Annotated in this window: 46 protein-coding genes and 2 pseudogenes (2 of these 48 cut by a window edge); 30 read left to right on the forward strand and 18 right to left on the reverse strand. The window is 65.1% G+C overall.

Going from position 1 to position 57,671, the window contains the following annotated elements; genetic code table 11:
* Positions 1-249, reverse strand: partial view of an LLM class flavin-dependent oxidoreductase gene (locus EI171_RS06900; protein ID WP_161532906.1) — the start only. Its footprint begins 987 nt before the window's first position; 249 of the gene's 1,236 nt are visible here — the first part of the coding sequence; the start codon lies at positions 247-249; its stop codon lies beyond the left edge, outside the window.
* A gap of 148 nt (positions 250-397) precedes the next feature.
* A pseudogene (locus EI171_RS06905) lies at positions 398-1,262 on the reverse strand (FAD-dependent oxidoreductase).
* A gap of 159 nt (positions 1,263-1,421) precedes the next feature.
* On the opposite strand from EI171_RS06905, the gene EI171_RS06910 reads away from it, so the two are divergent.
* Together EI171_RS06910 and EI171_RS06915 are read left to right on the forward strand one after the other, a co-directional pair.
* Positions 1,422-2,834, forward strand: coding sequence for an MFS transporter (locus EI171_RS06910; protein WP_161532907.1), 1,413 nt, complete (start codon positions 1,422-1,424; stop codon positions 2,832-2,834).
* Positions 2,835-2,963: 129 nt separating this feature from the next.
* Entirely contained in the window at positions 2,964-4,142 is a 1,179-nt protein-coding gene (locus EI171_RS06915) for a PHB depolymerase family esterase (RefSeq protein WP_028172592.1), read from the forward strand.
* Between the two features lie 93 nt (positions 4,143-4,235).
* On the opposite strand, the gene EI171_RS06920 is transcribed toward EI171_RS06915, so the two are convergent.
* A complete protein-coding gene (locus tag EI171_RS06920) occupies positions 4,236-4,928 on the reverse strand; it encodes an MBL fold metallo-hydrolase (protein WP_161532908.1) in 693 nt (230 codons plus the stop codon).
* Positions 4,929-5,108: 180 nt separating this feature from the next.
* On the opposite strand from EI171_RS06920, the gene EI171_RS06925 reads away from it, so the two are divergent.
* Positions 5,109-6,707 carry an alpha-amylase family glycosyl hydrolase gene (locus EI171_RS06925; RefSeq protein WP_161532909.1) on the forward strand — a complete coding sequence of 533 codons (1,599 nt, stop codon included), beginning with the start codon at positions 5,109-5,111 and terminating at the stop codon, positions 6,705-6,707.
* A 186-nt stretch (positions 6,708-6,893) separates the two neighbouring features.
* Here EI171_RS06925 and EI171_RS06930 read toward each other — a convergent pair whose 3' ends face one another.
* Entirely contained in the window at positions 6,894-8,591 is a 1,698-nt protein-coding gene (locus EI171_RS06930; protein WP_161532910.1) for an alpha-amylase family protein, read from the reverse strand.
* A 259-nt stretch (positions 8,592-8,850) separates the two neighbouring features.
* Here EI171_RS06930 and EI171_RS06935 point away from each other — a divergent pair, with 259 nt between their 5' ends.
* Positions 8,851-9,342: an MmcB family DNA repair protein gene (locus EI171_RS06935; RefSeq protein ID WP_092186190.1), complete on the forward strand. Its 492-nt coding sequence runs from the start codon at positions 8,851-8,853 to the stop codon at positions 9,340-9,342.
* A gap of 114 nt (positions 9,343-9,456) precedes the next feature.
* On the opposite strand, the gene EI171_RS06940 is transcribed toward EI171_RS06935, so the two are convergent.
* Positions 9,457-10,011 carry an ActR/PrrA/RegA family redox response regulator transcription factor gene (locus tag EI171_RS06940; RefSeq protein WP_008141807.1) on the reverse strand — a complete coding sequence of 185 codons (555 nt, stop codon included), beginning with the start codon at positions 10,009-10,011 and terminating at the stop codon, positions 9,457-9,459.
* 102 nt (positions 10,012-10,113) lie between these two features.
* Entirely contained in the window at positions 10,114-11,436 is a 1,323-nt protein-coding gene (locus EI171_RS06945; RefSeq protein WP_011083727.1) for an ActS/PrrB/RegB family redox-sensitive histidine kinase, read from the reverse strand.
* A 106-nt stretch (positions 11,437-11,542) separates the two neighbouring features.
* Between EI171_RS06945 and EI171_RS06950 the strand changes: the two genes are divergently transcribed.
* From EI171_RS06950 to EI171_RS06965, 4 genes are all read left to right on the forward strand, one after another.
* Complete coding sequence (locus tag EI171_RS06950) at positions 11,543-12,346, forward strand: ABC transporter ATP-binding protein (protein ID WP_028172596.1); 804 nt, start codon at positions 11,543-11,545, stop codon at positions 12,344-12,346.
* A gap of 238 nt (positions 12,347-12,584) precedes the next feature.
* On the forward strand, positions 12,585-13,403 hold the full coding sequence (locus EI171_RS06955) for an ABC transporter permease (protein WP_161532911.1): 819 nt from the start codon (positions 12,585-12,587) through the stop codon (positions 13,401-13,403).
* A gap of 122 nt (positions 13,404-13,525) precedes the next feature.
* Positions 13,526-14,854 (forward strand): polyhydroxyalkanoate depolymerase, encoded by a 1,329-nt coding sequence (locus EI171_RS06960; RefSeq protein WP_028172598.1) that lies wholly within the window; start codon positions 13,526-13,528, stop codon positions 14,852-14,854.
* 321 nt (positions 14,855-15,175) lie between these two features.
* Positions 15,176-16,015, forward strand: coding sequence for a M48 family metallopeptidase (locus EI171_RS06965; protein WP_161532912.1), 840 nt, complete (start codon positions 15,176-15,178; stop codon positions 16,013-16,015).
* Between the two features lie 294 nt (positions 16,016-16,309).
* On the opposite strand, the gene EI171_RS06970 is transcribed toward EI171_RS06965, so the two are convergent.
* Positions 16,310-18,523, reverse strand: coding sequence for a transglycosylase domain-containing protein (locus EI171_RS06970; RefSeq protein WP_161532913.1), 2,214 nt, complete (start codon positions 18,521-18,523; stop codon positions 16,310-16,312).
* 180 nt (positions 18,524-18,703) lie between these two features.
* Here EI171_RS06970 and EI171_RS06975 point away from each other — a divergent pair, with 180 nt between their 5' ends.
* Positions 18,704-19,129: a DUF1330 domain-containing protein gene (locus tag EI171_RS06975; RefSeq protein WP_011083733.1), complete on the forward strand. Its 426-nt coding sequence runs from the start codon at positions 18,704-18,706 to the stop codon at positions 19,127-19,129.
* A gap of 162 nt (positions 19,130-19,291) precedes the next feature.
* On the opposite strand, the gene EI171_RS06980 is transcribed toward EI171_RS06975, so the two are convergent.
* The 3 genes from EI171_RS06980 to EI171_RS06990 all read right to left on the reverse strand — a co-directional run bounded on the left by EI171_RS06980 (position 19,292) and on the right by EI171_RS06990 (position 22,456).
* On the reverse strand, positions 19,292-20,518 hold the full coding sequence (locus EI171_RS06980; protein ID WP_161532914.1) for an ABC transporter substrate-binding protein: 1,227 nt from the start codon (positions 20,516-20,518) through the stop codon (positions 19,292-19,294).
* A gap of 177 nt (positions 20,519-20,695) precedes the next feature.
* Positions 20,696-21,922 (reverse strand): ABC transporter substrate-binding protein, encoded by a 1,227-nt coding sequence (locus EI171_RS06985; RefSeq protein ID WP_161532915.1) that lies wholly within the window; start codon positions 21,920-21,922, stop codon positions 20,696-20,698.
* A gap of 177 nt (positions 21,923-22,099) precedes the next feature.
* The gene (locus EI171_RS06990; protein WP_186363054.1) at positions 22,100-22,456 is read right to left on the reverse strand and encodes a DUF1304 domain-containing protein; all 357 of its coding nucleotides are present in this window, start codon (positions 22,454-22,456) and stop codon (positions 22,100-22,102) included.
* Between the two features lie 98 nt (positions 22,457-22,554).
* Between EI171_RS06990 and EI171_RS06995 the strand changes: the two genes are divergently transcribed.
* Positions 22,555-23,085, forward strand: coding sequence for a methylated-DNA--[protein]-cysteine S-methyltransferase (locus tag EI171_RS06995; protein WP_161532916.1), 531 nt, complete (start codon positions 22,555-22,557; stop codon positions 23,083-23,085).
* 146 nt (positions 23,086-23,231) lie between these two features.
* On the opposite strand, the gene EI171_RS07000 is transcribed toward EI171_RS06995, so the two are convergent.
* Positions 23,232-26,021, reverse strand: coding sequence for a [protein-PII] uridylyltransferase (locus EI171_RS07000; RefSeq protein WP_028172605.1), 2,790 nt, complete (start codon positions 26,019-26,021; stop codon positions 23,232-23,234).
* Positions 26,022-26,209: 188 nt separating this feature from the next.
* On the opposite strand from EI171_RS07000, the gene EI171_RS07005 reads away from it, so the two are divergent.
* The 6 genes from EI171_RS07005 (at position 26,210) to EI171_RS07030 (ending at position 32,737) form a co-directional block, all read left to right on the forward strand.
* A complete protein-coding gene (locus tag EI171_RS07005) occupies positions 26,210-27,181 on the forward strand; it encodes an aliphatic sulfonate ABC transporter substrate-binding protein (protein WP_161532917.1) in 972 nt (323 codons plus the stop codon).
* A gap of 261 nt (positions 27,182-27,442) precedes the next feature.
* Complete coding sequence (locus EI171_RS07010; RefSeq protein ID WP_038965193.1) at positions 27,443-28,288, forward strand: ABC transporter permease; 846 nt, start codon at positions 27,443-27,445, stop codon at positions 28,286-28,288.
* 4 nt (positions 28,289-28,292) lie between these two features.
* Complete coding sequence (locus EI171_RS07015) at positions 28,293-29,078, forward strand: ABC transporter ATP-binding protein (RefSeq protein WP_060909486.1); 786 nt, start codon at positions 28,293-28,295, stop codon at positions 29,076-29,078.
* A 55-nt stretch (positions 29,079-29,133) separates the two neighbouring features.
* On the forward strand, positions 29,134-29,643 hold the full coding sequence (locus tag EI171_RS07020) for an OsmC family protein (RefSeq protein ID WP_027542149.1): 510 nt from the start codon (positions 29,134-29,136) through the stop codon (positions 29,641-29,643).
* 220 nt (positions 29,644-29,863) lie between these two features.
* On the forward strand, positions 29,864-30,673 hold the full coding sequence (locus EI171_RS07025; protein ID WP_161532918.1) for a hypothetical protein: 810 nt from the start codon (positions 29,864-29,866) through the stop codon (positions 30,671-30,673).
* Positions 30,674-31,060: 387 nt separating this feature from the next.
* Positions 31,061-32,737, forward strand: coding sequence for a PAS domain-containing methyl-accepting chemotaxis protein (locus EI171_RS07030; protein WP_202633107.1), 1,677 nt, complete (start codon positions 31,061-31,063; stop codon positions 32,735-32,737).
* A 116-nt stretch (positions 32,738-32,853) separates the two neighbouring features.
* Here the strand turns inward: EI171_RS07030 and mutS are convergent, their stop codons facing one another.
* On the reverse strand, positions 32,854-35,592 hold the full coding sequence (mutS, locus tag EI171_RS07035) for a DNA mismatch repair protein MutS (RefSeq protein WP_161532920.1): 2,739 nt from the start codon (positions 35,590-35,592) through the stop codon (positions 32,854-32,856).
* A 215-nt stretch (positions 35,593-35,807) separates the two neighbouring features.
* On the opposite strand from mutS, the gene pcaF reads away from it, so the two are divergent.
* The 6 genes from pcaF to EI171_RS07065 all read left to right on the forward strand — a co-directional run bounded on the left by pcaF (position 35,808) and on the right by EI171_RS07065 (position 42,577).
* Positions 35,808-37,016: a 3-oxoadipyl-CoA thiolase gene (gene pcaF / locus EI171_RS07040; RefSeq protein WP_011083747.1), complete on the forward strand. Its 1,209-nt coding sequence runs from the start codon at positions 35,808-35,810 to the stop codon at positions 37,014-37,016.
* 138 nt (positions 37,017-37,154) lie between these two features.
* Positions 37,155-38,048, forward strand: a complete 894-nt coding sequence (locus EI171_RS07045) for a dioxygenase (protein WP_060912787.1) — start codon at positions 37,155-37,157, stop codon at positions 38,046-38,048.
* 129 nt (positions 38,049-38,177) lie between these two features.
* Positions 38,178-38,879: a protocatechuate 3,4-dioxygenase subunit beta gene (gene pcaH / locus EI171_RS07050; protein ID WP_028172614.1), complete on the forward strand. Its 702-nt coding sequence runs from the start codon at positions 38,178-38,180 to the stop codon at positions 38,877-38,879.
* Position 38,880: 1 nt separating this feature from the next.
* Complete coding sequence (pcaG, locus tag EI171_RS07055; protein ID WP_202633108.1) at positions 38,881-39,483, forward strand: protocatechuate 3,4-dioxygenase subunit alpha; 603 nt, start codon at positions 38,881-38,883, stop codon at positions 39,481-39,483.
* 262 nt (positions 39,484-39,745) lie between these two features.
* A complete protein-coding gene (locus tag EI171_RS07060) occupies positions 39,746-41,437 on the forward strand; it encodes a methyl-accepting chemotaxis protein (RefSeq protein ID WP_011083751.1) in 1,692 nt (563 codons plus the stop codon).
* A gap of 48 nt (positions 41,438-41,485) precedes the next feature.
* Entirely contained in the window at positions 41,486-42,577 is a 1,092-nt protein-coding gene (locus tag EI171_RS07065; protein WP_011083752.1) for a phosphotransferase, read from the forward strand.
* A 177-nt stretch (positions 42,578-42,754) separates the two neighbouring features.
* Here the strand turns inward: EI171_RS07065 and EI171_RS07070 are convergent, their stop codons facing one another.
* The 3 genes from EI171_RS07070 to EI171_RS07080 are packed head-to-tail and all read right to left on the reverse strand — an operon-like array spanning position 42,755 to position 45,954.
* Positions 42,755-44,311, reverse strand: a complete 1,557-nt coding sequence (locus EI171_RS07070) for an MDR family MFS transporter (protein WP_011083753.1) — start codon at positions 44,309-44,311, stop codon at positions 42,755-42,757.
* 4 nt (positions 44,312-44,315) lie between these two features.
* Positions 44,316-45,479: an HlyD family secretion protein gene (locus EI171_RS07075; protein WP_161532921.1), complete on the reverse strand. Its 1,164-nt coding sequence runs from the start codon at positions 45,477-45,479 to the stop codon at positions 44,316-44,318.
* Positions 45,472-45,954, reverse strand: a complete 483-nt coding sequence (locus EI171_RS07080) for a MarR family winged helix-turn-helix transcriptional regulator (RefSeq protein ID WP_011083755.1) — start codon at positions 45,952-45,954, stop codon at positions 45,472-45,474. The genes EI171_RS07075 and EI171_RS07080 overlap by 8 nt, the downstream gene beginning before the upstream one ends.
* Before the next feature lie 155 nt (positions 45,955-46,109).
* Here EI171_RS07080 and EI171_RS07085 point away from each other — a divergent pair, with 155 nt between their 5' ends.
* The 6 genes and pseudogenes from EI171_RS07085 (at position 46,110) to EI171_RS07110 (ending at position 52,252) form a co-directional block, all read left to right on the forward strand.
* Positions 46,110-46,604 carry a Fur family transcriptional regulator gene (locus EI171_RS07085; protein ID WP_011083756.1) on the forward strand — a complete coding sequence of 165 codons (495 nt, stop codon included), beginning with the start codon at positions 46,110-46,112 and terminating at the stop codon, positions 46,602-46,604.
* Positions 46,605-46,638: 34 nt separating this feature from the next.
* Positions 46,639-47,592, forward strand: a complete 954-nt coding sequence (locus EI171_RS07090; protein ID WP_011083757.1) for a DMT family transporter — start codon at positions 46,639-46,641, stop codon at positions 47,590-47,592.
* 12 nt (positions 47,593-47,604) lie between these two features.
* Positions 47,605-48,888 carry a flavodoxin-dependent (E)-4-hydroxy-3-methylbut-2-enyl-diphosphate synthase gene (ispG, locus tag EI171_RS07095; RefSeq protein ID WP_027542165.1) on the forward strand — a complete coding sequence of 428 codons (1,284 nt, stop codon included), beginning with the start codon at positions 47,605-47,607 and terminating at the stop codon, positions 48,886-48,888.
* 138 nt (positions 48,889-49,026) lie between these two features.
* Positions 49,027-49,922, forward strand: a pseudogene (locus EI171_RS07100) (TauD/TfdA dioxygenase family protein).
* A 185-nt stretch (positions 49,923-50,107) separates the two neighbouring features.
* Entirely contained in the window at positions 50,108-51,445 is a 1,338-nt protein-coding gene (locus EI171_RS07105; protein ID WP_161532922.1) for a Rieske 2Fe-2S domain-containing protein, read from the forward strand.
* A 3-nt stretch (positions 51,446-51,448) separates the two neighbouring features.
* Positions 51,449-52,252: an N-acetylmuramoyl-L-alanine amidase gene (locus tag EI171_RS07110; RefSeq protein ID WP_161532923.1), complete on the forward strand. Its 804-nt coding sequence runs from the start codon at positions 51,449-51,451 to the stop codon at positions 52,250-52,252.
* A gap of 31 nt (positions 52,253-52,283) precedes the next feature.
* Here EI171_RS07110 and EI171_RS07115 read toward each other — a convergent pair whose 3' ends face one another.
* The 3 genes from EI171_RS07115 to EI171_RS07125 all read right to left on the reverse strand — a co-directional run bounded on the left by EI171_RS07115 (position 52,284) and on the right by EI171_RS07125 (position 55,365).
* Complete coding sequence (locus tag EI171_RS07115) at positions 52,284-53,894, reverse strand: Na+/H+ antiporter (RefSeq protein WP_011083762.1); 1,611 nt, start codon at positions 53,892-53,894, stop codon at positions 52,284-52,286.
* Positions 53,895-53,939: 45 nt separating this feature from the next.
* Positions 53,940-54,797 carry a class A beta-lactamase gene (gene bla / locus EI171_RS07120; protein WP_161532924.1) on the reverse strand — a complete coding sequence of 286 codons (858 nt, stop codon included), beginning with the start codon at positions 54,795-54,797 and terminating at the stop codon, positions 53,940-53,942.
* 193 nt (positions 54,798-54,990) lie between these two features.
* Positions 54,991-55,365, reverse strand: coding sequence for a nuclear transport factor 2 family protein (locus EI171_RS07125; RefSeq protein WP_011083764.1), 375 nt, complete (start codon positions 55,363-55,365; stop codon positions 54,991-54,993).
* 94 nt (positions 55,366-55,459) lie between these two features.
* Here EI171_RS07125 and EI171_RS07130 point away from each other — a divergent pair, with 94 nt between their 5' ends.
* Positions 55,460-55,888, forward strand: coding sequence for a GFA family protein (locus EI171_RS07130; protein ID WP_028172624.1), 429 nt, complete (start codon positions 55,460-55,462; stop codon positions 55,886-55,888).
* 148 nt (positions 55,889-56,036) lie between these two features.
* Positions 56,037-57,671 carry the 5' portion of a caspase family protein gene (locus EI171_RS07135; RefSeq protein ID WP_161532925.1) on the forward strand. 183 nt of this gene lie beyond the right edge of the window, so only the first 1,635 of its 1,818 coding nucleotides appear in the window; the start codon lies at positions 56,037-56,039; the stop codon falls past the right edge of the window.

Raw genomic sequence — 57,671 nt, forward strand, 5'->3', positions numbered from 1 at the left:
ATAGGGCAGCGACACCACGCCGGTACCGAGCCTGATCCGCTTGGTGCGCTCGCCGGCTGCGGCCAAAAACATCTCGGGCGAGGCGATCATCTCCCAGCCGGAGGAATGGTGCTCGCCGCACCAGAACTCGTCATAACCGAGCGCGTCGAGCTGCTCGACCAGGTCGAGATCGCGCCGGAACTGGAGCATCGGATGCTCCCCGATCGGGTGATGCGGGGCAAGGAAGGCTCCGAACTTCAGGCGCGCCATGGCGTTCTCTCCGGCTGGATTTTTTGTTTGTTGAGACGGTGAGGCTACGTGCCCGATGGCGCGAACGCAATCGCGCGATGTCCCGCGCGGCGGAATGCAGGCATGCGCTCATCTTCTCCCTCTCCCCGCGGGGAGAGGCGAAGGAAGATCACCGCGTCATCCTGTTCCACGCATCCAGGCCGGCGATCTTGTACGCCTCCGCCAGTGTCGGGTAGTTGAACGTGTTCTGGATGAAATAGTCGATGCCGCCTTTGAGGTTGAGCACGGCCTGGCCGATATGGATCAGCTCGGTAGCGCCTTCGCCGAGGATGTGCACGCCGAGCAGGCGGCGCGTCTTGGTCGAGAAGATCATCTTCATCATGCCGCTGTTCAGCCCCATGATGTGGCCGCGCGAGGTCTCGCGGAAGCGGGCGATGCCGACCTCGTAGGGAATGCCGCGCGTGCGCACCTCTTCTTCGGTGAGGCCGGCGGTCGAGATCTCCGGCACCGAATAGATGCCGTAGGGAAAGAACTCCGGCGGCGCCAGGGGCTCCATGCCGAGCGCGTGACAGGCGGCGACGCGGCCCTGCTCCATCGAGGTCGAGGCGAGGCTCGGAAAGCCGATCACGTCACCGGCCGCGTAGATGTGGGGCACGCTGGTCTGCAATGTCACGGGATCGACCGTGATGCGCCCGCGATGATCGACGGCGATGCCGGCGGCCTCGAGGTTGATGCTCGAGAACCTCGACCTCGTGATCGAGGGTTTTCTGCAGCCGGGTCATCAGGTCGCTTGCCGCGATATCCTGCTTCACCCGGTAGGAGCGGCCGTAGAAGCCACGCTCGCGCCAGCCGGACAGATTGAGCACGGTCTCGCGCAGGGTTTTGGAGGGAATGGTGCCGGTGTGGACGGAGACGCCGCCGACCCGCCGGCCCTTCTCCACCACCAGCACCGCCTTGCCGAGCTTGGCGCATTGCACTGCGGCCCGGCGCCCCGACGGGCCCGAGCCGATCACCACCATGTCGTAGTCGTACATCGGAAGACTTCCGAGCCCCGCGAGACCAGCGGGAACCGACATGCGGCAATCGGGCCAAAGCGGCAAGAAGGCGGCAAGTCCTACCTCGGAGGTAATCGCATCGATGACGCCGATCTGCGAGCATCGCGCGCAAATAAATTCCGGAAGGGCCGCGCGCCGATGCATCAAACCGTCACAAAGCAGATCGATTCGTCGCGCCGCTGGTGGGTGCTCGGCATCGTCGTCGCCGCCCAGTTCATGTTCGGCGTCGACGCCTTCATCGTGAACGTCGCCATTCCGACCATCGCCGTCGATCTGCACGCGACGCCGGCGCAGATCGAATCCGTCATCGCGATCTATCTGATCGCCTATGCCACGCTGGTCGTCACCGGCGGCAGGCTCGGCGACATCCACGGGACCAAGAACGTATTCCTGGCCGGCGTGCTCGGCTTCACCCTGACCTCGCTGTGGTGCGGGCTGGCGCAATCAGGCGCGGAGCTGATCATCGCGCGGCTGGCGCAGGGCGCCACCGCCGCGCTGATGGTGCCGCAGGTGCTGGCGACGCTGCATCTGTTGTTCACCGACGGCCTGCGCAACCGCGCCTTTGCCGTCTACGGCATTGTGCTCGGGCTTGCGGGCGCCGCGGGCTTCCTGCTCGGCGGGCTTCTCGTCACGCTCGATCTCGCCGGCACCGGCTGGCGCTCGGTGTTCTTCGTCAACGTTCCCAGCGGCCTCGTCATCGCCGGTGCCGCCTGGCGCATCATGCCGTCGGTGCCTCGCCGGGCCGGTACGAAGCTCGACATCAAGGGCAGTGTTGTGCTGTTCGCAGGGTTGTTGTGCCTGATCGGTCCGCTGCTGTTCGGGCACGATGTCGGCTGGGCGCCGTGGCTGTGGGCGGCGATGGCGATCGGCGGGGTGATCCTCGCGCTATTCCTGAAGCTCGAGCACGCAGTCGGGCGCGCCGGCGGCATGCCGCTGATCGATCTCACGCTGCTGGCGGATGCGGCGTTCCTGCGCGGCCTCGGCGCGGCCTTCTTTTTCTTCGTCGCCAATCTCTCGTTCTATCTCGTCATGACGCTGTTCATGCAGCGCGGCCTGAAGATCCCGCCGCTCGAAGCCGGCATGGCCTTCATTCCGCTCGCGTTCGCCTTCATCGTGGCCTCGCGTCACAGCGGTGTGCGGGCGCGCCATCGCGGCACCAAGGTGTTGATCGAGGGCTGCGCGCTTCAGATCGCGGGCCTCGCCGCGCTCGCGCTTGTTGTAGTCGATCTCGATGCGCCGACGCCGATCGGGCTTGCGCTCACCATGATCATCTTCGGCTACGGTCAGGGCCTGGTGATGGCGCCGCTGTCCGGCGCGGTGCTTTCCACCGTGAAGCCCGTCGCCGCAGGCTCGGCGTCCGGCATGTACGGCACCATTGCGCAGATCGGAAATGCGGCCGGAGTGGCCGCAATCGGCGCATTGTTCTTCGCGCTCGAAGCTCTGCAATTACCGCGCGCAGGATTTCTCGTCTCGCTCGCGCTGTTTGTGACATTAATAATGATCTGCGCCGCATTTCTGGCGTGGATGCGCCGCGCATCTGCACGAACTTGAGGCATTGCGGTTAATGCGTGCGGTTTCTCCGTGAATTTCTGGTAATTGAGAGCACACACACTTTTCATTTTGCAGTGCAGCAACTATCTGGTTTGGGTGGACGTTGAACGTCGCCTGCCAGGAGTTGCCGTGTCGCTTGCCAGAAATATCGATCTCTTGAGACGCCTGCCGAAGGTGGATGGTCTGCGCTTTGCCGACTTCGGCCGCAGCGCGGATGCGCCCGGTCCATTGCAAGAGGTTGCGGACTTCGGTGACAATCCCGGCAATCTTCGCATGTTCGCGTTCGCGCCGGCGCAGTTGCAGATGCCGCGCGCGCTCGTCGTCGTGCTGCATGGCTGCGGACAGACCGCAGCGGCTTACGATCTCGGCGCGGGCTGGTCGACGCTCGCACGGCACTACGGCTTCGCGCTGCTGATGCCCGAGCAGCAGCGCGCCAACAACGGTAACACCTGCTTCAACTGGTTCAATCCGGAAGACACTGCGCGCGACAGCGGCGAGGCGCGCTCGATCCGCGAGATGATTGCGCATATGGTCAAGACGCACCGCATCGATCCCAGGCGCGTCTTCATCACCGGCCTCTCCGCCGGCGGCGGCATGACGTCCGTGATGCTCGCGACCTATCCGGAAGTCTTCGCGGCCGGCGCGGTGATCGCAGGCCTGCCCTATGGCATCGCCTCGAATTTGCGCGAGGCGCTGGACGGCATGTTCCATTCGCCGGCGCGTCCCGCGCGCGAGCTCGGCGATCTCGTGCGCAACGCTTCCGATTATCGCGGCCCCTGGCCGAAGATGTCGGTGTGGCACGGCAGTGCCGACCGCACCGTCAATCCCGGCAATGCCAACGAGATCGTCAAGCAGTGGCTCGACCTGCACGACCTGCCTGACGTGCCGATGGCCGAGACCAATGTCGACGGCTATCCGCGCCAGGCCTGGTGGAACAAGGACGGTGAGACGCTGGTCGAGTCCTACGCCATCACCGACATGGCGCACGGCACGCCGCTCGGGCTAGCCGACAACGACCAGCGCTATGGCGTCGAAGGCGCGTTCCTGATCGAGGCCGGCATCTCCTCATCCTACCACATCGCAAAGTTCTTCGGCCTGACCGGCTGGATTCCGGACGCGGCGAAGAAGAAGGCGGAGGCAAAGCCTGGAGCGCCGAAGCCGGCGCTGACGCCAGCGCCGCATCTGGCCCGCTCGATCCGCGACGCGGTCGCCGAACCGCCGGCCGAGCCGAAGCGCGAGGACGCCCGCGGCTTCGACCTCGGCCAGATCATCACGCGCGCGCTCACCGCCGCGGGGTTGATGAAGTAGCTCAGCCCTCACGCGTCGTCCCGGATCTGCGCTTACGCTTGTCCGGGATGACAGCTCTGTTTGTGGCGACGTCGGTGCATCGCCGAATAGAGCTTACATCTCGCCGGTGATGAACGGATTGGTCATCCGCTCCTGGCCGATGCTCGAGCCGGCGCCATGGCCGCAAATGAAGCCGACATCGTCGCCGAGCGGCAACAGCTTGGTCTTGATCGAGCTGATCAGCGTGGCGTGACTGCCGCCGGGCAGGTCGGTGCGGCCGACGGAGCCTGCGAACAGGACGTCGCCGACATGGGCAAAACGTAATTCCTTGTTGAAGAACGCCACGCTGCCGGGCGAATGGCCGGGGCAGTGCAGAATGTCGAACTGCAAGCCGCCGATCGACACCGCGTCGCCCTCCTCCAACCAGCGGTCCGGCGCGAAGTTGCGCACCCCGGTCATGCCGAAGCGCGCGCCGCTCTCCACCACATTGTCGAGCAGGAACTTGTCGGCTTGATGCGGTCCCTCGATCGGCACCTTCAGCGCATCGCGCAATTCCGCCGCGCCGCCGACATGGTCGATATGGCCGTGCGTCAGCCAGATCTTCTCCACGGTGACGCCGGTCTGCTTGATCGCGTCCAAAATCTTCGGCACGTCCCCGCCAGGGTCGATCACCACGGCCTTCTTGCCGGGTTCGTCCCAGATGATGGTGCAGTTCTGCTCGAACAGCGTCACGGGGACGATGATCGCGCCGGCCTTGGCTTGCGAGGACTCTTGCGAGGATCCTTGGGTATCATTTTGCTCGGTCATGGCGCCACAATGCCGATTTTTGCCATGCCGCCAAGCAAAAGATTCTTGAGATTCTTGGCCCGGCCCCGGAACAGCCGCCTCGGCCGTCACACGGCCGTCCCAATTGGCCTGCTGGTTTGAACCGGGGCGTTGCTTCCGCGTTCTCTCGCGCGAGGCGGATTTTCGGGTGGGTTCTCCGACATGGCACAGGGCGAGGTGAATTGGTGGCGCGACGGCATCTTCTACCAGGTCTATCCGCGCTCGTTTCAGGACAGCGACGGTGACGGCGTCGGCGATCTCGCCGGCATCTTGCGGCGGCTGCCTTATGTGAAGTCGCTCGGCGTCGACGCGATCTGGCTGTCGCCGATCTTCCCTTCGCCGATGGCCGATTTCGGCTACGACATTTCCGACCATACCGGCATCGATCCGCTGTTCGGCACGATGGCGGATTTCGACGCGCTGCTCACGGCCGCGCATGAGCATGGTCTCAGGCTGATCCTCGACCTCGTGCCCAACCACACCTCGGACCAGCATCCCTGGTTTGTCGAGAGCCGGTCCTCGCGCGACAATCCCAAGCGCGACTGGTACGTCTGGCGCGATCCGGCACCCGATGGCGGCGTGCCGAACAACTGGCTGTCCGAGTTCGGCGGCAGCGCGTGGCAGTTCGACGAGACGACGGGTCAATATTACTATCACGCCTTCCTCGCCCAGCAGCCGGACCTCAACTGGCGCAACCCGGACGTCCGCGCGGCGATCTACGACGTGATGCGGTTCTGGCTGGACAAGGGCGTCGACGGCTTTCGCGTCGACGTGATCTGGCACCTGATCAAGGACGCCGAATTCCGCGACAATCCGCCCAATCCTCACTACGTCGAGGGCCGTCCGCCGAACGAGAAGATCCTGACGCAATATTCCACCGACCAGCCGGAGGTGCACGACGTCATCGCCGAGATGCGGCGCGTCACCGATGCCTATCGCGCCCGCGTGCTGATCGGCGAGATCTATCTGCCGCTGCACCGGCTGATGGCCTATTACGGCAACGACCTCACCGGCGCGCAGATGCCGTTCAACTTCGCGCTGCTCTCGACGTTCTGGAGCGCGCGCTCGATCGAGACGATCATCGACGACTACGAGAAGGCGCTGCCGAAAGGCGCCTGGCCGAACTGGGTGCTCGGCAATCACGACCGCCCGCGGGTCGCCAGCCGTGTCGGGCCCGAGCAGGCCCGCGTCGCCGCCATGCTGCTGCTGACGCTGCGCGGCACGCCGACGCTCTATTACGGCGACGAGATCGGCATGCATCAGCTCGCGATCGCGCCCGAGGACGTGCGCGATCCCTTCGAGAAGAACGTGCCCGGCATCGGCGTCGGCCGTGACGGTTGCCGCACGCCGATGCAGTGGGATTCCTCGAACTTCGCCGGCTTCTCGGACGTCAGGCCGTGGCTGCCGCTGCCTGAGGATCATATCCACGAGAATGTCGTCAATCTCGAAGCCGACACGCGCTCGATCCTCAGCCTGTACAGGCGGCTCATCGTGCTGCGAAAGAGCAGCCCGCCCCTGGTGGCCGGCAACTATCATCCGATCGCGGCGCAGGGCGATCTCCTGATCTACCGCCGCGAGGCCGAGGGCAGGGCGGTGATCGTGGCCCTCAATCTCGGCCCCGACCCGATCGCCGTCACCACCAGCGCGATCCGCTTCGGCAGCGAGATCCTGCTGTCGACGTTCCTGGATCGTGAGGGTGAGAGGCTGGAAGGCGTGTTGGATTTGCGCGGGAATGAAGGGGTGATCGTGCAGCCGCCCTAGAAAGTAGGGCGAGGCGACAGCGTCATTCTCCAACGTCGTCCTGGACAAGCGAAGCGCAGATCCAGGACCCATTACCACAGGACGCAGTGTGGCGGAGGCTGGTGGTTATCAGCTCACGCGCCAACGACCTCTTGGGGTAATGGGTCCTGGCTTTCGCCAGGACGACGGCGGAGTGTGTGGATGCACCTACCCCGGATGCTTGTTACCCGCAGTATCCCCGTCGATATCACTCCGCTTCAGTAAATAATCCAACCCGCCGACCCGATACCAGCGATAGCCATACGGCTCCAGGACGACGCGGTGCTGGCCGCGCTTGTCGGCGTGGCTGTGGTCTTCCGCGAGCAGATTGATCAGGTGCGCGCCGGCATCATCAGGCAGCCCCGTCGAGAACGCGATCTCGCGTGGCTTCTCATCGAGATTGTGCACGAACAGCACCGAATTGTTGCGCCAGTCATAGCGCATGATGAAGACAGCCGGATCACGCGTCGCAATGATCGCGAAATTGCCCCAGCCGATCTCCGGCACCTCCTTGCGCATGCGGACGATGCGTTCGGTCCAGTTCAGCATGGAATTGGCATCGCGCCGCTGCTTGGCGACGTTGACGTGCGGAAAGCCGTAAGGGCCCTTGTCGATGACGGGACAGGCCGGCTTGTCGTTCTTGGTGAAGCCGCCATGCGGCTCGGTCGACCATTGCATCGGCGTGCGCGCGCAATTGCGCTCCGGCAATGAGAGATCGTCGCCCATCCCGATCTCGTCGCCATAGCGGATCACGGGCGTTCCCGGCAGCGTGCACATCAGGCTGTAGGCAAGCTCGAGCCGCCTGCGGTCGCCGCCGAGCATTGGCGCGAGGCGGCGGCGGATGCCGCGGTCGTAGAGCTGCATGTCCTTGTCGGGGCCGAAGCTCTTGAACACGGTGTCGCGCTGTGCCGGGGTCAAGCGCCCGAGATCGAGCTCGTCGTGATTGCGCAGGAACAGGCCCCATTGCGCCGAGGCCGGCCGCGGCTTGGTCGCCTTCAGCGCCTTTGCCAGCGGTCGCGAGTCGGCCGACGCCAGCGCATAGAACAGATGCTGGTTGACGTGGAAGTTGAACATCATGTGCATGCGGTCGGCATCGCGGCCGAAATATTCCATGTCGGTTTCCGGCAGCACATTGGCTTCGGCGAGGATTATGGCGTCACCCTGGCGCCATTGCAGGAATTCGCGGAACGCGCGCAGCATGTCGTATTGCTCGACCGGCTTCTTCACCTTGGCGCCCTTGGTCGCAATCACGAAGGGCACGGCGTCCATGCGGAATCCGGAGACGCCGAGCTGGATCCAGAAGCCCATGATCTTCAAAATCTCGGCCTGCACGTGCGGGTTCGCGGTGTTGAGGTCGGGTTGAAAATCGTAGAAGCGATGAAAATACCAGGCGCCGGCGTCCTTGTCGCGCGTCCAGGTCGATTTCTGCACGCCGGGAAACACCATGCCCTTGTTGGCATTGGCGGGCTTCGTGTCGGACCAGACGTACCAGTCGCGATAGGGCGAGTTCTTGTCGCGCCGCGCTTCCTTGAACCAGCGATGCTGGTCCGAGGTGTGGTTGACGACGAGGTCGATGATGATGCGGATGCCGCGCTGCTTGCAGCCATGGGCGAACTCGACGAAGTCGCCGAGCGTGCCGTAGCGGGAATCGACGCTGTAATAGTCGGCGATGTCGTAGCCGTCGTCGCGGCCGGGCGAGGTCTGGAACGGCATCAGCCAGATTGTGGTTATGCCGAGGCCGTGCAGATAGTCGAGCCGCCGCAACAGGCCCTTGAAGTCGCCGACGCCGTCGCCGTCGGCATCCATATAGGTGCCGACGGACAGGCAGTAGATCACGCCGTTCTTGTACCAGAGATCGTCGATCATGCGCGAGCGGCCTCACAGGTCCCGCCGGGGTGCGGCGGCTGCGTGATAAGTGCGAGGGCAGGGGGAGGTTCCTGCGCCACCGTCGTCCCGGGGCGCGAAGCGCGAGCCCGGGACCCATAGCCACAGGGAGTAGTTTTGCGAAGACTCGGAGTTACCTGTCCTGCGCCACAACCGCTCCCTGTGGTTATGGATTCCGGGCTCGCGCCAAGTGGCGCGCCCCCGGAATGACGGGTGGAATGGAATCGGCTATCCTCATCCCATGGACAGCAGCGCCCGCAACATCGCCCTCGTGCCGCCGCCGGACCGCCGTCAATCCGAGACGGCGCTGGCGATCGCGCGCGGCACGGCGCGGCTGCTGCGCTCGCTCGGATTTTCCTGCATCAGCGAACTGCCGCTGCCGTCGGGCCGTCGCGCCGATCTGGTGGCGCTGAACGAGCGCGGCGAGATCTGGATCGTCGAGATCAAGTCGTCGGTGGAGGATCTGCGCGCCGATCAGAAATGGCACGAATACCGCGCCCATTGCGACCGGCTGTTCTTCGCCTTCACGCAGGACCTGCCGTGCGAGATCTTTCCGCAAGACACCGGCCTCATCATCGCCGACGCCTATGGCGCGCATCTGCATTGCGAGGCGCCCGAGCACAAGATCGCGGCCGCCACGCGCAAGCAGATGACGGTGCGTTTTGCGATGGCGGCGGCTTTGCGGATCAACCGGCTGGTCGATCCGCAGGGGCACGCGGATTTCTGGGAATGAGTCCGTAGGATGGGTAGAGCGAAGCGAAACCCATCACTTTCGGTCAGGTAAGCAAGGCGGTCAGGTAAGCAAGGAAGGTGGGTTTCGCTTCGCTCTACCCACCCTACGAAACCGTTACCGCGGCGCGCGCTTGGCCAAAATGCGCTGCAACGTCCGGCGGTGCATGTTGAGCCGCCGCGCCGTTTCCGAGACGTTGCGGTTGCACATCTCGTAGATGCGCTGGATGTGTTCCCAGCGGACGCGATCGGCGGACATCGGGTTGGTCGGCAGCTCGGATTTCTCTGCGCTGGTCGACAGCAGCGCGGCGACGACGTCGTCGGCATCGGCCGGCTTGGAGAGATAATCGATCGCGCCCATCTTCACCGCGGTCACCGCGGTGGCGATGTTGCCATAGCCGGTCAGCACGATCGCGCGTGCATCCGGGCGCTTCTTCTTCAGCGCCGAGACCACGTCGAGGCCGTTGCCGTCCCCGAGGCGCAAATCAACCACGGCGAATGCCGGCGCCGCCTTGCCGATCTGCGCGAGACCGTCCGAGACGGTGTCGCACGATGTCACCGCAAAGCCGCGCGTCTCCATCGCGCGCGACAAGCGCTCCAGAAACGGCTTGTCGTCCTCCACGATGAGAAGCGAGCGGTCGGTCTGTTCGTTCAGTTCGGCGATGGCGTTCAAGGTTTTGTCCTCTCTCTGCACATCCACATATGGCGTCGCAAACGGGCGGCGCCAAGGCCGCCAATAGTCGATCAGTCGGCCTGTGCGACGCAAGGTCGCGGCCTATCCTATTGTTTCTTCAAGCGTCTCGATAGCCTCAAAACGCTGTCGCGGCCACGTTATCTGGACCACCGCGCCGTGTTCCGGAAAGATCCGGTTGGTAAACGAGACCTTGGCGCCGGTGCGTTCGAGCAGGGTGCGCGCGATGAACACGCCAAGCCCGAGGCCGCGCCGTTCGCCGCCGGCGTCATCCGGGGTGCGCCGCCGCGACAGATAGGGCTCGCCGATCCGGTTAAGGATATCGGGCGGAATGCCGGGGCCGTCGTCGGAGATCAGGAGCTCGATCGTGTCCTTGTTCCACCAGGCGTTCACCTCGACGGTGGTGTGGGCGAAATCGACTGCGTTCTCGACGATGTTGCCGACGCCGTAGAGGATCGCCGGGTTGCGCGAGCCGACCGGCTCGGCGAAGGCGGCCACCGCGATCCGCACCTTGATGTCGACGCCGAAATCGCGGTGCGGGGCCACCACCTCCTCGATCAGCTCCGACAGCTTCATGCGGTCGAACGGCGCGCCGGTGGAGGAGAGCTGGGTGATCTTGCTGAGGATGTCGCGGCAACGCTGCGTCTGCTCGCGCAGGGTTTTCAAATCGGCGGCAAAGATCGGGTCCTTCACCGTCTTTTCCAGCTCGCGCGAGATCAGGAAGATCGTCGCGAGCGGCGTGCCGAGCTCGTGCGCGGCCGCGGCGGCGAGGCCGTCGAGCTGGGTCAGATGCTGCTCGCGCGTCAGCACCAGCTCGGTCGCGGCGAGCGCATCCGCAAGCTTGCGCGCCTCCTCGGTGACCTGGAACGAGTAAAGGCTGGTGACGCCGATCGCGAGCACGATCGAGAGCCAGACGCCGACGAGATAGATCGGCGGCAGCACCAGCGGATCGTCGGAATCCCAGGGCAGCGGCAGGTGGAAGAAGAACAGGACCGAGGCGCAGGCGACCGCCAGCACGCCAAGCCCGAAGGTGAAGCGGGCCGGCAGCGCGGTTGCCGAGATCAGCACCGGTGCGAGGAACAGGAACGAGAACGGGTTCTGGAGCCCGCCGGTGAAGAACAACAGGCCGGCCAGCTCCACGATGTTCAGCGCAAGCAGTCCGGCCGCCTGCATCGGCTCCAGCCGCTGCAGCGGATTGGACACGGTCTGGAGCGCCAGATTGAGCGAGGCCGACAGGGCGATGATGCTGACGCAGGGGACGATCTCGACGTTGAACTCCAGCCCCTGCGCCACGATGAAGATCGCGGCGAGCTGGCCGAGCACCGCGAGCCAGCGCAGCCGCAGGATGGTGTCCAGGCGGATATGCCGCTGCGCGGGGCGAAAGTCGGAAGCGGCAATTTCGGTCATGTCGGCCAATGTGGCGGTGCCTTCTGGTCACGAACGCGCGGCTGGTGGAACCACCCGGATTACAAGCCTTGCGCTGTCAGCTGCAATAGCAGAAGAACGGCTCAGCATGACCGGGAACGACAAAGCTTCAAGTCCGCCGACTGTCGCGGAGCGCAGCTCCTCTGCGGCAATTGCGGTCGATCACCTCGTTAAGGTCTACAAGCAGACCCGCGCCGTCGACGATATCTCCTTTTCGCTGCCGCGCGGCAGCATCACCGGGCTCCTGGGCGGCAACGGCGCCGGCAAGACCACGACCATCGCGATGATCATGGGCCTGGTGCTGCCGACCTCCGGCCGCGTGCAGGTGCTCGGGCATAAGATGCCCGAGGAGAGCGCTTCCGTGCTGGGGCGGATGAATTTCGAAAGCCCCTATGTCGACATGCCGATGCGGCTCACGGTGCGGCAGAACCTCACCATCTTCGGCAAGCTCTATGCGGTGAAGAATCTCGCGAGCCGCATCGCCAGGCTCGCCGACGATCTCGACCTCACCGAATTCATCGACCGTGCCAACGGCAAGCTCTCCGCCGGCCAGAAGACCCGCGTCGCGCTGGCGAAAGCGCTGATCAACCAGCCCGAGCTGCTGCTCCTGGACGAGCCGACCGCCTCGCTCGACCCTGACACCGCCGATTGGGTGCGAGGCCATCTGGAGCGCTATCGCAAGGAGAACAACGCCACCATCCTCTTGGCCTCGCACAACATGCTCGAGGTCGAGCGTCTGTGCGACCGCGTCATCATCATGAAGCGCGGCCGCATCGAGGACGACGACACGCCGGAGGCCATCATGGCCCGCTACAACCGCACCACGCTGGAGGAGGTGTTCCTGGACGTTGCGCGCGGCCGGGTGAACGGAGCTCAGGAGGCGGCACGATGAGGGAGTCCCGATCTTTCGGTCCTAGCCCGGATGGATCCCGTCATCCCGGGGCGCGACATAGTCGCGAGCCCGGGATCCATAACCACAGGATTGAATTTGGCGAAGACTCGGGGTTACCGGCCTCGCCCCACAATCGCCGCCTGTGGTTATGGATTCTCAGATGCGCAATTGCGCATCATAGCTCGCGCTCCGCGCGCCCCGGAATGACGAAGCTTCATCCGGGCTACGCGGTGCAGCCATGACCGAGCTCACCCTCCATCGCGGCATCTCCATGCAGCGCATCGGCGCGATGATCCTGCGCTACTGGTACCTGTTGATGTCGTCCTGGCCGCGGCTGCTCGAGCTGCTCTACTGGCCGGCGCTCCAGGTCATCACCTGGGGCTTCCTGCAGCTCTACATCGCGCAAAACGCCAATTTCTTCGCGCGCGCCGGCGGCACGCTGATCGGCGCCGTCATCCTCTGGGACATCCTGTTCCGCGGCCAGCTCGGCTTCTCCATCTCCTTCCTGGAGGAGATGTGGGCGCGCAACCTCGGCAACCTCATGATGAGCCCCCTGAAGCCGATCGAGTTTCTGCTGTCGCTGATGATCATGAGCCTGATCCGGCTCGCGATCGGCGTGATCCCGATGACGCTGCTCGCGCTGTTTTTGTTTCACTTCAACGTTTACGCCCTCGGCCTGCCGCTGATCGCGTTCTTCTGCAATCTGATCTTCACCAGCTGGTCGGTCGGCATCTTCGTCTCGGGACTCGTGCTGCGAAACGGTCTCGGCGCCGAGAGCATCGTCTGGACCCTGATGTTCGCGATCATGCCGCTCGCCTGCATCTACTATCCGGTCAGCGTGCTGCCGGGCTGGCTGCAAGTTGTCGCCTGGACGCTGCCGCCGACCTACGTTTTCGAGGGGATGCGGGCGCTCTTGATCGAGAACACCTTCCGCACCGACCTGATGCTGGAGGCGCTGGCCATCAATTTAGGGCTGCTGATTGCATCTTTTTGGGCATTCCTTGCCCTTTTGCGCAGCGCCAGGAAGAACGGCTCGCTGCTGTCCAGCGGCGAATAGTTTCACTTTCCCGTGGATTCAGGCTGATTTAACCGTCTCCGCCACGTAGATGTACGGGGACGGTGCATTGACGCAATATTACGCATTCGGCAGTATGCTGCGATGCGAAGAGGGATATAGCGATGCCTATTGGTGAGTTTGGCGGCGCGCCGCCCCTGGCTGCAGAAGGCAGTCCGGTCCTGACGACGCCGATGTACTGGATGTACGAGATGGCCCACGCCTCTCTCAATCCGGCACGTGCGGTCACCGACGCGACCAAGTTCCTGTTTCAGAATCCCCTCAATCCCTGGGCGCGCACCGAGGTCGGCAAGTCGGTCGCCGCGGCCTGCGAATTGTTCGAGCGCACCACGCGCCGCTACGGCAAGCCGGAATGGGGCCTCAACGACACCGAGGTCAACGGCATCCGCGTCCCCGTCGAGATCCGTTCGGTCTGGGAAAAGCCGTTCTGCCGGCTGCTCTACTTCGATCGCAAGTTCACCCGTCCGCTGCGCAGCCCGCAGCCGCGCGTGCTGATCGTGGCCCCGATGTCCGGCCACTATGCGACGCTGCTGCGCGGCACGGTCGAGGCGTTGCTGCCCGCGCATGATGTCTACATCACCGACTGGGCCGATGCCCGCATGGTGCCCCTCAGCGACGGCCGCTTCGATCTCGACGACTACATCGACTACATCATCGAGATGTTGCACGTCCTCGGCGGCAACACCCATGTCATGGCGGTGTGCCAGCCCTCGGTGCCCGTCGTCGCCGCCGTTTCGATCATGGAAGCGCAGCGCGATCCGTTCGTGCCGACCTCGATGACCCTGATGGGCGGCCCGATCGACACCCGCCGCAATCCGACCGCGGTGAACAACCTCGCCCAGGAGCGCGGCATCGACTGGTTCCGCAACCACGTCATCACCAAGGTGCCGTTCCCGCATCCGGGCATGATGCGCGACGTCTATCCGGGATTTTTGCAGCTCAACGGCTTCATCAGCATGAATCTCGACCGGCACATGGATGCCCACAAGCAGCTTTTCGCCCATCTGGTGAAGGGCGACGGCGATCTCGTCGACAAGCATCGTGAGTTCTATGACGAATATCTCGCGGTGATGGACCTCTCCGCCGAGTATTACCTGCAGACCGTCGACACCGTGTTCGTGAAGCACGCGCTGCCGAAGGGCGAGATGACCCATCGTGGAACCCGCGTCGATCCCTCCAAGGTCAAGCGTGTGGCGTTGATGACGGTCGAAGGCGAGAACGACGACATCTCCGGTCTCGGTCAGACCGAAGCAACGCACACATTGTGCCGCTCGATCCCCGATCATCGCCGCGTTCATTACGTCCAGAAGGGCGTCGGCCATTACGGCGTGTTCAACGGCTCGCGTTTCAAGTCGGAAATCGTGCCGAGGATTCACGACTTCATGGTCTCCGCTGCGAATCCGAGCTCGTTGCAGGCTCTCGCGGCCGAATAGAGCGTTTTCGAGCGAAGCGGGACCGGTCCGCGCAAAGAAAACGCGTCAGAAGTGGAATCGAGAGCCATCTCCGTTCGATCACATCGGAGCGGGCATCGCTCTCGACGCGTTTTTCGGCTTTCCCGTCGAAAATTCGGGTGCTGCCGGAGGTTCCGGCAGGGCTTGGTTCCCTCCAGATTCGCGGTATTTAGGTAGCTTTATAGGAGTGAGTCAGCCCTCACCCCTTGGGGGTGTCGCATGCGTCCGGAGGGGGCGAAAAAAGCGGGTTCCAACCCCAGTCTGTAGGGTCTCCCGGACGCCTGACCCCTGTATATTGGGCAAATGATTTGTTTTTGCGCCGAGCGCTTTCCCTGGCGGCGGTTATGGCAGAATCCGGGCGAACTCCTGCTCCCCGGACTGACAGACATGGCCACTCGCGCACTCCTCTATCGGCGGCCCCACGAGCCAAAGACCCTCGTCATCACCCATGGATCGCAGTTTTTTGCGATTCGGCTGCGTCGGCACAGGCGTGCGCGCCGCTACACGCTCAGAATTCATCCGAGCGATCGCGAAGCCATCCTCACCATGCCGCCGCGCGGCACGCTCGCCGAAGCAAAAGACTTCGCGCAGCGTCACGGTGCATGGATTGCGGCACGTCTCGGGCGTTTGCCGAAGGCCGCGCCGTTCCAGCCTGGCACAGTGATACCGCTTCGCGGTGTTCCCCATCGCATCGTTCATCGCGCCGGTGCGCGCGGCACGGTGTGGACCGAAGTGCGCGACAGCGGTGAACGCATTCTCTGCGTCGCCGGCGGCGTCGAGCATGCTGACCGCCGCGTCCATGACTTCCTCAAGCGCGAGGCGCGCCACGATCTTCAGCGTTCGGCCGAAGCCTATGCCGTCGAGCTCGGTGTCAGGGTCAAGCGGCTGTCGATCCGCGACCAGTCCAGCCGCTGGGGCTCCTGCACCTCGGCCGGCTCGCTGTCGTTCTCCTGGCGCCTGATCCTCGCGCCGCCCTTCGTGCTCGACTATCTCGCCGCCCACGAGGTCGCCCATCTCGTCGAGATGAACCACTCGGCGCGGTTCTGGCGCGTGTGCGGCAAGGTCTGCCCCTCGATGGAGCGCGCCAAGAAGTGGCTCGACACGTGCGGGAACGACCTGCACCGGTACGGGGTCGAGGATTAGCGTCCGCTGCTAACCAAATTGGAGCTGTCATCGCCCGCGAAAGCGGGCGATCTAGTATTCCGAGGCGGTTGTTATTGAATCGAGAGGCCGCAGCGTACTGGATTGCCCGCTTTCGCGGGCAATGACGGCGGAGAGTGGGGCGACGTCAGCGCCTTGCGCCACGGCTTTTGATTTGCCCGACGTATCAATGACCTCGCACAATCCACCGCGCATCGCGCCAGCGATCACCGGCTACTGTGCATGGGGTTGTTTTCGCAGTTTTTGTTTTGAGGCCCCAAAGGCCTCAAGCCGAACCTATCGATTCCCGCCAAACAGCCGGTCCATCAACCAGCCATCCAGCCCCGCCGCCGCTTCCGGCCGCGCATTGGCGCGCGTCGGTGGCGGGCGATAGCCGCTATTGTTCACAGGCGCCGGTCCGGGCGCGGCCGCCGTCGGCGGCGACACCTGCGATGCCGCCTGCGCGAGGTTCGACAGGCCCCAGCTCGCTTGCGAGTTCGGCAAGTTCGCCACCGGCACGCCCTCGTGCGCGGTGCGCATGAAGCGCGACCAGACTTCGACCGGCAGGCCGCCGCCGGTCGCCTTCTTGGTCGGCGCGTTGTCGTCATTGCCGAGCCAGACGCCGGTGACGAGGTTGGCGGTGTAGCCGATGAACCAGGCGTCACGGTAATCCTGGCTGGTGCCGGTCTTGCCGGCCGCGGGCCAGCCGGGGATCTCAGCCTTCTTGGCGGTGCCTGATATCAGCGTTTCCCGCATCATTGAGTTCATCATTCCGACATAGCGCGGGTCGATCACCTGGTTGCGCTCGTCGGGCTGGCGCATGTAGAGCAGCTTGCCACTGAGCGTCCTGATCCGCGTGACGACATGCGGCGTCACCGCGAAGCCGCCATTGGCGAAGGGCGCATAGGCGCCGACCAGCTCGACGACCGAGACTTCGGAGGTGCCGAGCGCGATCGAGGCATTGGGCTCGAGCTTCGAGGAGATGCCGAGCCGGTGCGCGGTGCGCACCACGTTCTTGGGCCCGACCTCAAGGCCGAGGCGGATCGCGACCGTGTTGAGCGACATCGCCAGCGCCTGGGTCAGCGTCACCGCGCCGAAATATTCATGGGTGTAGTTCTCAGGTCTCCAGCCCTTGACCTCGATCGGCGCGTCCTGGCGCACGGTGTCGGGCGTCAGGCCCTGCTCGAGCGCGGTGAGGTACACGAAAGGCTTGAAAGAAGAGCCCGGCTGGCGCTTCGCAGTCACCGCGCGGTTGTACTGGCTCTCGGAATAGTTCCGCCCGCCGACCATGGCGCGCACGGCGCCGTCGGGCGTCATCGCCACCAGCGCGCCCTGGCTGACATTGAACTTCACGCTCTTGGCCGCGAGCTCGTCGATGATGGCGGCTTCCGCCACGCCCTGCAGCTTCGGATCGATCGTGGTCTCGACCTTGATGCTCTCGTCGATCTGGCCGACGAGGTCGTCCAGCACCTCGCCGATCCAGTCGGCGACGTAATTGACCGTGCCGGCGCCGACCGGCTTCACGTTGTAGGAGGGATGGCCGATCGAGGCCTGCGCCTGCGCTTCGGTGATGAACTTTGCATCCGCCATCGCCGTGAGCACGATTTGCGCGCGCGCTTCCGCGCCTTCCGGGTTGCGGTTCGGCGCAAGCCGCGAGGGCGATTTGACGAGGCCGGCCAGCATCGCGGCTTCCGCGATGGTCACATTCTTCGCCGACTTGCCGAAATAGCGCTGCGCGGCGGCCTCGACGCCATAGGCGCCGGAGCCGAAATAGACGCGGTTGAGATAGAGCTCCAGGATCTCGTCCTTGGAATGCTTGCGCTCCAGCCAGATCGCGAGCTCCGCCTCCTGCAGCTTGCGCTGCATGGTGCGCTCCTGGGTCAGGAACAGGTTCTTCGCGAGCTGCTGCGTCAGCGTCGATCCGCCCTGCGACACGCCGCGATGAAGCACGTTGGTGACGAGGGCGCGCAGGATGCCGACGGGATCGATGCCGAAATGCGAATAGAAGCGGCGGTCCTCGATGGCGATGAAGGCCTTGGGCAGGTATGGCGGCAGATCCTTCAGCGCGACGTTGGCGCCGGCCATCTCGCCGCGTTGCGCCAGCATGCTGCCGTCCATGCCGACGATCTGGATCGTCGGCGGACGCTTGGGAATCTCCAGCGACTGGATCGGCGGCAGATGGGCGCCGACATAGATCACGACGCCGACCACGGCGATGGCGCCCCACAGGCCCACCACCGCGCCCCAATAGACCAGGCGGCCAAGGCTGGCGCCGATACGCGACTTCGACCGGCGCTTGGCGCCGCTGCGGCCGGCCGGTGGCTTCCGCTCGCGCGGCGGCTCGTCGCCGGAATCCTCAGCTTTGCGCTTGGCGGACGATTTCGCTGACTTCTTCGGCTTGTCCTCGCCGCCCGGGACGCGGTCGGCCGCGGTCAGGCGCAGGTCGGCGAGCGCCGCGGGCAAGCCGAACAGCGGCTCCTTCCGGCCACCCTTTTTCTTTCCCCACGCCATACGCAAAACGCCCGGTCAGCCCGCCCCGCCGCACGCTAGCGGTCGCTGTTTAAGGCCCGGTTACCCAGAGCTTAACGCGCGATTAGGAGGTGCGGCATTCGCCCGCCGCAGTTCCGCTGATCGGACGGCGAAGCTAGGATCGCCGCCACAAAACAAGAGGGAACACACGAGGGAGTACCTATGGGCCACATCGATCCGACCAAGGAGATTTTCGCGCAGTTCCGGGACAACGATCGCCCGGGCCCGATCCACATGCTCAATCTGGTGCGGCTGCGCAAAGACGCCGTCTACCCGGACGGCCGCAAGGCGAGCGGCGCGGAGGCCTACGCGGCCTATGGCCGCGAGAGCGGCCCGGTGTTCGAACGCCTCGGCGGGCGCATCGTCTGGCAGGGCAGGTTCGAGCTGATGCTGATCGGCCCGCAGGAGGAACGCTGGGACCATTGCTTCATCGCCGAATACCCTAGCGTCGCCGCCTTCGTCGAGATGATCCGCGATCCCGTCTATCGCGAGGCGGTGAAGCACCGCCAGGCCGCCGTGGAGGATTCGCGGCTGATCCGGCACGCGGTGCTGCCGGTGGGGAAGAATTTTGGCGAGGTGCCGACTTGAGAGCCGCGGAGCGACACTCTCTCTGCCGTCACGGCCGGGCTTGACCCAGCCATCCACGCCTTCTTGTTCAGTCATTCCGGGGCGGCTCGAAGAGCCGAACCCGGAATCTCGAGATTCCGGGTTCGATGCTGTCGCATCGCCCCGGAATGACAGCGGAGGAAACTAACCCGCCGGCCCCGCATCCTCCAGGATCGGGCCGAACAACTCCCAGCGCTCGCCGTTGAACTTCATCATCTGAAGCTGCTTGTTGACGCGGTAGTCGGTCGGCGAGGTGTTGGCCTTGATGCCCGGCAGCGCGATGTCGCCGGTCACGTCCTTCAGCGACGCCGCCTGCTTCATGACGTTCTCGCGCGTCAGGTTGTCGCCGCACTGCTGGAGCACATGGGCCAGAAGCTGCGCGGTGCCGTAGCCGTAGGTGTTGAAGTTCGAGTCCTTGTCGCCGTCCGGGTAGTATTTCGCCATGAAGTCGAGATACCGCTTCATGCCGGCATCGTCCTTCCAGGTCGGATCGAGCGGGTCCTTGCCGTAGTTGACGCTGATGACGCCCTTGGCGGCATCGAGCCCTGCCGGCTTCATCACCGCGCCGCCCGAGGTCGCGTTGATGTCGACGATCTGCACCGGATGCCAGCCGAGCTCGGCGATCTTCTTGATCGCCTGCGCCGCCTGCTTCGGCGTGGTCGCGCTGAAGAACAAATCGGCGCCGGCATCCTTGATCTTGAGGATCTGCGAATCGACGGTCGGGTCGGACACCTCGTAGGACGCCTCCGTCACGATCATCTTGGCAGCCTTGTCGCCGAGGCCGGCCTTGATGCCGTTCAGATAGTCCTTGCCGAGGTCGTCGTTCTGATAGAGCACGCCGATCTTGGCGTTCGGATGCTCCTTCAGGATGTATTGGCCATAGATGCGGCCTTCGACGAAATAGTTCGGATTGTAGCCCATGGTCCACGGGAAGTTCTTGGGGTCCGTGAACTTCGAGGCGCCGGTGGCCGCGAACAGCTGCGGCACTTTCTTGGAGTTGAGATATTTCTGCACGGCCGCGTTCGACGGCGTGCCGATGATCTGGAAGGTGAGCAGCACCTCGTCGCTCTCGACGAGCTTGCGGACCTGCTCCACCGCTTTCGGCGGCGAATAGGCATCGTCGTATTGAATCAGATTGATCTTGCGGCCGTTGATGCCGCCCTGGTCGTTGATCATCTTGAAGTAAGCGGCCTGGGTCTTGCCGATCGACGCATAGGCCGACGCTGGCCCCGAGAACGGCACGGTCTGGCCGACCTTGATCTCGGTGTCGCTGGCGCCCGGATCATATTTTTTCTGGGCATTGGCCGCAGAGACCGACAGCGCCAGGGTCAGCGCCGTTGCCGTGGCCAGATGCAGCATTCCATTCCTCATTCGCAATTTCCTCAGCTTGTTATTGCCGATGATCTGCCGGACGCACTGTTGCGCGCCCGGCGCCATCGCTGCCGGGGAGTGTGGAGGAGGCGTTGCTGCAACGCAAGGCGGGGATGTGCCCGCAGTTCGTAGGGTGGGCTGCGGTTCGCCAACCCACCCTGTGACGTCTCCGAGTCGCTAGCCCGACGGACCGTTGTCCTCGATGATCGGTCCGAACAGCTCCCAGCGCTCGCCGTTGAACTTCATCATCTGCATCTGCTTGTTGACGCGGTAGTCGTTCGGCCCGGTGTTGATCTTGATGCCGGGCAGCGCGAAGCTCGGGGTGAAGTCCTTGATGTTGGCGACCTGCTTCATGACGTTCTCACGCGTGAGGTCGTCGCCGCATTGCTTCAAGACCTGCACCAGCAGCTCTGCCACCGAATAGGCATAGGTGTTGACGGTGTTGAGCTTGTCGCCTTCCGGGAAGTACTTGTCCATGAAGGCGAAGAAGGCCTTCACGCCCGGATCGTCCTTCCACTGCGGATCGCTGGGTTCCTTGCCATACTGGGTCGAGATGATGCCCTTGGAGATCTCGAGGCCGGCCGGCTTCAGCGTCGCCGAGATCGGGCTCGCATTGATGTCGAGGATGTGCACCGGCGTCCAGCCGAGGTCGGCGAGCTTCTTGATGGCCTGCGCGGCGAATTTCGGCGTCGAGGCATCATAGAACAGGTCGACGCCCATCGACTTCAGCTTGACCACCTGCGAATCCACGGTCGGATCGGTGACCTCGTAGGACACCTCGCCGACGATCATGCCGGCGGCCTTGTCGCCGAGGCCGCTCTTGAGCCCCGCGAGGTAGTCGCGGCCCATGTCGTCGTTCTGGTAGAGCACGCCGATCTTGGCGTTCGGATGCTCCTTGAGGATGTACTTGGCGTAGATGCGCCCCTCGGACACGTAGTTCGGATTGTAGGCAATGGTCCAGGGATAGTTCTGCGGATCGTTGAAACGCGCCGCGCCGGTCGAGGCCAGCAGCTGTGGCACCTTCTTTCCGTTGAGATATTTCTGCACGGCGGCGTTGGCCGCGGTGCCGATGAGCTGGAAGGTGAAGAGCGCCTCGTCGCCTTCGACCAGCTTGCGGACCTGCTCGACGGTCTTCGGCGGCGAATAGGCGTCGTCATACTGGATCAGGTTGATCTTGCGGCCGTTGATGCCGCCCTGATCGTTGATCATCTTGAAGTAGGCGGCCTGGGTCTTGCCGATATTGGCATAGACCGAGTAGGCGCCGGAGAACGGCACGGTCTGGCCGATCTTGATCTCGGTGTCGCTCGCACCGGTGTCATATTTCTTCTGTGCGAGGGCTTGGCTGGCGGAGACCGCGAAGGCGAGCGCCGCCGTGGCAGCCATGAAGACTCTGCGATTGCTCATGTTGGGTTGTTCCTCCTGACGGAATTTTCGGCCGATGGTCTTTTTCCGTTGGTTGCAACGGTCGCCATCGCTGCCGAAGAGTGTGGAGGAACGTTCGCCGCCGCGCAAGGATCGCGGCACTGCGCCGTAGCGTCTCAGGCCAAGGATCTTAGGCCCAAGGATCTTAGGCCAGCGGTCCTAGGCCAGGAACAATGCCGCCAGCGCGATCGCCGCCGGCAGCGCCTGCACGAGCAGGATGCGCGTGCTGACGGTTGCCGCGCCATAGGCGCCGGCCACGATCACGCAAAGCAGGAAGAACGCCTTGATCTGGAATGCAAAGGCCGGGTTGCCGTGAAGCAGGCCCCAGATCAGGCCGGCGGCAAGGAAGCCGTTATAGAGGCCCTGATTGGCAGCCATCACCTTCGTGATCGCGGCCTTTTCCGGCGTATTGCGAAAGACCTTCAAGCCCTGCGGCTTGTCCCAGAGAAACATCTCCAGGATCAGGAAGTAGGCGTGCAGTGCGGCGACCAGCGCCACCAGGATATTCGCGATCAGACTCAAGTTGAGCTCCCCCAAAGCGTCAGCTTTCGGGTGGACGGTAGCACGTCCGGCATGGCAAGTGCGATCCCATGATTTGAAGTGATGGAGTCGCAATGGCCGCTCGATCAACCAGCCTGCCGGAACGCTTCGGCCTCGATCGTCTGGCGACGCCGATCGGAACCGCTCTGCTCGTCACCGATGCCGAGGGCGCCCTGCGCGCGCTCGACTGGGACGACTACGAGCACCGCATGCGCGAGCTGCTGCGCCTGCACTATGGCGCGGTGGATCTGAGCAACGGCTCCGCGCCGGCAGCGATGAAGGCTGCGCTGTCGGATTACTTCGCAGGTAACCTCGGAAGGCTTTCAGCGATCGCATGGCGCATCGCCGGCACACCGTTCCAGCAAAAGGTCTGGACCGCGCTTGCGCAAATCCCCGCCGGCACCACGATGAGCTACGGCGCGCTCGCCGCAAGGATCGACATGCCCAGGGCCATTCGCGCCGTCGGCCATGCCAACGGCTCCAACCCGATCAGCGTGGTGCTGCCCTGTCACCGCCTGATCGGCGCCGACGGCTCGCTGGTGAAATACGGCGGCGGGCTCGAGCGTAAGCGCTGGCTGCTCAGGCACGAGGGGGTGGAGGTCTAGGTTCTCACTCCCGTGGTCATTCCGGGGCGCGCGTAGCGCGAACCCGGAATCCATTTATCCGCGTCACCAGTGGCTCGATGGATTCCGGGCTCGCCGCTGCGCGGCGCCCCGGAATGACGAGGGGAGAGAGGTGCGCGCGACCGCCGTCACGCCGCCGGCTGAACCGCCTTGTCGCCGGCCATCACGTGGGTCAGCGCGCTCTTGATCGCGGACTGGCGGGTCGGCGCGTTGATCTGCGCGCCGAGCAGGTCGGTGACGTAGAACACGTCGCGCGCGCGCTCGCCGAAGGTCGCGACGTGGGCGGAGGCGATGTTGAGATTGAGCTTCGAGATCGCGGTGGTGAGCTCGTAGAGCAGGCCGGGCCGGTCGAGGCCGGATACCTCGATCACGGTGTAGCGGTCCGACCACTGGTTGTTGATGGTCACTTCCGGCTCGATCACGAAGGGCCGTGCCTTGCTGCGCACGGTGCGCCGCGCCACCACCTCGGGCAGGCGCAGCTTGCCTTCCAGCACGTCCTCGATCATCTCGCCGATGCGGGTGGCGCGCCTTCCCTCGTCCTCGTCGCGGTCGTATTCCCGGGAGATCGAGATCGTGTCGAGCGCGCGGCCGTCGGTCGTGGTGTAGATCTGGGCGTCGACGATGTTGGCGCCGGCGGAGGCACAGGCGCCCGCGATGATCGACAGCAGCCAGGGATGGTCGGCCGCGAAGATGGTCAGCTCGGTGACGCCGCGCACCTCGTCGAAGCCGACATTGATCGCGAGCTTGTGGCCGGCCTGCTCGCTGGAGCGGACGAAGCGGGCGTGGCGGATCTTGCGCGGCAGCTCGACCTTGAGCCAGTAGGCCGGATAGTGCCGGGCGATATAGGCATCGAGCTCGTCCGCCGGCCACTCGGCGAAGGCGTTACGGAATTCGGCGTAGGCGGCCGTGAGGCGCTTGCCGCGATCGACCTCCGAGAAGCCGCCGGTCAGCACCGGCTCGGTCTCGTAATACAGCGAACGCAAGAGCTGTGCCTTCCAGCCGTTCCACACGCCGGGGCCGACGCCGCGGATGTCAGCGGTGGTGAGGATCGTCAGCAGCTTCATCTGCTCGACCGACTGCACCACGGCAGCGAAATTCTCGATCGTCTTGCGGTCCGACAGGTCGCGCGACTGCGCGACCGTGGACATGGTCAGATGCTCCTCGATCAGCCAGGCCACGAGCTCGGTGTCGGCCGGGCTGAAGCCGAGCCGCGGGCAGAGCCGCCGCGCCACCTTGGCGCCGGCGATGGAGTGATCCTCCGGCCGGCCCTTGGCGACGTCGTGCAGGAGCGTGGCGATGTAGATCACCGAGCGATGCTCGGGCCGGATCTTGCGCATCAGGTCGCTGGCTACGGCGAATTCCTCAATGCCGCCGCGCTCGATGTCCTGGAGGAAGCCGACGCAGCGGATCAGGTGCTCGTCCACTGTGTAGTGATGATACATGTTGAACTGCATCATCGAGACGATCTTGCCGAAGGCCCGGATGAAGTGGCCGAGCACGCCGGTCTCGTTCATCCGACGCAGCACGATCTCCGCGTTGTCGGAGGTCAGGATCTCCATGAACAGCCGATTGGCTTCGGGGTTCTCGCGGAGCTGGGCGTTGATCAGGCCGAGCGAGCGCGTCACGTCGCGCATCGCGTCCGGATGAAAGGCGAGGTTGTTCTTCTGCGCCAGGCGGAAGATGCGGATCAGGTTGACCGGGTCGTGCTTGAAGACGTCGGGCGCGGCGACGTTGATGCGGTTGTTGTCGACGATGAAATCGTCGCTGTCAGGCACGCGCCGCTTCGCGGGGGTCGGGCGCAGCCGCGCCATCATCCGGCTCAAGACCGGCGCGGGCTTGGCCTGCTGGTCCTCGAGCTTGGCGCAGAGGATGGCGGTGAGGTTGCCGACTTCCTTGGCGACCAGGAAGTAGTGCTTCATGAACCGCTCGACGTCCTGCATGCCGGGATGCGAGGTGTAGCCGAGCCGGACTGCGATCTCGCGCTGGAGATCGAAGGACAGGCGCTCTTCGGCGCGGCCGGAGTAGAAGTGCAGGTTGCAGCGCACCGACCACAGGAAATCGGCGCAGCGGCGGAACGTGCGGTATTCCTGCGCGTCGAACACGCCGCGCTCGACCAGCTCGTCGGTGTCGCGGACGCGGTAGACGTATTTGGCGATCCAGAACAGCGTGTGCAGGTCGCGCAAGGCGCCCTTGCCGTCCTTGACGTTGGGTTCGACCAGATAGCGCGACTGGCCGCCGCGGCGGTGCCGCTCCTCGCGCTCGGCGAGCTTTGCGGTGACGAATTCGGACGCGGTGCCCTGCACCACTTCCTTGTCGAAGCGTTCGACCAGCTCGTCATAGAGAGGCTGGTCGCCGGTCAGGAAGCGCGTCTCCAGGATTGCGGTGCGGATCGTCATGTCGCCGCGCGCCTGCCGGATCGACTCGTCGACCGAGCGCGTGGCGTGCCCGACCTTCAGCCCCATGTCCCAGAGGCAATAGAGGATCGCCTCGGCGACCTGCTCGCCCCAGGCGGTCTGCTTGTAGGGCAGGATGAAGAGCAGATCGATGTCCGATTCCGGCGCCATCAGGCCGCGGCCATAGCCGCCGGTCGCGACCACCGCCATGCGCTCGGCGCCGCTCGGGATCGGCGAGCGGTAGAGATGGCGGGTTGCCGCCGAATAGAGGATGCGGATGATCTCGTCCTGCACATGGCACAGCCGCTCGGCGCAGCGACGGCCATGGCGGTCCTTCAGCAGGATCGCCTGTGCGGCGGCGCGCGCCGCGATCAGTTCGGCCTTGAGCAATTGCGCCATGGCCGTGCGGAACGCGTCCTCGCGTCCCTGGTGCTTTTCGGCAAGCGCATCGACCGCGGCGGTGATCCGCGCGGTGTCGAAGCGGTCGTCCACCTCTTGCTTGTGCTCTGTCGTGACGCTGTCCATGTCACACCGGATATAAGAGGTGACAGGCGCTGTCACCCGCCATTCGCTGGCAATAGTCGTTCCATGCTTGAAAAGCCCGGCATCGGGCAAAGTTGTTCTCGGGCGACCCGCTTTCAAGGGAGGGATTTTCTCGTTGACCTCTAGGTATAACTCATTGAAAAACAATGAAGTTTTTGAGGAGGGCGGGCATGACCAAGGTGACACGACGCATTCTGCTGGTGGGCGCGATGGCGCTCGCCATGACCCCCGCGGCGCGGGCGGCCGATCCGCTCAAGGAAATCCGCATCGACTGGGCGACCTACAATCCGGTGTCGCTGGTGCTGAAGCAGAAGGGGCTGCTGGAGAAGGAGTTCGCCAAGGACGGCATCACCATCACCTGGGTGCAATCGGCCGGCTCCAACAAGGCGCTCGAATTCCTCAATGCCGGCTCGATCGATTTCGGCTCGACCGCGGGCTCGGCGGCGCTGGTGGCGAAGATCAACGGCAACCCGATCAAGTCGATCTATGTCTATTCGCGTCCCGAATGGACCGCGCTGGTGACGGGCAAGGAGTCCAGGATCGCAAGCGTTGCGGATCTCAAGGGCAAGCGCGTCGCGGTGACGCGCGGCACCGATCCGCACATCTTCCTGGTGCGCGCGCTGCTTGGCGCCGGCCTCACCGAGAAGGACATCACGCCGGTGCTGCTCCAGCACGCCGACGGCAAGACCGCGCTGATCCGCGGCGATGTCGATGCCTGGGCCGGGCTCGATCCGATGATGGCGCAGGCCGAAGTGGAGGAGGGCGCCAAGCTGTTCTATCGCAAGGCGGACGCTAACACCTGGGGCATCCTCAATGTGCGCGAGCAGTTCCTGAAGGACTATCCGGACGTGGCCCGCCGCGTGCTCGCCACTTACGAAGAGGCGCGCAAATATTCGCTGGCGAACTATGACGAACTGAAGAAGACCTTCATCGCCGTGATGAAGCTTCCCGAGGCCGTCGTCGACAAGCAGCTCAAGGAGCGCACCGAGCTGACCCACAGCCGCATCGGCTCGCCCCAGCGCGAGTCGATCCTCGCCGCCGGCCTGGCGTTGCAGCAGGCGGGCGTCGTCGACGCCAAGGTTGACGTGAAGGCGACGCTGGATGCGCTGATCGACGACCAGATTCCGCTGCCGACGAATTAGTCGGCAGGAAGAGGCAGCCGCGCGTGCATCAAGCTCCGCCGTCGTCCCGGCCTAGTTGCGCAATTGCGCACGGGGGGCCGGGACCCATCACCACAGGGAGTGGTTGTTGCGCGAAGGCGGTCACTCCGAATCCCCGTAACCACTCCTCCCCGTGGTTATGGATCCCGGATCGGCGCGCGCTTGAGGCGCGCTTGTCCGGGACGACGGTCGTGGGTGTGGCGACACTGTTGCATTCCCTCACAAGACGCGCTTGCTATGGCCATGATCTCCGACGCGCCTGCCTTGCAACGATCCTCTGAACCGGCCGAGGGCGCCGCCGCGCCCTCGCGCATCGCGCGTTACGCGCGGCCGGTGCTGGGTGTGCTGTTGCCGCTCGCGCTCGCGCTCGGCTGGGAGCTCGTGGTGTGGTCCGGCTGGTCCAACGGCCGGCTGGTGCCGCCGCCCTCGCGCGTCTTTGTCACCATCACTGACCTCGCCCGCTCCGGCGAGCTGGTCCGTCACATCGCCGCGACGCTGTGGCGTGTCGGCCTTGGCTTCGCGTTCGGAGTGGTCGCCGGCACGCTGCTCGGCGCGATTTCCGGCTATTGGTCGCTGGCGCGCCGGCTGCTCGATCCGACCGTGCAGGCGCTGCGCGCGATACCCTCGCTGGCCTGGGTGCCGCTGTTCATCCTCTGGCTCGGTATCTTCGAGACATCGAAGATCGCGCTGATCGCGGTCGGCGTGTTCTTCCCGGTCTATCTCGGCGTGATGGGTGCCATCCTCTCGGTCGATCGCAAGATCGTCGAGGTCGGGCGCACCTTCCGCCTCTCCGGCCCGGCGATGATCCGCCGCATCCTCTTGCCCGCGGTGCTGCCGGCCTATGTGGTGTCGTTGCGCGTCGGCCTCGGTCTCGGCTGGATGTTCGTGGTGGCGGCCGAATTGATCGGGGCGTCCGAAGGTCTCGGCTATCTCCTGCTCGACGGCCAGCAGCTCGGCAAGCCCGCGCAGATCCTCGCCGCGATCGTGATCTTCGCCATGCTCGGCAAGCTCACGGACTGGCTGATCGAGGTCGGGTCCGCGCCCTTCCTGCGCTGGCAGGACGGCTTCGGGCGTCCCAGGGGAGCGTAGCGCGATGCTCGTGCTCGACAGGGTCAGCAAGACCTATCCCAACGGCGTCGAGGCGCTGGCGCGTTTCTCGGCCGCGATCCGCCAAGGCGAGATCGTCGCCATTATTGGCGGCTCCGGCTGCGGCAAATCAACATTGCTGCGCGCCATCGCCGGCCTCGATCGCGCCAGCTCAGGCACGGTGACGCTCGACGACGAGGCGATCGCCTCGCCCCACGCCAAGATCGGCATCATCTTCCAGGAGCCGCGGCTTTTGCCCTGGCTCAGCGTCGCCGACAATATCGGCTTTGGCCTTGCCGATTTGCCCGCGGCCGAGCGGCGCGAGAAGGTGGCGCGCGCGCTCGCGCGCGTCGGGCTCGCCGACAAGGCGCAGGCCTGGCCGCGCGAGCTCTCCGGCGGTCAGGCGCAGCGCGTCGCGATCGCCCGCGCGCTGGTGCCGCAGCCCGAGGTGCTCTTGCTCGACGAGCCGTTCTCCGCGCTCGACGCATTCACCCGCAGGGATCTCCAGGATCATCTGCTCGATCTCTGGGCCGACACGCGCCCGACCTTGATCCTCGTCACACATGACGTCGACGAGGCCGTGGTGCTGGCAGATCGCGTGCTGGTGATGCGGCCGCGGCCGGGCCGCCTGTTCGACCAGATCGAGATCAATCTGGGCCGGCCGCGCGACCGCAATTCGCCGCTGTTCGAGAACTTCAAGCGAAGTGTGCTGACGTCACTCGACCGTTCGCTCGACCGCAGCGTGCCCGACCGTGACGCAACCCAGGGTCCCGGTCAGGCCATGTGGTGGTGACAATTTCTCCTCAAGCCGGTACATCGAGGGGCGATTTTTCCGGGAGAGAACGAAAATGGACGCTGCCCAACTGCGCCAGATGCAGGCCCCGATCAAGGAACGCTACAAGACCGATCCCAAGACCGCGCTGATCACGTTGAAGGCCAAGGGCTCGACCGACAGCGACGGTATCGCCTGCAAGGTCGAGACCGGCCGGGCCATCGCGCTTGCCGGCCTGCATCCGGCCACCGGCGGCTCCGGCCTCGAACTCTGCTCCGGCGACATGCTGCTCGAGGCGCTGGTTGCTTGCGCCGGCGTCACGCTGAAATCGGTTGCGACCGCGATCGAGGTGCCGCTCAAGACCGGCAACGTCTATGCCGAGGGCGATCTCGATTTCCGCGGCACGCTCGGCGTCGACAAGGAGACGCCGGTCGGCTTCGCCGAGATCCGCCTCCGCTTCGAGGTCGACACGCCGGCGCCGCAAGACAAGCTCGATCTGCTGCTCAAGCTCACCGAGCGCTATTGCGTGGTCTACCAGACCATCAAGAACGGCCCGAAGGTTTCGGTGTCGATGCAGCGGATGTGAGACGCGAGAGTCGCTGCTCCACAATTGGTGTCGTTCCCGCGGAGGCGGGAACCCATAACCCCAGGCCGTCGTGATTTCGGACGGTCGTAGGTCCGGCTCTCGAATCACTACGCCCTGTGGCTATGGATTCCGGGTTCGCGCTTCGCGCGCCCCGGAATGACGGACAGAATGCCTTCCTTCCGGATCTGCGCTTCGCTTGTCCGGCACGACAAACAAAAAAATGTCCCCCGAGCTCCACTTCATCCTGTTCCTGCTCCTGCGCATGGCGATCGCGGCGGCGTTCGTCGTGACGGCCTCGATCATCACCGAACGCTCGGGTCCGGTGATCGGTGCGCTGATCGCGACCCTGCCGGTCTCGGCCGGTCCGTCCTACGTCTTCCTCGCGATCGACCATGACGCCGCCTTCATCGCGCAGGGCGCGCTGGCGAGCCTGCCGGTGAACGCGGCGACCATCTTCATGTGCCTCACCTATGTCGTGCTGTCGCAGCGGCACAATCTCGCGGTGAGTTGCGGCAGCGCCGTCGCGGTGTGGATCGGGCTGGCCTCGGTCATCCGCCAGTTCGACTGGTCGCTCACCGCCGGGCTTGCCGCCAATCTGATCGCGTTCGGCATCTGCATTCCGCTGCTCGCAGGCTATCGCCACGTGAAGATGCCGCTGGTGACGCGGCGCTGGTACGACGTCCCGATGCGGGCCGCGCTGGTCGCGACCCTCGTCGCCATCGTGGTCTCGACTTCCAGCTGGGTCGGTCCCCGTATCAGCGGCATCATCGCGCTGTATCCCGTGGTGTTCTCCAGCATGATGGTGATCCTGCATCCGCGCATCGGCGGTCCGCCGACCGCCGCCGTGCTCGCCAACTCCGCCTGGGGTCTGCTCGGATTCGGCATGGCGGTCGCCGTCATGCACGTCGCGGTGGTGCAGTTCGGCCTGGCCGTCGGCTTGAGTCTTGCGCTCGGCACCTGCGTCACCTGGAACCTGACGCTGTGGGGGATCGGCCGGCGCGCGATGTGCAAGGCTCGGCAGAAGCCGTGAGACTACGGATGAACGCGAGATGACGTCGAAGACATAACTGCGGCTAGTTCATTCGAGCAATCAGCGCGGCGTCCCGCAAGCCGTTGAATGACAAATGTCATTTCAAATTCGGGCCGAGACCGCCGCGGGGCGCCGTGTGCACCGGCGATTTTCCCCGGCTGCTGCTTTCCGACATTTCTATTAGAACTTTGTTCGAGCTTTTCCCGTACGAATCAATTTGCATACCCGCGTCCGACACCGCCCGCGTATATTTTGGCGGATCTCTATTCAAGCGATCGGACCTGCGGGAACCGCTGATTGGAATACGGCATCGTTGCCGCGCGGTCACATCCCCTGGTTCCGACGGGCACGTCCCGATCGGTGTTGTTTCGAGATGGAGATTCTTTGATGTTTGGTCGCAACTCCCGCAGTGATGCAGACGCACAGCTCGCCGCCATCGGCCGGTCGCAGGCCGTGATCGAGTTTGCGATGGATGGCACGATTCTTACGGCCAACCAGAACTTCCTGAAGGCGCTCGGCTACTCCTTCGACGAGATCAAGGGAAAGAAGCACGCCATGTTCGTGCCGGCCGATCAGCGCGACAGCGCCGAATACAAGGCGTTTTGGGCGCAGCTCAACCGCGGCGAGCCGCAGGCCGCCGAATTCAAGCGAATTGCCAAGGGCGGCCGCGAGGTCTGGATCGAGGCGTCCTACAATCCGGTGCTCGACAATGCCGGCAAGCCGGTCAAGGTCGTGAAGATCGCGACCGACATCACCGCCAAGAAGGTCCGCGCCATGACGGAAGCCTCCAAGGTGTCCGCCATCAGCCGCGCCCAGGCCGTGATCGAGTTCAAGCTCGACGGTACCGTCGTCACGGCCAACGAGAATTTCTGCAAGGCGCTCGGCTATTCGCTGGCCGAGATCGAGGGCAAGCACCACAGCCTGTTCGTGGCTCAGTCCGAGCGTGACGGCGGCGCTTATCGCGAATTCTGGGCCGCGCTCAACCGCGGCGAATACCAGGCCGGCGAGTTCAAGCGCATCGGCAAGGGCGGTCGCGAGGTCTGGATCCTCGCCTCCTACAATCCCCTGCTCGACGAGAACGGCAAGCCGTTCGGCGTCGCCAAGTTCGCGACCGACATCACCGCGGAGAAGCTGAAGAACGTCGATCTCGCCGGTCAGATTGCGGCGATCGACAAGGCGCAGGCGGTGATCGAGTTCAACATGGACGGCACCATCATCACCGCCAATGCCAACTTCCTCGGAACGCTCGGCTATTCACTCGCCGAGATCAAGGGCCATCATCACAGCATGTTCGTCGAGCCTGCCGAGCGTGACGGCGCGGCCTATCGCGAGTTCTGGGCCGCGCTCAACCGCGGCCAGTACCAGGCGGCGGAATACAAGCGCATCGGCAAGGGCGGCAAGGAGGTCTATATTCAGGCCTCCTACAACCCGATCCTCGATCTCAACGGCAAGCCGTTCAAGGTCGTGAAATATGCCACCGACACCACGAAGCAGGTGCTCGTCCGCATGGGCAACGAGCGCGTCCGCGGCATGATGGAATCTGTCGCCGCGGGTTCGGAGGAGCTCAACGCCTCGGTGCGGGAGATTTCCGAGGCGATGACCAAATCGCGCGAAACCGCGATGAGCGCGGTGGATCAGGTCGCCGCCGCCGACGCCCAGGCGCAGCGCCTCACCGAGGCCGCGCAGGCGATGAGCGGCATCGTCGAGATGATCAACAGCATCACCGGGCAGATCAACCTGCTCGCGCTCAACGCCACGATCGAATCCGCGCGCGCCGGCGAAGCCGGCCGCGGCTTTGCCGTGGTCGCCTCCGAGGTGAAGAGCCTCGCCAACCAGGCCAAGCAGGCGACCGACAAGATCGGCCAGGAGATCGGCAGCCTCAACGGCATCTCCGGCGACGTCGTCAGCGCGCTCGGCTCCATCAAGCAGGCGATCAACAATGTCAGCGAATACGTGACATCGACCGCCGCCGCCGTCGAGGAGCAGAGCACGGTCACGAACGAGATGTCGACCAGCATGCAGCGCGCCGCGGCGGAAGCGGCGGCGATCGCGGCGCGGGCGTAGGGCAGTATCGTAGGGTGGGCAAAGGCGCGCGCACTTCGCGCGCCGTGCCCACCATCCATCCGCGAATTCGTCGTTGCATGGTGGGCACGCTACGCTTTGCCCACCCTACGGCGCCGTTACTGCTTCGGCAGCTTGGCCTTCAACGCATACAGTGCATCGAGCGCTTCGCGCGGAGACATCTCGTCGGGGTGCAGCGCCTTCACCGCGTCCATCAGCAGCTCCGCCTCGCTCGGCGGCGCGGCTTCCGCGGCGGCGCGTGAGGGCACGGCGAACAACGGCAGATCATCGGCGAGGGCCCGCGCGGTCTGGCCGCGATCCTGCGCCTCGAGTTTCGCCAGCACGGATTTGGCGCGCGTGATCACGGCCGGCGGCAGGCCTGCGAGTTTTGCCACCTGGATGCCGTAGGAGCGGTCGGCCGAGCCCGGCAGCACCTCGTGCAGGAACACGACATTGCCCTGCCACTCCTTGACGCGCACGGTGGCGTTGAACATCCGCGGCAGTTTTGCGGAAAGCGCGGTCAGCTCGTGATAATGCGTCGCGAACAGCGTGCGGCAGCGGTTGCTCTCGTGCAGATGCTCGATCGCGGCCCAGGCGATCGAGAGGCCGTCGAAGGTCGCGGTGCCGCGGCCGATCTCGTCGAGGATCACGAGCGCGCGCTCGCCGGCCTGGTTCAGGATCGCCGCGGTCTCGACCATCTCCACCATGAAGGTCGAGCGGCCCCGCGCGAGATCGTCGGCGGCGCCGACGCGCGAGAACAGGCGATCGATGATGCCGATGCGGGCGCGCGTCGCCGGCACGAAGCTGCCAATTTGAGCCAGCAAGGCAATGAGCGCATTCTGGCGCAGGAAGGTCGATTTACCAGCCATGTTGGGACCGGTCAGCAGCCAGAGCTGGCCGGATTTTTGCGCAGGGCTTGGCGACAGGTCGCAGGCATTGGCAATGAACGGCTCGCCGTTGCGCTTCAGGGCCTGCTCGACGACGGGATGGCGGCCGGCTTCGATCGCGAAGCCGAGCGAGGAGTCCACTTCCGGCCGCACATAGTTCTCGTCGACTGCAAGCTTGGCCAGCGAAGTCGCAACATCGAGCAGCGCAAAGCCTTGCGCGGCGGCGCGCAGGTCGTTGCTGATCTCCAGCGCCTTGGCGCAGAGCCGCTCAAAGATCTCGAGCTCGAGGCCGAGCGCGCGGTCGCCGGCATTGGCGATCTTGGCTTCGATCTCGCCGAGCTCGGAGGTCGTGAAGCGGACCTGGCCCGCAAGCGTCTGGCGATGGATGAAGGTCGCGTTGAGCGGTGCCGACATCAGCTTGTCGCCATGCTGCGCGGTGACCTCGACGAAATAGCCGAGCACGTTGTTGTGCCGGATCTTGAGGCCTTTGACGCCGGTGTCGTCGGCGTAGCGGGCCTGCATCGAGGCCACCACGAGGCGCGAGGCGTCGCGCAGGTTCCGGGCTTCGTCGAGCGCGGGCTCATAGCCCTGGCGCACGAAGCCGCCGTCGCGCTTGATCAGCGGCAGTTGCTCGTCGAGCGCTGTCGCAAACTCGGCCGCGAGCTCGCGCGATGGTCGCGTCAAGGCCGCCATCACCGCCGCGATCTCCTGCGGCGGCTGGTCGAGTTCGCCGAGCCGCGCCAGCACCTGGTCGGCGGCGATGATGCCGTCGCGCAAGCCCGCGAGGTCGCGCGGTCCGCCGCGGCCGACCGAGAGACGGGCCAGCGCCCGCGACATGTCGGGCGCGCCGCGCAGGATGCTGCGGATGTCTTCGCGCGCGGCGGAATCGGCAACGAAGGCGCCGACCGCGTCGAGCCGCCGTGCGATCGCCGGCGCATCCGTCAGCGGCGCCGCCAGCCGCTGCGCCAGCAGGCGCGAGCCCGCCGAGGTCACGGTGCAGTCGATCGCATCGAGCAGGGAGCCGCGGCGCTCGCCGGCGAGCGTCCGCGTCAGCTCGAGATTGGCGCGCGTGGCCGGATCGATCGCCATGGTCGCACCCGAGGCTTCGCGCGCGGGCGGTGACAGTGGCGGGTGCCTGCCGACCTGGGTGCGGTCGACATAGGTGACGGCGGCGGCCGCGGCCGTCGCTTCGAGCCTGGTCAGCTGTGCCAGCCCGTCCATGGTCGCGACGGCAAAGTAGTCGCACAGCCGCTTCTCGGCGGTTGCGCCGTCGAAGACGTCGCGGGTCAGCGGCGTCACCGCCGGCAATTCGCGCAAGGTCTGTCCGAGCTCGTTGTCATTGTAGAGCGCGTCGGTGACGATCGCCTCGTTCGGATTGATCCGCGCCAGCGTTGCGGCGAGCTCACCGCCCGAGCATTCCGTCACCATGAATTCGGCGGTTGAGATGTCGATCCATGCGAGCCCGAAGCGGTCGCCGCCGGTGGACGAGCGGGCGCGCGCGATCGCCAGCAGGTAATTGTTGGCGCGCGCATCGAGCAGCGTGTCCTCGGTCAGCGTGCCGGGCGTGACCAGCCGCACCACGCCGCGGCGCACCACGCTCTTGTTGCCGCGCGCTTTCGCGGCGGCGGGATCCTCGGTCTGCTCGCAGACCGCGACCCGGTGGCCGGCCGAGATCAGGCGGTGCAGATAATCCTCAGCGCGCTCGACCGGAACGCCGCACATCGGGATATCCGCGCCCTGGTGCTTGCCGCGCTTGGTCAGCACGATGCCGAGCGTCTTGGAGGCGATCTCGGCGTCCTCGAAGAACAATTCGTAGAAGTCGCCCATCCGGTAGAACAGCAGCAGGCCCTGATGCGCCGCCTTGATCTCCAGGTACTGTTCCATCATCGGCGTGACGCGCGCGGCGGCTTCCGCCTGCGGCGCGGGCGTTTCGTCGGGCGGCGGTACGGGTATCGGCTGTTGCATCGTCATGGGCGGCGCAACCTACAAAATTTCGTCCCGCGCTCCTATCGGTTTGGCCGGGGAAGGGAGGTTTTCCACGCTGTCCGCACTGCGGCATGCGTGGCAGGCGTGCACGCCCCTCGGAACACGCGCGTATCAGTCAATTGACCTGCCGCGGGCGCCCTCCTAAAACTCCGCCGGAATTGAAGAATTTGGCCGGACCGCGGCATTCAGGGAGAACAACGATGCGTGACGTCTTTATCTGCGATGCCGTGCGGACCCCGATCGGCCGTTTCGGCGGCTCGCTCGCCAAGGTGCGTGCCGACGACCTCGCCGCCGCGCCGATCAAGGCGCTGATGGCCAAGCACCCCAATCTCGATTGGGCGCAGGTGGACGAGGTGTTCTTCGGCTGCGCCAACCAGGCCGGCGAGGACAACCGCAACGTCGCACGCATGGCGTTGCTGCTCGCAGGCCTCCCCGACTCGGTTCCCGGCCAGACCCTGAACCGCCTGTGCGCCTCCGGCCTCGATGCAGTCGGTGCCGCCGGCCGCGCCATCCGCTCCGGCGAGATCGAGCTCGCCATTGCCGGCGGCGTCGAATCCATGACCCGCGCGCCCTTCGTGATGGGCAAGGCGCAGGAGGCCTTCTCCCGCTCGGCCGAGATTTTCGACACCACCATCGGCTGGCGCTTCATCAATCCGCTGCTGAAGGCGCAGTACGGCGTCGATGCGATGCCGGAGACCGGCGAGAACGTCGCCGAGGAATTCCAGGTCTCGCGCGCCGACCAGGACGCCTTCGCCATCCGCTCGCAGCAGCGCGCAGGCGCCGCGATCGCGGCCGGCTATTTCGCCGAAGAAATCACGCCGATCAGCATTCCCGGCGGCAAGACCGGTCCGATCACGGTGGACAAGGACGAGCATCCGCGTCCCGAGACCACGCTGGAAGGTCTCGCCAAGCTGAAGCCGATTGTGCGCAATCCCGGCACGGTCACCGCCGGCAACGCATCCGGCGTCAACGACGGCGCGGCTGCGATGATCCTGGCGTCCGAAGCTGCCGTGAAGAAGCATGGCCTGACGCCGCGCGCCCGCATCCTCGGCCTCGCCTCGGCCGGCGTGCCGCCGCGCATCATGGGCATTGGACCCGTGCCTGCGACCCGCAAGCTGATGGAGCGGCTCGGCAAGAAGATCAGCGATTTCGACCTGATCGAGCTCAACGAGGCCTTCGCCTCGCAGGGCATCGCCTGCATGCGCCAACTCGGTGTTGCCGACGATGCCGACTTCGTCAATCCGCATGGCGGCGCCATCGCGCTCGGACATCCCCTCGGCATGAGCGGCGCGCGCCTGGCGCTCACCGCCGTGCACGGCATGGAGAAGCGCGGCGGCAAGCTCGCGCTCGCCACCATGTGCGTCGGCGTCGGCCAGGGCGTTGCCGTGGCGATCGAGAAGCTGAACTGACGGTCCACGCAGTGGACCGTCATCCCGGGGCGGTGCGCTTGCACCGAACTATGGTGCGCAGTTGCGCACCTGAGGATCTCGAGATTCCGGGTTCGATGCTTCGCATCGCCCCGGAATGACGAGGGAAGGGACCGCGCCATGATCATCGAACGTGAGCAGGACGTCACGGCCGCGGCACTGGCGGTGATGGAGCGGACGTCCGATCCGCGGCTTCGCCAGATCATGGTCTCACTGGTCAAGCACCTGCACGCCTTCGTCCGCGATGTTCGCCTGACCGAGGCGGAATTCCGCGACGCCACGGCGATCGTGGCCGAGCTCGGCAAGCTGACCACCGATACGCATAACGAAGTCGTGCTGATGGCCGGCTCGCTCGGCGTCTCGCCGCTGGTGTGCCTGCTCAACAATGGCGATCAGGGCAATACGGAAACCGACCAATCGCTGCTCGGACCGTTCTGGCGGTTGAACTCGCCGCGGGTCGAGAACGGCGGATCGATCGTTCGCTCCGAGACCCCGGGTGCGCCGCTGTTCGTCAGCGGCCGCGTCGTGGACAAGGATGGCCGTCCCGTCACTGGGGCGGAGGTCGATGTCTGGCATGCCTCGCCGGTCGGTCTCTACGAGAACCAGGACCCCGAGCAAGCGGACATGAACCTGCGCGGCAAGTTCACGACCGACCAGGACGGGCGCTTCGCCTTCCGTTCGGTGATGATGGTTGGCTATCCCATTCCGACCAGTGGTGTGGTCGGCCGCCTGCTGAAGGCGCAGAGCCGGCATCCCTATCGTCCCGCGCATCTGCACGCGCTGATCTTCAAGCCCGGATTCAAGGTGCTGATCTCGCAGGTCTACGACCCCGCCGATCCGCATATCGACAGCGACGTGCAGTTCGGGGTGACGCAGGCGCTGATCGGCAAGTTCCTGCGCCACGATACGCCGCATCCGACCGCGCGCGACGTCGCGACGCCCTGGTACTCGCTCGACCACACCTACCGGCTCGAGACCGGCGAGGCCGTGCTGCCACGTCCGCCGATCAAATAGGGCGCGCCTGTGCCATGTGCCGGCGCAAAGAGGCCGCCAAACCCGCTTCCCCCAATTAGTTATATCCTATAATGATTGGCGGAAGTGTTGACCGGCCGGACCGAAAATGGCCGGGGGAGGAGTTCGCCAATGACATTCATCTATCCCGTCGATAGCAACAAGGCGCATCCGCTGCCGCTGTCGCCCGAGTACAAGAGCTCGATCAAGCGCGCACCGAACAAGCCCTTGATCCCGATGCGCCACACGCTGTCGGAATTGACCGGCCCGGTCTACGGCCACGAGACCGTGCGCGAGGGCGACAACGATCTCACCACACAGCATACCGGCGAGCCGATCGGTGAGCGCATCATCGTGCACGGCCATGTGCTCGACGAGGACGGCCGCGGCGTGCCGAATTCGCTGGTCGAGATCTGGCAGGCCAATTCCTGCGGCCGCTACGTCCATGTCCGCGACCAGCATCCGGCGCCGCTGGATCCGAACTTCACCGGCGCAGGCCGCACCCAGAGCGATGCCTCCGGCTACTACCGCTTCGTCACCATCAAGCCCGGCGCCTATCCGTGGGGCAATCACCACAACGCCTGGCGTCCCGCGCACATCCATCTCTCGGTGTTCGGCCATTCCTTCGTCACGCGCCTGGTGACGCAGATGTACTTCCCGGCCGATCCGCTGTTCCCGTTCGATCCGATCTTCAATTCGGTGCCGGACGAGAAGGCGCGCGCGCGGATGGTCTCGTCGTTCGATCTCGAGAACACCCAGCCCGAATGGGCGCTGTGCTACCGCTTCAACATCGTGCTGCGCGGCAAGAACGCCACGCCCATGGAGAACCACTAACGTGCAGGATTCTGTGAAGCCCGAGGGGATCACCCCATCGCAGACCGTCGGTCCGTTCTTCAAATACGGCCTGACGCCGACCGGCGACTACGCCTGGAATGACGCGTTCACCAACTCGACGCTGACGCCCGACGTCACGGGCGATCGTGTCCGCATCGAGGGTCGCGTGCTCGACGGTGACGGCGTCGCCGTGCCCGATGCCATGCTGGAGATCTGGCAGGCGGATGCTCAAGGCCGCTTCTCCGATCCGCAGGACAAGCGCGCGCTGCCGAACGCCAGCTTCCGCGGTTTCGCCCGCTGCGGCACCGACAAGGACGGCAATTACGCCTTCGACACCGTCAAGCCGGGCGCGGTGCCCGATCCCGACGGCAAGCCGCAGGCGCCGCATATCCTCCTTGCGGTGTTCGGCCGCGGCATGCTGCGGCATCTCTACACCCGGATCTATTTCAGCGACGAGGCCGGCAATGCCGCCGACCCCGTGCTGGCGCTGGTGCCCACTGAGCGCCGCGCCACGCTGATCGCGACGCGCGAGGCGGGGAAGGCGGTCTATCGCCTCGACCTGCGTTTGCAGGGCGACGACGAGACGGTGTTCTTCGACGTCTGAAGCCAAAGCGTGCCGGCGATATCGACAGCCAGCACGCGTTTCTCATCCAGCGCAACCGAGTCGGCTGCTGCTCCGCATCGGGCCCGAGTCGTTTCTCTTCGCGCCGTGAGTCGGTCTCGCTGCCTGAAAACCGACCGTTCGACATCCAATTCCCGTAATTTTCCGGTCTCCACGGAATACAATTTCCGCGCGAAGCAATCCCGTGTTTACCGCAATCGTTTAGGGTCCGTTCGGATTTCGACCAGCGGCATTGGATTGTTCCATGAAATTTCGTCTCTCGCTTTCTTCTGCGGTCATTGCATTCGGGATCGTTCTCGCCATCGGCTTCACGGCGGTCGTTTCCACCAGCCTCTACGCCCTGCGCGAGCTCAAGGTCGGCGGTCCGCTCTATTCCGACATCAAGCTGGGCAACGACCTCATCGCGGACATCCTGCCGCCGCCGGAATATGTCATCGAGGCCTATCTCGAAGCGACCCTCGCCATGCGCGAGCCGGATCAGCTGGCGGCCCATGGCGAGCGCCTGGTCCAGCTCCGCAAGGATTACGACGAGCGCAAGGCATTCTGGATCGCCTCCAGCCTCTCGGCCGATCTGAAGAACGCGCTAGTGTCGAAGTCCGATGCCGAGGTGCAGAAGTTCTGGAAAGTCCTGTCCGATCAGCTCCTGCCGGCCCTCAAGGCCAAGAACAGCGCCGCTGCCGAAGGCGCCTACGCGCAGCTCAAGGACGCCTACACGGCCCACCGCGCCGTCATCGACAGCATCGTCGAGAGCGCCAACAAGCAGAACGCCGATATGGAGAAGCTGGCCGCGGAGCGCGACAGCACCATGCTCTATATCCTCCTCGGCGTCTCCGCCGCCGTCCTGGCCTTCGTTGCCGCAGGCCTGCTTGGCGTTGCCCTCGGCGTGGTGCGCCCGATCGTGCGCATGACGGATACGATGCAAAGGCTCGCGACCGGCGATCTCGCCGCCGACATTCCATTTGCACACCGCCAGGACGAGGTCGGCTCGATGGCGGGCGCGCTTGTGGTGTTCAAGCAGGCGGCGGCCGAGAATTCGCGGCTGCGCGAGGAGCAGTTGCAGAAGGAGCAGGAGGCCGCGCTCGCCAAGCGCGGCGCCCTGCACCAGATGGCCGAGACCGTCGAGCGCGAGACCGGGCGCTCGGTCGACACCGCGAGCGCGGCGAGCCAGGGCGTCGAGCGGGCCGTCTCCAGCCTGTCCGAGATCGCGCGATCGCTGTCCTCGGAGTCGCAGGCGGTGGCCGCGGCCTCCACCCAGGCCCTCGGCAGTTCCCAGACCGTTTCGGCCGCGGCCGAAGAACTGAGTGTTTCGATCCGCGAGATCGCGGGCCAGGTCGCGCGGACCAGCACGGTCACCAGATCGGCCGTTGCCGGCCGTGAGCAGGCGCGTTCGACCATTCAAGCGCTGGCGGGATCGGTGAAGAAGATTGCCGAGGTCTCCGATCTCATCGGCGGCATCGCCGGCCAGACCAACCTGCTGGCGCTCAACGCCACGATCGAGGCGGCGCGCGCCGGCGAGGCCGGCCGCGGCTTTGCGGTGGTGGCCGCCGAAGTGAAATCCCTGTCCGACCAGACCGCCAAGTCCACGGAGGAGATCGGGCGGCTGATTGCCGAGATCCAGGCCTCGACGCAGGCCGCGGTCGATGCCGTCGAGACCATGGGGGGCCACATCGTCGAGATCGACGGCGTGGCGTCCTCGGTTGCTGCCGCGATGGAACAGCAGGACGCCGCGACGCGGGAGATCGCGCGGTCGATTTCCGAATCGGCGTCCGCCGCGAAGGAGGTCTCGGCCAAGATCGGCAATGTCAGCCGCGACGCCGCCTCCGTGAACGAGCGCGCCGCGGAGGTCAGGCAGGCGATCGCCGGCATGGCGTCCAATCTCGAACAGCTGCGGTCGGTCGTGGTCCGGACTGTGCGCGACTCGACCGCCGCGGCTTGAGCCCGGCATCGCGTCGGCCGCTGGTGCCCGGGGGCGTGATCGTGCAGTATGGCGCGGGACAGGGGCATCGTGGCTATGACATCTCCACAATTGCCGGCGGTCGTTGAGTCCGCCCAACTGACGGCGGCGCTGCGCAGGGGCGGCGTGCTTGACGCGGGCGCGGTGCGCGAGGTGAAGGTGCTGCATCAGCGTGACACCCTCGTGTCACAGATCGTCAGGCTCGGGCTGCGCTATGTCGGCGAGTCCGCTGGCGCCCCGCAGTCGCTGATCCTCAAGACTCCCAATTCCGCTTTCGCCGAGAGCCTCGCCAATGGCGGCCGGCGCGAGGTGGACTTCTACACGCAGCTTGCGCCGAAGATGCCGCCGGGACTGGTGCCGCGCTGCTTTGACGGGCATTTCGACGAGGACGGCCCCACCTGGCACCTGCTGCTCGAGGACCTTACCGACAGCCATGAGATCGCAACGAAGTGGCCGCTGCCGCCGTCGCGTGAGCAGGCGATGGCGATCGTCACGACACTGGCGCGCTGGCATGCGGCATGGTGGGACCATCCCGGTCTTGGCGACACCGTCGGCACCTGGGCGAGCGCCGAGGACCGCGCGCAGCACATGGAAACCTTCGCCGGCCATTACGACCGCTTCGCCGATCTGCTCGGTGATCGCCTCGGCGAAGAGCGCCGCACCCTCTATCGCCGCCTGATCGAGCACTCGGCTCGGCTATCCCAGCGCTATCATTCGCGGCGTCACATCAGCATTGCCCATGGCGATGCCCATATCTGGAATTTCATGCTGCCGCGCCCCGGCGTCGCGGATACCGTGCGCATCTTCGATTTCGACCAGTGGCGCATCAACGTGCCGACGAGTGACCTTGCCTACATGATGGCGATGCAATGGTACCCGGACCGCAGGCAGGCGCTCGAACGGCCGCTGCTCAATCGTTATCACGAGACGCTGGTCGCCAACGGCGTCAGCGGCTACACGCGCGGCGCGCTCGATCAGGACTATCGTCTGTCGGTGCTCTGGCACATCACGGGGCCGGTCTGGCAGTGGAGCATCAACATCCCGCCGCTGATCTGGTGGAACAATCTGGAGCGGGTGATGATGGCGGTCGAGGATCTGGGGTGTGAGGAGTTGTTGGGGTAGGCGACGCTACATACTTGCTGTCGTCCTGGCGAAAGCCAGGACTCATTACCCCAGGGCGAGGTTGTGGCGCGAAGCTGGTAATCACGAGTCTTCGCCAAACTCCTCCCTGGGGTAATGGGTCCTGGATCTGCGCTTCGCTTGTCCAGGACGACGGCGGAGCTTGTGACGCCCCTCCCCTTACTCCATCACCGCATGTTCCGGCCCCGCGGCCTGCCTGCGCAGCGTGGCCTTGGTCGAGCCGATCAACAGGGCGAGCGGGATGGTGCAGAGGATGAAGACCATCACCAGCATATAGTCGTGCGCGAAGGCGATGATCTGCGCCTGCACGCTGACCATCCTGTCGGCCATGGCGCGGCCCGCGTCGGTGGATAGGTTGATCATGCCGCTGACGCTGGGCATCTGGAGCGCGTGGTTGAACGGGTTGACGTGCTCGGACAGGATCGCATAGGTCCGCCGCGTGCCCTGCGTCAGCTGGGCGATGACGACGGAAATGCCGACCGAGCTCGCGACGTTGCGCATCAGGGTCAGCATCGCGGTGCCGTCGGTGCGCAGCTCGTTCGACAGCGTCAGGAACGCAACGGTCGAGAGCGGCACGAAGACCAGGCCGAAGCCAAAGCCCTGGATGACGCTGACGGTCACGATCTCCGGCACCTGGGTCAGGTCGGTCCAGCCGGTCATTTGATACAGCGAGCCCGCGGTCAGCGTCAGGCCGGAGATGATCAGCGTGCGTGCCTCGAAATAACGCATCATGCGGCCGACCAGCATCATGGCGAAGAAGGTGCCGAAGCCGCGGCTCGCCAGCAGCAGGCCGGCGGTGATGATGGGGTAGCCGATCACGTTCTGCATGTAGGGCGAGGCCAGCGCCATGGTCGAGAACAGCACGAGCCCCATCACGACCATGAACATGCAGCCGGTGACGAAATTGCGATCCTGGAACAGCGCGAAGCGGATGAACGGCGTCGAGGTCGTGAAGGAGTGCGCGACGAAGAAGTAGAACGCGACGGCGGAGACGATGAACTCCGCGACGATCTCATTGGATTCGAGCCAGCCCAATTGCTCGCCGCGGTCGAGCGCGAGCTGAAGCGAGCCGATCGCGACCGCCAGCGCAGCGAAGCCGAACCAGTCGAATTTGAGGCTGATGTCCTTCCTGGTCTCGTCCATGAAGATGATCAGCCCGAGCACGGTGATGGCGCCGAACGGCAGATTGACGAAGAACACCCAGTGCCAGGAATAGGTCTCGGTGAGCCATGCCCCTAGCGAGGGACCCATGATCGGGCCCATCATCACGCCCATGCCCCAGATCGACATCGCCTTGGCGCGTTCCTGGAGCGTGTAATAGTCGAGCATCACCGACTGCGACAGCGGCACTAGCGCCGCGCCGAACACGCCTTGCAGCAGGCGGAACAGCACCATCTGGTTGATGTCCTGCGCGAGGCCGCACAGCACCGACGCCATGGTGAAGCCGGCGGAGCAGATGATGAAGATGCGCTTGCGGCCGAAGCGGTTGGCGATCCAGCCCACCGGCGCCGTCATGATCGCGGCGGCGACGATGTAGGAGGTCAAGACCCAGTTGATCTGGTCCTGCGAGGCCGACAGCGTGCCCTGCATGTAGGGCAGGGCGACATTGGCGATGGTGGTGTCCAGCGCCTGCATGATGGTCGCGGTCATGGCGCAGATCGTCACCATGTTCCGGCGCAGACCGGGGACCATCAGGCTGGCATTGGGGCCGGACATCGGATCAGTCCTTGTCCTGGCCCGCGGTCGCCGACAGGCCGAACAGGCCGGCGAGCGAGCGCCGATGGCCGGTGTCGATGGTGGCGTAGACGCTCATGCCGGCCTTCAGCTTCCGCACGTATTTGTCGGTCTCGTCGAAATAGATGCGGATCGGCACGCGCTGCACCACCTTGACGAAATTGCCGGTGGCGTTCTGCGGCGGCAGGATCGCGAACTGCGCGCCGGTACCGGGCGAGAGCGAGCCGATCTTGCCCTTGAACACGTGGTTCGGGAACGCGTCGACCTCGAGGGTAACAGGCTGGCCTTCGGTGACGTAGGTGAGGTCGCTTTCCTTCGGATTGGCGTCGACCCAGGGATGGGCGACGTCGATGATGGAGAACACCGGCGTGCCGGCAGTGACGTAACGGCCGAGCTGAATCTGCTCGACCTGCGTCGCGACGCCGCCCATCGGCGCGCGCACCACGGCGTGATCGAGATTGCGCTCGGCGTTGTCGAGCTTGGACTTGGCCTGCGCGTAGGGTGGGAATTTCTCCAGCGGCAGGTCGGTATCGCCGAGCAGTTGCGTCTTGGCCGCCGAGATCTGCTGCTTGACGTATTGCGCGATCGAGCCTGATGTGACCAGCGCGTTCGCCGCGTTGTCGAGGTCGAGCTGCGAGCCGTAGCTGTTCTTGACCAGCGCCTGCTTGCGCTCGACGTCGCGCTGCTTGAGGTCGACGCCCTGCTGGGCGAGGCTCAGCATGTCGCCGTAGATCTTGATGTTGGCGCGGAGATTGTCGTAGGTCGACTGCGCCTGCGCGAGCTGCGCCCTGGCCTCGTCCACCGCGAGGCGGAACGGCACGGGATCGATCTCGAACAGCTCATCGCCCTGCTTGACGAGCTGACCTTCCCTCACGACGACCTTCTCGATCTTGCCGGAGATGTCGGGCGTCACCAGCACCTTCTGCGCACCGACATAGGCGTCATCGGTACCGACATAGCGGCCGCCATTCAGATAGAAGGTCAAGCCGCCAATGGCGGCGACGATCGGCAGCACGACCATCAGCAGGAAGCGGCGATAGCGCCGCAGGCCTGCGACGATGCGGCGGCGGGGATCGGTGCCGGCTTTCTTGGTGGGCTTGCCGCTGTCGATCTTCTGCTCGGGCTGGAACTTGATGACTTGATCAGCCATAGCGCTGCTCCTTACGTGCTTGTTCCGCTCCGGATGTCTGGATCGCGGTACGCACGTTTTCCTTGATTGCTTCGAGTTGGGTGAGGAGGCGATGGGCATCCGCCGGATTGATACCGTCGAGCGCGTTGGCCGTGATTTCGGACCTGAGCCCGCTCATCTTGCCGAGCAATTGCCGGCCGGCCTTCCTCAGGTAGAGGCGCTTGACGCGCCGGTCCGAGGCGTCGCTGCGGCGCTCGATCCAGTCATTGTCGCAGAGCTTGTCGATCAGGCGCGTCAGCGTGATCGGCTGCACCTCGAGGAGCTCGGCGAGCTCCGACTGCTTCATGCCCTCGCTACGCTCGACCTTGGCCAGCACCGCCCATTGCGCGCGGGTGATGCCGAAGCGCGACGCCTCCTTGTCGGCATAGACGCGCAGCAGGCGATAGAGCTCGGCGAGCGTAAACAGGAAGTTCTGGTCCACGGGCCCGCGGCTCATGAGCTTGGTCTCCTATAAGCTTGAGATACTATAAGCAAGCTTATGATTTTTTCATGGCGGGTTACGGGACGCTGTCCCGCTGCAAGAGCATGGCTGACCGCCGTTCGCCGGTCGTGCTTTGGGTTCCCTCGCCGAAATGCTAGAAGGCAGGCCAAATGACCCTCGCAAAGCCGGCATTCCCCGCGCCCGACCACGATCACGGCCGCTGCACTGCGGACGCGCTGGCGCATGCCGAGGAGGTTTGCGAGCAGCGCGCGCAGAAATTCACGCCGATTCGCCGCCAGGTGCTCGGGGCGCTGCTCTCCAGCCACCGCCCGCTCGGGGCCTACGAGGTGATCGACGAACTCGCCAAGTCGATGCCGCGGCCGGCGCCGATCACGATCTACCGTGCTCTCGATTTCTTGATGGCCAACGGCCTCGTGCACCGCATCGAAAGTCGCAACGCCTATCTCGCCTGCGCCGCCCACGACCACGATGCGACCTCCGCGGTGGCGTTCCTGATCTGCGAGCGCTGCGGTCTGGTCGGCGAGATCCCGTCGGCGTCCTTCGCCAAGGATATCAACGCCGCTGCGCGCAGCTCAGGTTTTGCCCCCAAATTGTCTGTGGTGGAGATCACGGGCATCTGCACCCATTGTCAGAAAACTGCATAAAGCAACAACGGCGCAAAGCCGATATCGGGAAGAAATGTCCTCACCTCAAGCCATACCGTCCGCCGGTCGCCCCCTCAGTGCCGGCGCCATCGCCCTGATGCTGATGCTGTGCCTGACCTGGGGGTTCAACCAGATCGCGGTGAAGCTGGTGCTGCCGGACATCCCGCCGATGCTCCAGGCGATGATCCGCTCGATGGGCGCGCTGCCGGTACTCTTCATCATCGGCACGCTGCGCGGCGTCAAATTCTTCGAGAAGGACGGCACGTGGAAGCCCGGCCTGATCGCCGGGCTGATGTTCGGCATCGAGTTCGTGCTGATCTTCCAGGGCCTGCGCCTCACGCCGGCGTCCCGGGCCGTGGTGTTTCTTTACACCGCACCGTTCTTCGTCGCGCTCGGCTCTTACCAGGTGCTCGGCGAACGGCTCGGCGGCACGCAATGGCTGGGGCTCGCGGTGAGCTTTGCCGGCGTCGCGCTCGCGATCGGCGTGCCGCAGCCGGATGTCGACGCCAAGGTGCTGCTCGGCGACCTCATGATCGTCGGCGGTGCCGCGCTGTGGGCGGCCACCACGCTGGTTGCCAAGGGCACGCGGCTGCGCTTCGCCGCGCCGGAGAAGGCGCTGGGCTACCAGGTTGCGACCTCGATCCCGATCCTGGGCCTGGCGGCCTGGTTGTTCGGCGAATCCATCACCCACACCCCGGCGCCGCTGTCCCTCGCCCTGATGGCCTTCCAGGCGATCTGGGTGGTGGGAACCACGTTCACGCTTTGGTTCGCGCTGGTGAAGGCCTATTCGGCCAGCAAATTGTCCGCTTTTACCTTCATCACCCCTTTGTTTGGCGTGGTGGGTAGCTATTTCATCATGCACGACACCTTGAGCCTGACATTCGGGGCCGCCGCGGTCCTTGTAATTGCTGGGCTTTTTCTGGTTAACCGTCCCAGCCAAACGGCTGCGGCGCCGCGCGATGCATTGCTGAACGTCACCAAAACCTGATATTTGGACCCCATGAACAAGCTCGAAAACACCATCGATTCAGACATCGCGGGCCCCGCGCCCCGGCACCGGACCACCCAGGTCAAGGTCGGAGACGTCGCCGTGGGCGGCGGTGCGCCGATCGTCGTGCAGTCGATGACCAACACCGACACCGCCGATATCGACGGCACCATCGCCCAGGTTGCAGCGCTCGCGCGCGCCGGCTCCGAAATGGTCCGCATCACCGTGGATCGCGAGGAGGCCGCGGCCGCCGTCCCGCACATCCGCGACGGCCTCGCCAAGCGCGGCATCACCACGCCCTTGATCGGCGACTTCCATTATATCGGCCACAAGCTGCTCGCGGCCTATCCCGCCTGCGCCGAGGCGCTCGCCAAGTACCGCATCAATCCCGGCAATGTCGGCTTCAAGGACAAGCGCGACACCCAGTTCGCCGACATCATCGAGATCGCGAACAAGAACAGCAAGCCGGTCCGCATCGGCGCCAATTGGGGTTCGCTCGACCAGGAGCTGCTGACCAAGCTGATGGACGAGAACGCCGCGTCCGCCAATCCGCGCGACGTGCGCGCGGTGACGCGCGAGGCCATGGTGCAGTCGGCACTGCTCTCGGCCGCGCGCGCCGAAGAGCTCGGCATGCCCAAGGACCGCATCATCCTCTCCGCAAAGGTCTCGGCGGTGCAGGATCTCATCGCGGTCTACCAGGATCTCGCATCGCGCTCCGACTACGCCATCCATCTCGGTCTCACCGAAGCCGGCATGGGCTCGAAGGGCATCGTCGCCTCCTCGGCCGCGCTCGGCATCCTGCTGCAGCAGGGCATCGGCGACACCATCCGCATCTCGCTGACGCCGGAGCCCGGCGGCGACCGCACCCGTGAGGTGCAGGTCGGCCAGGAGCTCCTGCAGACCATGGGCTTCCGCACCTTCGTGCCGCTGGTCGCGGCCTGCCCCGGCTGCGGCCGCACCACCTCGACCACGTTCCAGGAGCTGGCGCGCTCGATCCAGGATTTCATCCGCGACGAGATGCCGGCCTGGAAGACGAAATATCCGGGTGTGGAAGAGCTCAACGTCGCGGTGATGGGCTGCATCGTCAACGGCCCCGGCGAATCCAAGCACGCCAATATCGGCATCTCCTTGCCGGGCACCGGCGAAGCGCCGGCCGCGCCCGTCTTCGTCGACGGCAAGAAGTTCCGCACGCTGCGCGGCCCGACCATTTCCGCCGACTTCAAGGCGCTGGTGATCGACTACATCGACCAGCGCTACGGCCAGGGCGCCAAGGTACCGGTGACCGCGGCGGAGTAGTCGTTCCCAAACATTGGAATCGTGAGGCGGGTTCGCGAAGCGTAACCCGCCTTATTTTTTGCGCGGGTCGTAGCCCAGATTGCGCTTCGCTCCATCCGCGCTACGATGTCTCCAATCAAAATGATCGGGAGACACGCCATGAGCTCACTCGCCGGCAAGCAGGGTCCGCGCTATCGCCACATGGCCGAGGACGGCGCGCCTTACGAAACCATCGCGGTCGAAAAGCTCACACCGATCATCGGCGCGGAAATCTCCGGCGTCGACATCGGCAGGCTCGTCTCCGATGACGTTCGTTCCAATCAACAGATGGACGAGATCCATCGCGCGCTCGCGGAAAATCTCGTCATCTTCTTCCGCGACCAGCACATCTCGCCACAACAGCATCTCGCCTTCGGCCGCAAGTTCGGCGAGCTGCATTTCCATCCCGCAGCGCCGCACGAGGACGAAGACCCGGCACTGATGAAGATCTATGCCGACAAGAACTCGCCGCGCGCCAACGGCGAGGGCTGGCACTCCGACGTGTCCTGCGACCTCGAGCCGCCGATGGGCTCGATCCTCTACATCAAGCAGTGCCCGCCCCGCGGCGGCGACACGCTGTTCGCCAACATGTATGCGGCCTATGAGGCGCTGTCGGATCGCATGAAGGCCTATCTCGACGGCCTGACCGCACTGCATGACGGCGAGCCGATCTATCGCGGCCTCTATGCCAACTATGGCGTCGCCGATCGTCCATCCTATCCGAACGCGGAGCATCCGGTGCTGCGCACGCACCCGGTCACGGCTAAGAAGGCGCTCTACGTCAACCGCGGCTTCACTCGCCACATCAACGGCATCCCGCGCGACGAGAGCGACGCGATGCTCGCCTATCTCTACCAGCACGCCGAGAACCCGCTGTTCCAGTGCCGCTTCCGCTGGACCGAGAACGCCATCGCCTTCTGGGACAACCGCTGCACCCAGCACGTGCGATGTGGGACTACTGGCCGCACACGCGCTCGGGGACACGGGTGACGGTGAAGGGGGAGCGGCCGGTTTAGGCATGGCTGCCGTAGGGTGAAAATGGCGCGTCAGCGCCGTGCCCGCCATCTCGCTGTGCATGCAACAGGACGGTGGGCACGACGCGCGAAGAGCGCGCCTTTGCCCACCCTACGAAACCGTTCTTGCGTTGACGTCGTCTCACGTCCGCGCCAATCTTCCCAAAAACAAATCGGGAGGATTTTCCATGCTCCGCGCAGAGGACAATAAATTCCTGACCGAGTCCGGCCCCGGGACGGGCATGGGCGAGCTGCTGCGCCGCTTCTGGATTCCTGTGCTCCTGTCGAAGGAGCTTCCTGAAGCCGATGGCGAGCCGAAGAAGATCGTCGTGCTCGGCGAGGAGCTGCTCGCCTTCCGCGATTCGCGCGGCGTCGTCGGTGTCATCGATCAATACTGCCCGCATCGCGGCGCCAATCTCTGGCTCGGGCGCAATGAGGAATGCGGCATCCGCTGCGTCTATCACGGCTGGAAGTTCGACACGGACGGTCGCTGCGTGGACATGCCGACCTCCTATCCCGATCTCAACGCCAAGGACCTGATCCGCATCAAGTCTTATCCGGTGCGCGAATGGGGCGAGATGATCTGGGCCTATATGGGCCCGGCGGACGTCATGCCCGAGCTGCCCGATCTCGAAATGGCGATGCTGCCGGGCTCACACCGCTACGTCAGCAAGAAATGGCAGGACTGCAACTGGGTGCAGGCGCTGGAGGGCTCGATCGACACCGCGCATTTCACCTTTGCGCATCTCTCCTTCGACAAGGAGGAGAACGAGATCCTCGACATCAAGAAGCATTTTGTGAATCCGATCGCGCGGATGTCGAGCGACCACATGCGCTGGATCGCCGAGGACCCGCGGCCGGTGATCAAGATCGCCCCGCACGACGCCGGCCTCTGCATTGCCGGTGGCCGGCTCACCGGCAGCGACAACATCTATTGGCGGATCGCGCAGTTCCTGATGCCGTTCCACGCCTACGCACCGAGCGCGATGCCGGGCGAGAACATCTTTGGCCAGACCTTCGTGCCTGTAACCGACACCAATTGCTGGATCTACACCTATGCCTGGAATCCTGAGCGTCCGCTGACGCAAGCCGAACGCGACGCCTATGACCGCGGCAATGGCGTGATCGCGGAGGTCGACGACAATTACGTGCCACTGCGCCACAAGGGCAACGATTACATGATCGACCGCAAGCTCCAGAGGACGAGGAGCTACACCGGCATCAAGGGCGTCTCCGAGCAGGACGCCGCCGTGCAGGACAGCCAGGGCCCGATCGCCGACCGCACCCGCGAGCATCTCGGCCCGACCGATCTCGGCATCATGCATTTCCGCAAGCTCGTGATGGATCTGGCGCGCGCGCTTCAGCAGGGCGTGCCGCCGCCGCAGGCCGCACACCAGGATCGCTACGCGGTGCGCTCCGGCGCCTGCGTCACCAGCAAGGCCAAGGACCTGCCCGCGGTGATGCTGGAACGTTTTGGCGATGTCGCGGGCTTCGTCGGCCGTCCCAAGGTCGCAGCAGCGGAGTAGCGCTTGGGCCAATTGCGCAGCATCATTGCCGGATTGGTCGCGTCGACCCTGCTGTCGTCGCTTGCCCCTGTCGAGCGCGGACATGCCGCTGCCGCGCGAACAATGACGAAGCCGCCGGCGTCACCGGCCAAATGCCAGATGCCGAAATTCCGGATCGTCGTGGATGTCGGGCACACCCCGGACGCCTATGGCGCGCTGAGCGCGCGCAATGATACGGAATTCGGCTTCAACTTCCGGCTCGGAAAGCTGATCACGGCGAAACTCAGGGACCAAGGCTTTGCCGCAACCCGCCTGCTCGTGACGGACGGCAAGGCGCGGCCGAGCCTGTTCAAGCGCGTCAGTGCCGCGAATGACGGCCGGGCCGATCTCCTGCTGTCGATCCATCACGACTCGGTACCGGACAAGCTGCTCGAGACCTGGGAATTCGACGGCGCGATGAGTTATTTCAGCGATCGGTTTTCAGGCCATTCGCTGTTCGTATCCGAACGCAATTCGCACTTCGCCACCAGCCTGTTGCTGGCCCGGATGATCGGCCGGCAGTTGAAAGAGCAGGGCCTGCATTATGCCAGCCAATACACATTGCCGGTGATGGGGCGCTACCGGCGCCAATTGCTGGACAGGGATTTCGGTGTCTACCGCTACGACGGGCTCGTCGTGCTGTCGCGAACGAACAGTGCCGCGGTGCTGCTCGAAGCCGGCTCGATCATCAACCGCGACGAGGAGATGGCGATGAACTCGCCGGAGCGGCAGGAGATGATCGCGGGAGCCGTCGCGGCGGCGATGGGGGAGTTTTGCGAGAGGCGGTAGCTTGCGCAGCCGGTTCAGCAATGACGAGAAGCTACAGCGGCACGCCCCGATACTCCCGGTTCGCCAGACTCGCCTCCTCCAGATCCAGATCCCGCTCGATCCGGCGCCGCGTCTCGTCGGTGATCTGGCCGTCGCGCAGGAGGTCGTGGATGAATTTTCGTTCGGCGGCGATCAGCTCGCGGGTCAGCGCGGTGCCGGCGGCGGAGACGTCGTGATGGGTGGGATCGAGTGAATCAGGGAGCTGGTTGACGCGGATCTCGTGGCGGGCGCGCAGCAGCCGCATCACCTCGTCCGACACCTCCTTCGCCTCGGTCAGCGCATCGAGCGACTTCAGCGCAGCGTCGAGCGCCTGGCGGCGTGCCGCGATCTCGGCCTCATGCTCGGCGACATGCTCGTTGCGGCCGGCTTCGGCGACGCCGAGCCAGCGCACCACCGGCGGCAGCGTCAGTCCGACGCCGATCAGCGTGACGAAGATGACGCCGAAGGCGACGAACAGGATCAGGTCGCGATACGGAAAGGCATTGCCATCAGGCAGCGTGAACGGCAGCGCCAGCGCCGCCGCCAGCGACACCGCGCCGCGCACGCCGGTGAAGGCGAGCACGAACGGCCATTGCCATGGCGGCGACGGGTCGCGCTTGCGCAGCGATTTGGAGAGGATCCGCGGCAGATAGGTCGCGGGATAGAGCCAGGCGAAACGCGCGGTCACAATGATCGTCAGCACGACGGCGGTCGCGATGAGAATGTCGTCGAGCGGGAACGCCTTCGATTTCTCGTAGAGCGCGCGCATTTGGAAGCCGGTGAGCAGGAACAGCAGGCCCTCGATCAGGTAAATGATGAGGTCCCAGAAGAAGATGCCTTGCAGGCGTGTCGCCGAGGAGATCAGCAGCGGGCCGTTCCAGCTCACATAAAGGCCGCAGGCGACGGTGGCGATCACGCCGGAGCCGCCGACATGCTCGGGCAGCCAGTAGGAGACGTAAGGCGTGATCAGCGACAGCGTCAGCTCGACCTGCTGATCTTTCGCCCATCTGCGGAAGCGCAGGGAAAGCCAGCCGACGCCGATGCCGAAGGCGATCTCTCCGGCGATAATGAGGACAAACTCGCCGGCCGCCATCGGAAGCGATAGATGGCCGACCATGATGGCGGCGAGCGCGAAGCGGTAGAGGATCAGCGCGGTGGCGTCATTCGCGAGCCCTTCGCCTTCGAGTATGACCAGGAGGCGGCGCGGTATGTTGAGCCGCCGCGCGATCGCGAGCGGCGCCACCACGTCGGGCGGCGCGACGATGGCCCCGAGCAGGAAACCGATGGCCCATGGCAGGCCGATCAAATAGTGCGTGGCGGCCGCCACCATCGCCGCGGTGAAGATCACCGCGCCGACCGCCAGCAGCACGATCGGGCGCAGATTGTTCCGGAACTCGCGCCAGCTCATGGCGACGCTCGCCGAGTAGATCAGCGGCGGCAGCACCATCAGCAGCACCAGCTCCGGCGGCAGTTCCACCGGCGGCATGCCGGGCACGAAGGCGAGGCCGACGCCGGACAGCATCAGCAAGATCGCAGGCGCGATGTTGAAACGGCGGGCGACGAGCGCGGTGCCCGCCAGCACCGCGAGCAGGATGAGGAAGGTCTGGAATTTCGCTGCGATCATGGCCTGTCTTCGCCCGGAAGCGGCCAAGAGGTCAATGCGGGGGCCTTACGCCAGGCGCCCTGCCACCATGCGTCCGATGCGCGCGAACACGGCCTCGATCTGCGGGGCAGTCGGCGAGCCGCCCTGGGTGTAGGCCGCGATCAGGATCGGCGCATCGGGCTTGGGCCAGGCGACCGCGATATCGCCCGATGCGTCCTTGCCGTTGTTGCCGGTCTTGTCGCCGATGGTCCAGCTCGCGGGCAGGCCCCCGCGCAGCCGGTTCGCACCGGTCTTGCAGCCCACCATCCATTCGGTGAGCTGGGCGCGCGACGCCGGCGACAATGCCTCGCCCGTCACCAGCCGCCGCAGATTGCCGGCCATCGCGGCCGGCGTCGTGGTGTCATGGGGATCGCCGGGCGCTGACTTATTGACCTCAGGCTCGTTGTGATCGATCCGTGAGGTGGTGTCGCCAAGCGATCGCCAGAACGCCGTGAGGGCGGCCGGCCCTCCGATCCGTGCCAGCAGCAGATTGGCGCAGGTGTTGTCGCTGAGCTCGACGATCGCCTTGCACATCTCGGCGACCGACATCTTGCCGGCCGCGAGATTTTGCTTGGCAACAGGCGCATAGCTCAGCAGGTCGGCCTGGCCGTAAGGGATCACGGCCGCGAGCTGCTCCTCGCCGCGATCGACCCGCGCCAGCACGCAGGCCGCGAGCGAGGCCTTGAACGTCGAGCACATGACGAACCGCTCGTCGGCGCGCCAGGCGATCTTCGCGCCGGTTGCAAGGTTCTCCGCATAGAGCCCGATCCGTCCGCCGCTTTCGCGCTCATAGGCTTCGAGCTCAGGCGGCGCGTCGGCGGCGAGCACGGGAGTGGCGGCCATCCAGCACAGCGAGGCGAGGAGGGAGCGGCGGTCGAGCAGCATGGGGGACCTTTGGGACAGATGGAACAGGGGGAGGGAAGGTCGCGCACGATTGTCCCACATCGTCATTGAGAGCGTAGCGAAGCAATCCAGTGTGTTTCCGCGGAGAGATTCTGGATTGCTTCGCTACGCTCGCAATGACGGAGGATGGGCATCGAGCGCGGCAGATATTGGGCAGCGGGAGATTGAGGCTCCCTCACTCCCTCAGGTCATACCGGTACGATTTCGACACGATCTGCCAGCCGTCGGCGAGCTTCATCGCCACCAGATAATCGGTGAAAAAACGTGGCGGCAGTTGGCACCGGACCTTGATGAAGGCGGTCTTGTCGTCCGAACGGTCGATGGTGACGATGAAATCCTCGCGCGGCTTGCCTTCCGCCTTGGCCGAGGGGCGCTTGCGCACCCAGGCGAGCCAGTCCGGCACGGTCAGGATCTTCAGCTCGCCCTTTTCCACCCAACGCAGATCGGCGGACGGATGGAATACGTCGCCGAGCTTGTCGGCGTCGCCCTCGTAGAGCCCGTCAAAATAGCTTTGCACGACGGCCTCGACGCTCGAACGATTCTGGCTCATGGGTCATCCCTTTGAATGATGGCTCGGCGGGAATTTAGTCGTACGCATAAAAATGCGCTATGGGTGTGTCAACCATTTGCACGCAGGCGTTGCCATGACCGGATCAGAAAATTCGAATGCTCGTATCCTCACCGGCGAATGCTACTGCCGCGCCGTGCGCTACGAGGTCGCGGACCAATTCTCTTACGCAATGAACTGCCACTGTTCGAATTGCCGTCGCACCACCGGCTCCGCCTTCAAGCCGTTCGCCGGCATCGCGCAAGAGAAGCTCCGCATCGTCCGGGGTGACGACCAGCGGATCATTTTCGGGGACGACACCACCCATGACGCCCACTGCGCTCGTTGCGGCTCGCTGCTTTATTCCCGGGTGCGCGACGGAAAATGGGTCCATGTCGCGATGGGAACCCTGGTCGATGCCCCCTCGATCCGGCCGAGCGCCCACATTTTCGTCGGTTCGAAGGCGCCCTGGCATGAGATTACGGACAATCTGCCGCAATATCGGGGGCACGTCGGGGACGGATGAGGGAACCCGGCCGGGACCCCAGCGAACCGCGACGGCGCTGGCGCGACGAACCAAAGGGGGCATTCGATCTGACAAGCACCGGCGCTGGAGCCTGCTAGAACGATCCCAAAGGGGGGCTCGAACGGCCCTGAACTTCGGAATTCGTGTCATGCGCAATTTGCTCAGACTTTGCCCGCTTCTCCTCGCCCTCGCGCTGCTGTTCGGCGCAGAACCTGCTTTTGCCGGAAAGCGCGTGGCGCTGGTACTGGCCAATTCGGCCTATCAGCACGCGCCGTCACTCACCAACCCTGTCAATGACGGTTCGGTGATGGCGAAGACGCTGAAGGATGCCGGTTTCGACATTGTCGATTCTCTGCACGATCTGTCGGCCCTCGAGACGCGGCGCGTGCTGCGCGACTTCGCGGACGCGACCCGCGATGCCGACATCGCCGTGGTCTACTATGCCGGTCACGGCATCGAGGTCGAAGGCTCCAATTATCTGATTCCCGTTGACGCCAGGCTCGAGCGCGATACCGACGTCTATGACGAAGCACTCTCGCTCGACCGCGTCCTGGTCGCCGTCGAACCCGCCAAGCAGCTTCGCCTGGTGATCCTGGATGCCTGCCGCGACAATCCGTTCGGCAAGACCATGAAGCGCTCGGTGGCTTCGCGCGGCATCGGCCGGGGCCTCGCCCAGGTCGAGCCGAGCAGCCCCAACACGCTGATTGCCTATTCGGCCAAGGCCGGCTTCACGGCGCAGGACGGCGACGGTGCCAACAGCCCGTTTACGGTTGCGTTGTCGAAGCACCTGACGACGCCGGGCCTCGATGTCCGCCGCGCCTTCGGCTTCGTGCGCGACGACGTGCTCAAGTCGACCGGCAACAAGCAGGAGCCGTTCGTCTATGGCTCGCTCGGCGGCGCCGACGTCCCGCTGGTGCCGGTCAAGGTGGCGGCTGCAGCGTCGCCCGTGGCGAACCCGCAGGCCGACATCCGCCGCGACTACGAGCTCGCGCTCCAGGTCGGCAACAGGGCGGCATGGGACGCCTTCCTCGCCCAGCATCCCGACGGTTTCTATTCCAGCCTCGCCAAGCTTCAGCTCGAGAAGATCGGCGCCGAGCAGGCCCATGCGGCGGCGATCGAGAAGGCCAAGCAGGCCGCAGCCGAGCGCGATCGTCTTGCCGCCGTCGGTGCGCAGAAGGATGCGCAGGCCAAGGCCGCGGCCGATGCGAAGGCCGCCGAGCAGGCGCAGCTTGCCGCCCAGAAGGCGAAGGAGCAGGCGCAACAGCAAGCGGCCGCCGCCGAGCAGCAGCGCGTCAACCTTGCCGCCGCGGCCCCGAGCGCTGCGCCGGCCAGCACGGCGAGCCCGGCCGGCACCAACGTTGCGTCCCTGACGCCGGCGACCACGCCGGCCGATCTCAGCCGCTCGGTCCAGACCGAGCTCGGCCGCGTCGGCTGTTTCTCCGGCCAGGCCGACGGCAACTGGAACACGTCCTCGCAGCGGTCGCTGTCGCAGTTCAACCGCTATGCCGGCACCAAGCTCGACGTGAAGGTGGCGAGCACCGATGCGCTCGATACGGTCAAGTCGAAGCCGTCGCGCGTCTGCCCGCTGGTCTGCGAGCACGGCTTCAAGGCCGACGGCGACAAGTGCACAAAGATCGTCTGCCGTGATGGCTACGCGATCAACGACGACAATGAGTGCGAGAAGCAGCGTGCGGCCAAGCCCGCGCCGTCGAAGCCCGCGACCTCGCGGCGCGACGACAGCGGGGATCGCCCGGCACGGCAGCGTCCGCAGATCGGCGCCGCG

The organism is Bradyrhizobium sp. LCT2, from assembly GCF_009931255.1.
GTDB lineage: Bacteria > Pseudomonadota > Alphaproteobacteria > Rhizobiales > Xanthobacteraceae > Bradyrhizobium > Bradyrhizobium diazoefficiens.

Excerpts from the sequence above, each read along its gene's own strand:
- EI171_RS06910 (WP_161532907.1), top strand. The coding sequence starts at position 1,422 with ATGCATCAAACCGTCACAAAGCAGATCGATTCGTCGCGCCGCTGGTGG.
- EI171_RS06920 (WP_161532908.1), bottom strand. The coding sequence starts at position 4,928 with ATGACCGAGCAAAATGATACCCAAGGATCCTCGCAAGAGTCCTCGCAA.
- EI171_RS06925 (WP_161532909.1), top strand. The coding sequence starts at position 5,109 with ATGGCACAGGGCGAGGTGAATTGGTGGCGCGACGGCATCTTCTACCAG.
- EI171_RS06930 (WP_161532910.1), bottom strand. The coding sequence starts at position 8,591 with ATGATCGACGATCTCTGGTACAAGAACGGCGTGATCTACTGCCTGTCC.
- EI171_RS06935 (WP_092186190.1), top strand. The coding sequence starts at position 8,851 with ATGGACAGCAGCGCCCGCAACATCGCCCTCGTGCCGCCGCCGGACCGC.
- EI171_RS06945 (WP_011083727.1), bottom strand. The coding sequence starts at position 11,436 with ATGACCGAAATTGCCGCTTCCGACTTTCGCCCCGCGCAGCGGCATATC.
- EI171_RS06950 (WP_028172596.1), top strand. The coding sequence starts at position 11,543 with ATGACCGGGAACGACAAAGCTTCAAGTCCGCCGACTGTCGCGGAGCGC.
- EI171_RS06955 (WP_161532911.1), top strand. The coding sequence starts at position 12,585 with ATGACCGAGCTCACCCTCCATCGCGGCATCTCCATGCAGCGCATCGGC.
- EI171_RS06960 (WP_028172598.1), top strand. The coding sequence starts at position 13,526 with ATGCCTATTGGTGAGTTTGGCGGCGCGCCGCCCCTGGCTGCAGAAGGC.
- EI171_RS06965 (WP_161532912.1), top strand. The coding sequence starts at position 15,176 with ATGATTTGTTTTTGCGCCGAGCGCTTTCCCTGGCGGCGGTTATGGCAG.
- EI171_RS06970 (WP_161532913.1), bottom strand. The coding sequence starts at position 18,523 with ATGGCGTGGGGAAAGAAAAAGGGTGGCCGGAAGGAGCCGCTGTTCGGC.
- EI171_RS06975 (WP_011083733.1), top strand. The coding sequence starts at position 18,704 with ATGGGCCACATCGATCCGACCAAGGAGATTTTCGCGCAGTTCCGGGAC.
- EI171_RS06980 (WP_161532914.1), bottom strand. The coding sequence starts at position 20,518 with ATGAGGAATGGAATGCTGCATCTGGCCACGGCAACGGCGCTGACCCTG.
- EI171_RS06985 (WP_161532915.1), bottom strand. The coding sequence starts at position 21,922 with ATGAGCAATCGCAGAGTCTTCATGGCTGCCACGGCGGCGCTCGCCTTC.
- EI171_RS06995 (WP_161532916.1), top strand. The coding sequence starts at position 22,555 with ATGGCCGCTCGATCAACCAGCCTGCCGGAACGCTTCGGCCTCGATCGT.
- EI171_RS07000 (WP_028172605.1), bottom strand. The coding sequence starts at position 26,021 with ATGGACAGCGTCACGACAGAGCACAAGCAAGAGGTGGACGACCGCTTC.
- EI171_RS07005 (WP_161532917.1), top strand. The coding sequence starts at position 26,210 with ATGACCAAGGTGACACGACGCATTCTGCTGGTGGGCGCGATGGCGCTC.
- EI171_RS07010 (WP_038965193.1), top strand. The coding sequence starts at position 27,443 with ATGATCTCCGACGCGCCTGCCTTGCAACGATCCTCTGAACCGGCCGAG.
- EI171_RS07015 (WP_060909486.1), top strand. The coding sequence starts at position 28,293 with ATGCTCGTGCTCGACAGGGTCAGCAAGACCTATCCCAACGGCGTCGAG.
- EI171_RS07020 (WP_027542149.1), top strand. The coding sequence starts at position 29,134 with ATGGACGCTGCCCAACTGCGCCAGATGCAGGCCCCGATCAAGGAACGC.
- EI171_RS07025 (WP_161532918.1), top strand. The coding sequence starts at position 29,864 with ATGTCCCCCGAGCTCCACTTCATCCTGTTCCTGCTCCTGCGCATGGCG.
- EI171_RS07030 (WP_202633107.1), top strand. The coding sequence starts at position 31,061 with ATGTTTGGTCGCAACTCCCGCAGTGATGCAGACGCACAGCTCGCCGCC.
- mutS (WP_161532920.1), bottom strand. The coding sequence starts at position 35,592 with ATGACGATGCAACAGCCGATACCCGTACCGCCGCCCGACGAAACGCCC.
- pcaF (WP_011083747.1), top strand. The coding sequence starts at position 35,808 with ATGCGTGACGTCTTTATCTGCGATGCCGTGCGGACCCCGATCGGCCGT.
- EI171_RS07045 (WP_060912787.1), top strand. The coding sequence starts at position 37,155 with ATGATCATCGAACGTGAGCAGGACGTCACGGCCGCGGCACTGGCGGTG.
- pcaH (WP_028172614.1), top strand. The coding sequence starts at position 38,178 with ATGACATTCATCTATCCCGTCGATAGCAACAAGGCGCATCCGCTGCCG.
- EI171_RS07060 (WP_011083751.1), top strand. The coding sequence starts at position 39,746 with ATGAAATTTCGTCTCTCGCTTTCTTCTGCGGTCATTGCATTCGGGATC.
- EI171_RS07065 (WP_011083752.1), top strand. The coding sequence starts at position 41,486 with ATGGCGCGGGACAGGGGCATCGTGGCTATGACATCTCCACAATTGCCG.
- EI171_RS07070 (WP_011083753.1), bottom strand. The coding sequence starts at position 44,311 with ATGTCCGGCCCCAATGCCAGCCTGATGGTCCCCGGTCTGCGCCGGAAC.
- EI171_RS07075 (WP_161532921.1), bottom strand. The coding sequence starts at position 45,479 with ATGGCTGATCAAGTCATCAAGTTCCAGCCCGAGCAGAAGATCGACAGC.
- EI171_RS07080 (WP_011083755.1), bottom strand. The coding sequence starts at position 45,954 with ATGAGCCGCGGGCCCGTGGACCAGAACTTCCTGTTTACGCTCGCCGAG.
- EI171_RS07085 (WP_011083756.1), top strand. The coding sequence starts at position 46,110 with ATGACCCTCGCAAAGCCGGCATTCCCCGCGCCCGACCACGATCACGGC.
- EI171_RS07090 (WP_011083757.1), top strand. The coding sequence starts at position 46,639 with ATGTCCTCACCTCAAGCCATACCGTCCGCCGGTCGCCCCCTCAGTGCC.
- ispG (WP_027542165.1), top strand. The coding sequence starts at position 47,605 with ATGAACAAGCTCGAAAACACCATCGATTCAGACATCGCGGGCCCCGCG.
- EI171_RS07105 (WP_161532922.1), top strand. The coding sequence starts at position 50,108 with ATGCTCCGCGCAGAGGACAATAAATTCCTGACCGAGTCCGGCCCCGGG.
- EI171_RS07115 (WP_011083762.1), bottom strand. The coding sequence starts at position 53,894 with ATGATCGCAGCGAAATTCCAGACCTTCCTCATCCTGCTCGCGGTGCTG.
- bla (WP_161532924.1), bottom strand. The coding sequence starts at position 54,797 with ATGCTGCTCGACCGCCGCTCCCTCCTCGCCTCGCTGTGCTGGATGGCC.
- EI171_RS07125 (WP_011083764.1), bottom strand. The coding sequence starts at position 55,365 with ATGAGCCAGAATCGTTCGAGCGTCGAGGCCGTCGTGCAAAGCTATTTT.
- EI171_RS07130 (WP_028172624.1), top strand. The coding sequence starts at position 55,460 with ATGACCGGATCAGAAAATTCGAATGCTCGTATCCTCACCGGCGAATGC.